Genomic DNA, 55,873 nt, shown 5'->3' with positions numbered 1-55,873 from the left:
CCATCGGGCCGCCAAAAACTTCACGATAATACTCACCGAGCGATTCCGCCTCCGTGAGACGGCGCACGATTTCATCCAAAAGGAAGCCAAAGGTGCGCGCATGATAGCCCTGCCGTGTGCCGGGTTCCCACAAAGGCCGCTGGCGCTCGAGCGCCTCCACCACGGCATCGTAGTCGTCAATCGGCGCACGTTCATCCAGCGCGCACAAGCCCGCCGTATGCGACAGCAGATGAATGAGGGAGATGCTGGACTTTCCACCTCCGGCAAACTCGGGCCACACTTCCGCCACAGGGCATTCCAGCGGGATGCCCGCCTCTTCCAGCGCCAGCAGGCAACACACGGCAGCCGGGCCTTTGGTGGCGGACCACACGGGGACGAGCGTGTCGCGCTCCCACTCCCGGGTGTGTGCCCGGTCACGGTAACCATGCGCGAGGCTCAGCACCTCCTGCCCATGCTGCCAGATGGAGACTGAAGCCCCCATCTCCCCGCGGGTGCGGAAGCTCTCTTCGAACCATGCACCTACGGCCTGAAGATTTGCAGGACTGCCGGGGAAACTCATGCGTGGTGGGACTCCAGTTGCGCCCGCAAACAGTCGAGATCGCGGTCCCTTCGGGCATGCTGGCGCAGTTCACCATCCATCTCGAACGCCCGCTGCAGGTAGGTCAGTGATTTCTCAATGTGACCGAGGCAGGCGTGGTAGCAGCCCATGTTGTAATAGTAGACCGGCTTGGCTCTCAGGGTCGCGGGACCGCGCGAAAGCACATCCACCGCCTCGGCGGTCCGCCCGAGTTCATGCAGGCAGAAAGCCGCATGGATGAAGCCGCCAGGCTCCATCGGTTCCTGCGCACAGAGCTTGGTGGCCAGCGTCAGCGCCTCGTCCCACCGGTGTCCGCCCATGAGGCACAGCAGCGTGATCTCGATCACATCCACCCGGCTGTGCATTTCCGCCGGCAGAGGGGACAATTCCACCCGAGCCTCGTCAAAGAGACCCAGCTCCACGTAGCCCTGGGCGGCGATGATCCTGCGTTCAGCTTCGGTCATTTTTTGAGTGTGAATGGCCTGATCAGAACGCAAAGCATGCGCGGGAACAAGGTTTTTCGTGCCGGATGAAACGCAAAAAAAGCTTCATTCGCCCATGCAAGCATCAAACAGCGGCCGCTTTCACGTCCCGCAATTTCTTGGCCACCTCCATCCGCGAACCAATTTCCCAGCAGCTCCATGTGGTGATGTAGCTGACGAGTGCGGCCACCGCCCCGAGGATGATGCCCCCCATCAGCATGACCGGCGCATGCTCCTTGAGCACGATCCAGGCATCCACCATGGACTCCGGCAGATGCTTGGGAAACGGTGAGGTCGGCACCGTGGTGTACAGCGCCAGCACCCATTTCCCGATGGCATATTCCAGCCACGCCATGAACGGCACTGTGACCGGATTGCTCACCCAGCACATGGCGATCGCGATGGGGATGTTCACCCGGAAGATGGCGGACAGAATGACGGCCGTCGGCATCTGGATCGGCAGGAGTTGCAGGGTGATGAACATCCCCACGGCCATGCCGCCGGAAAGCGTATGCTGCGTGGGCTTCCACACCCGCTTGTCGAGGAAATGCCGTGCAAACCACCGCCGGGCCGGGCTTTGCCGCAGTTTGCGCGGATGTTTGAGAAAGCGGATGGTTTTGAACACCGAACGGCGAAACCAGCCCCGGGCCATTGCAAGCATGATCAGTGCCCTCCCCCATTATAGACCCAGATCAGCAGCCCCCCGCCAAGCGCGATGCGATACCAGGCAAAACCGTTGAACGTATGCCCCTGGACAAAACGAATGAGCCACTTCACCACGAGGAAGGCAGAGACGGCTGAAACCACCGTGCCGAGGACCACCATGCCCCAGTCTTCATCACCTGCCTTGCCGTCCTTGATCGCGGAGAGGATTTTAAACGCCCCGGCCGCCATCAGCGTGGGAATGCCCAGCAGGAAGGAAAACTCCGTGGCGGCAGGCCGTGACACGCCAAAAGCCAGCGCCATCAGGATGCTCGCCCCCGAACGCGAGGTCCCTGGAAACACCGCCGCCAGCAGCTGCGCCAGCGCCACGGCCACCACGACCGTCCAGGTGATGTCCGTCGTACCCGCTTTGTCTTTGTGCAAAAACTCCAGAACCAGGATGATGAACCCGCCGATCAACGTGGCCCATGCCACCGGCGGAATCGTTTCCGGCAGCTTGATGTCTAATTTCTTGATGATCAAACCACCCACGGCGGTGATGAAAAAAGACACCAACAGCTTCGCCAGATAAGTCCGTGTGGTGGCATCCCCCAGGGTGGTGGCCAGATGTTGCAGCCGCTGGGTAAAAACCGCCAGCACCGCCAGCACCGCCCCGCTTTGGATCACCACGTTGAACAAGTCGCTTTTCTGAGGCAGCCAGTGCAGATTTTGCGGAATGAGCAGGTGCCCGGTGGAGGAGATGGGAAGGAATTCGGTGACACCTTCAATGATGCCGAGGAGGATAATCGCAAGCCATTCGGGCATGACAGGAATAGGGAGAGGGTGGGTAAAGGACTGGGAACAATCAGGCGGCTGGCGCAGTTTGCAACTTCACTGAATGCATTGAACCTGATAATTCGCAGCAACCTGCCATTCTCTTCCACGGCAATGGTTTTCAGGCTGGCCTTTGCAACGTTTTCGACTACCATCTCACTCCCTTCGGCATGCCAGCCAGTGCCTCCCATTCCCCCATCTCTTTGTCCGCCCCCCGTTTCTCATGGTGGCGTGCGCTAGTGTGTGCCTGCGCAGCGCTCATCCTGACGGTTCCGGCCGCCGCCCAGTCCGGCTCGACGATTCGCGTGCGCCTGGCGGATGGCTTTGATTTTCCTGTCGGCAAGCCGGACGCCGACGGCTTCTACAAAGCTCGCGGCTACTGGCCCAACGGCCATCTGGGTGAAGACTGGAACGGCCGCGGTGGTGGTGACACCGATCTCGGGGAGCCGATTTATTCCATAGGCCGTGGCGTGGTGATTTTATCACAAAACATCGGCGTCGGCTGGGGTAACTGCATCTTGGTACGCCACATTTTCCGCGAGGCTGATGGCAAAATCGCCATGGTCGACTCCCTCTACGGCCACCTTCACGAACGCAAGGTCAAGCTTCATGACCTCGTCGAGAAAGGCCAGCTCGTCGGCACCATGGGTGGCAACAACGGCATGTACCCGGTTCATTTGCACCTGGAAGTACGCAAAAATCTGCAGATCGGCATGAACCGCTCCTCCTTTGCACGTGATTCCTCCAACTACTACAGCCCGACGGCTTTCATCAACGCACGCCGCGTCCTGCCTTCGAGCACACAAAAATACGCCGTGCCGGTGAACAATTTCGCCCCCTATGGACGGGCGCTGGCTGACACCAGCAGTGATGGCTCAAGCACCGCCAGTGTCGATGTTCCCTCCTTCAAAGGCGGCCCAGGGACGGGCAAAGATGAAGCGAAGCAGGACGATGACTTCTGGTCACGCCTGAAAGCCAAAATGCGTAATGGTCAGACCACGGAGGCTACCGACGAAAAACGCTGAGCCAGCCACGGCCATAATAGCCCTTGATTCATCGCCATCCGTGATGGCATCTTTGCTGCTATAATAGGACCTCTTACTCCCGGCCATGCAAATACCGCCCCGCTCCACCCCTCCACGATCCGTTTACGGCGGCAGTCTTGTGCCAGTTCTCATTGTCGTGGGCGCTCTCGGGCTCAGCACCGCCATTTTCTTCCTGTTTACCAAAAAGAAAATACAGGCTCAAAAAAACACCGTTGCCCAAGCGGCAGGCTCCGCCAGCTCAGTCGCCGAGACCGCCAGGTCTGCTGCCCCGGCACTCCCTGCCAGCCCACCCATGGTGAAACCGCCGGCTCCGCCGAAGCCTTCACCTCCGGCCTTTGCCTTCGCCCGCCCGCTGGACCTGGGCAGGCAGCTGGTGCGCAGCCTCACCACAGGAGACTTTGCCACCGCTGGCAAGCTCGCAGCCGCCTCGGATGCAGAGCAGTCCAGCAGCGCCGCCAAGCTCTTCGAAAAGCTCGCCTCCATGGGCTACAAACCTGCGGCGGAGCATCAGGTGGAGCTTCTCGGCCTTGTCGAGAATCGCACCCGCATCACCCTTCCCTTTGTCATGGCTGGTTCGCAGGAAACCGTGCGCATTCAGCTCGACCTGGTACGTGACGAAAAAATGGGCTGGAAAGTCGCCAAAGCCACCCTGCCCAAGGCCATGAGCAGTGCCATCGCCGCCATGCCGGCCACCGCAGCCCCGACTCCTGCGTCGGCCCCCGCCAAACCCGGCACAACGCCCCCGCCTGTCGCCACTTCCCCCATGAAGCAGCTTTTCACCGTTGAAGACGGCACTGACGCGCTGGCCTTCGCCAGTGATTTTGTCCGCCACCTCCTGAAGCACGACTTCAATGCCGCTCGCGCTTTTGTTGATGACAAGAAGGTGCCCGTCGAGCGTCTCCTCGGCCTCTGCATCGTCTTTGAAGAAGGCCAGTATTCCTTGAATCCGGCCAAACCGCTCATCGTGACCATCGCCAATCCCGAAGTCTCCTGGGTCATTGCCCAAGTGCAGTCGGAATCCCTCCAGCAGAACACCGAATTTGGTGTGGAGCTCAAGCGGGCAGACACCGCCCAGCCATGGAAAATCGCAGGACTTAATCTCTCCGACATCCTCGGTTCCTTCGCCAAAAGCGCCTCCAAGCTCGGCGTACCCTACACGCCCATCGTCAAGAATCCCAAGGGCGGCGAATCACTCGCCCTCTACTTTGAATACGACCGCGCCGAACTTCACCCCCGTGCCCTGAAGCAGCTCGAAGTCATCGCCGCCCTCATGAAGGCCGACCCTTCCAAAAAACTCCGCATCGCCGGCCATACCGATGAAAAAGGCGAGGAGGACTACAACATCCGCCTCTCACGCGGTCGCGCCGAGGCCGTGAAGAAGCAGCTCGCCGCCCTCGGCGTGCCGGCCGCACAGGTCGAAACCACCGGCCTTGGCAAAGCCCAGCCCCTAAGCCCCAACAAAAAATCCGACGGCACCGACGATCCCGAAGGCCGCAGCCACAACCGCCGCGCTGAGATCTACCTCGATTTCTGATTCCGTTCCCTCGTCTTGCACCGTTGTCGCGTCCGCCTAGTCTGGCGCACGCATGAAGAAAAAATCCCCACCCGCCCCGCCACCACCCGAATCATCGTGGAAGGCCGGGTTGTTCTTCGGTGGCATTGCCGCAGGCGTGGTCGGCTTGCTCGCATGGGCCTTGTGGCCGCAAAAAAAGTTCACCCCTCTGCAGGCTCCCGTGGCGGTCTCCCTCGCAAAGACCGAACCCTACGTCATGCCGGACGAAAAAACGGCCTTCTCCCAATACGCCGGCTCTGAAAGCTGCCGCGCATGCCACGCCGATCAGTTCGCCAAGTGGCAGGGTTCTCACCACGGCCTCGCGGAACGCAACCCCGATCCCAAGCTGGACGATGCCGCCTTCGTCCCCACCCGCAGCTTCCAGCACGGCACCCAGACCACCGAGGTCCGCAAAAACGGCAGCAACTACGAACTGACCTCCCTCGGCTTTGGCAACAAGGTCACCCCCTACCGCGTCGAGCGCGTCATCGGCCACGATCCACTACGCCAGTTCCTCGTCGATGGCGGCAATGGCCGGCTGCAGGCCATGGAAGCCTGCCTCGATCCAAAGAAAAACGAGTGGTTCAATGTCTATGGCAATGAAGACCGCAAGCCCGGCGAATGGGGCCACTGGACCGGTCGCGGCATGGTGTGGAACCAGATGTGCGCCTCCTGCCACAACACCCGCCTGCGCAAAAACTACGACGCCAGGACCGATGGCTACCGCACCACCATGGCCGAGATGTCCGTGAGCTGTGAAGCCTGCCACGGCCCCATGAAGCCGCACAACACCTGGCAGCACGCCCACCCCGGTGCCAAAGGAGATCCCACCCTCACCAAATTCACCCGCGACCAGCACATCGAAAACTGCGCCGGTTGCCACGCGCTGCGCGGTGAAGTCACCGGCGACTTCGTCCCCGGCGAATCCTTCTGGGACCACTATCGCCTCTCCATCACCGATCAGACCGACACCTTCTACCCCGACGGCCAGATTCGCGGCGAAGACTACGAGTTCAGCAGCTTCCTCAGCAGCCGCATGCACAACGCCGGCGTCCGCTGCATGGACTGCCATGACATGCACAGCATGAAGACCGTTCTTCCCGGCAACCAGCTCTGCATGCGCTGCCACACCCCCGGCGGCTTCCCCAATGCACCGCCCATCATGCCCGAGGCGCACAGCTTCCACCAGACCGCCAGCACCGGCAATCAATGCGTGAACTGCCACATGCCCCAGACGGTTTACATGCAGCGCCACCCGCGCCACGACCACGGCTTCACCATTCCCGATCCGCTGCTCACCAAGCAGTTCAACGTGCCCAACGCCTGCAACAAATGCCACACCGACAAAACCACCGACTGGGCGCTCGAAGCCACGCAGAAATGGTGGGGCCCAAAAATGGACCGCAAAACACGCACCCGCGCCACCCTCATCGCCAAAGCACGCCTGGGCGATGACGAAGCCCGCAGCGGCCTCGTTGATCTCCTCGGCAGCGATGAAATCCCCCATTGGAAAGCCAGCGCCATACTGCTCCTCGACCGCTGGATTGACCAGCCCTCCGTGCAAACCGCCGTCACCACCCAGTTGCAGCACGCCCATCCCCTCGTGCGTGAAAGCGCCATCCGCACCCTCGAACCCATGCTGCAAAGCGGCTCCATCCGTTCCGCCATCGAACCCCTGCTTAATGACCCCGTACGCAGCGTCCGCGTCTCCGCCGCCTGGGCCCTGCGCGAAGGCCTGCATCTCGACTCCCCCGCCGGCCAAGATCTCCAGCACATGCTCCACTGGAACGCCGACCAGCCCAGCGGCCAGATGCAGCTCGCCCAGTTCGAATTTGCCCGGCGCAGCCTCTCCGCCGCCACCCAGCACATGGAAACCGCCATCCGCTGGGATCCCAACTCCCCTCCCTTCCATCACGACCTGGCCATGATGTACAGCACCACCGGCCAAACCCAGCTCGCCATCGCCAAGCTGCGCGACACCATCAAACTCGCCCCCAATCACGCCGAATATCATTACGAACTCGGCCTCGCCCTCAGCGAAACCGGCGACATGCCCGCCGTCATCCAGTCCCTGCAGGAAGCCACCCGCCTCGATCCCAGCTTGTCACGTGCCTGGTACAATCTCGGCCTCGCCAAAAACGGCCAGGGCGACATCCCCGGAGCCCTCGGCGCCCTGCAGCGCGGCGAACTCGCCAATCCCCGCGATCCCGGCATCCCCTATGCCCGCGCCACCATCCTCGCACGGCAAAACCGCATCCCGGAAGCCATCGCCGCGCTCGATCGCGCCTTGCTCATCTCACCCGGCTACCGTGAGGCCCAGGAACTCCGCGCCGCTTTGACGCGGCGCTGATCACCCGTCCGCCTTCTTCCACTCCTCACCTTCCTCGTCGTCGTCATCGCCGCCGAAGCCGTCATCATATTCATCCTCGCCCTTGCCCGGCTCCAGCCCGGCGATGGTGTTGATGTCTTCATCGCTTAACTCCTCGATGTCGTCCTCATCATCTTCGTCATCCTCCCCGGCCGCTTCAGCCGCCTGCTGCGCCTCCAGCCCTTTCTTTTCGATCTGGGCCAGAGTCCCGCTCACATCCTCCACCGTGTCCCACACGTTCTTGGCCACAAAGATCGGCGCACTTTGCTGCACCGCCATGGCAATGCTGTCGCTCGGGCGCGCATCCAGTTCGATCACCTTGCGCGTCGTCTGCAGTTCGTTCTCCGCAGAGATGATGAGACGCGCATGGAACACACTGCCATTGATGTCGTTGATCACCACGCGCTCCACCTTCGCACCAAAGGCCAGCAGCAGATGCCCCACCAGATCATGCGTCAGCGGCCGCTCCTTGGAGACCCCCCGCATGAACATGGAAATCGCCGTGCCCACCGACTCGTCGATGTAGATCACGAAGACCTTCGTTTCATTGCCCAGGAAAACGGCAAAGCTGCCCTCCAGCGGCAGCACCGCTCTCACCTGCACCTCGATGACATCAGTGTTCATGACGGCCAATTAAAAGCCGCACGCAGCCCGATGGCAACACTCACCGTGGGTTTTTGTGCTCCTAAACTGCAGCACCCCCGATCTCCACCACCCCTCCTCCGAGCCCCATGGCCAGGAAACGCCGCGAAACCTCCACATACTTCAGCGCCAGCTTCGCATTCGCCTCCTGCTCCTCCGCTGTCAGCGCACGCACCACCCGCGCCGGCGAGCCCACCACCAGCGAGCCCTCCGGAATGATCGTGTTTTTCGTCACCAGCGCCCCGGCCGCGATGATGCTCCGCGCGCCGATCTGCGCTCCGTCCAAAATAATCGCCCCCATGCCCACCAGCACCTCATCCCCCACCGTGCAGGCATGCACCACGGCGCGGTGCCCCACCGTCACACGATCCCCCAGCACACACGCGCAGTCATCGCTCACATGCAGCACGCTGCCATCCTGCACATTGCTTTGCGCTCCCACCACGATCCGGTTGATGTCTCCACGCAGCACCGCGCCATACCACACGCTGGACTGATGCCCCAGTTCCACCGCTCCGAGCACGACGGCTCCTTGGGCAATAAACACATCCTCAGCCACAGAAGGCCGTGATTCAGGAAGCAAGAATTTCTTTAATGGATCCATGGCAGGAAGAAAGATTTTATGATTGTGAAACGAATCGGAAAGCGCCATAAAAAGCGCCGCGCCACACGCATTCTGGAACGGACTGACCTTCTATCCAACAACGAATCTCACACACGCCCATGAACAAAGCTCAACTCATCGACGCCGTGCAGGAAATCCTTGGTAGCGACACCTCCAAGCGCGCCGCCTCCGAAGCTCTGGACGCCGTTCTCCAGGCCATCACCAAGGCGGTGAAAACGGAACAGGTGCAGCTCATCGGCTTCGGTACCTTCAAGCCCGTGAGCCGCAATGCACGCATGGGCCGCAATCCCAAGACCAAGGAACCCGTGGAGATCAAAGCCTCCAAAACCGTCCGCTTCGTCGCCTCCGCTGCCCTCAAGACCTCGCTCTAAGAAGCGTCACCCACCTTCCCCCGCGCTTCGTTCACGGAGCGCGGGTTTTTTTTGCCTCAGTCTTTCAGTTCCTGCTCCATGCGCTCGCTCAGCCACTGCTTGATCATGCTCTGGTAGTTCAGGTAGCGGCGTCGGGCCACGCGCTTGATGCGGCTCAGCATGCGCGGGTCAAACCTCAGCGTGATCGTCGTGGACTCACGCACATCCGCGCGATGAATGGACGCCTGCATCAGCCGTGCGTCCAGCTGGTGCGCGGCCCAGAATTGCCATTCGGCCTCGTCGCCATCAAATGCCGGCACATCTTTCCATGCTCGGACAGGCTTCAATTCGGCAGGTGCGGTTTCCATGGTGGTGCTGTGATGAGTTCAGAGTTCCTCCGCCTTCTTGCGCTCGAAAAAGTCATGCTCCCCGGGAGTCATCAGCCGGGCGAAAATCACACGGTAATGTTTGCCGTCGGTCCAAAACACACTGAACACCGACTTCCCCTGAAGTGATTTGCCCAGGTTGTAATAACGGGCCTCCGCGCTCCCCTCCTGGCCGTCCGGCAGCAGTTTGATCGAGAACGGATCCTCAAACGACTCCTCAATATCCTTCGGAGGAAGGATTGAGAGGTCAAACGCGGCGCCGATCCAGTCAAAGTCCATGGAGTTGTATTTACGAGATTATTTGCGGTATTCGATCAGTTCTATCTCATACCCCTCGGGTGCGTCAATGAAAGCAAACACGCCGCTCGAGCTGGGTGTCGGGCCGTCCGAGAGCGGATAACCCAGCGCGGCAGAATGTTTCGCAAACTCCTCAATGCTCTCCACCTCAAACGCCAGATGCGTCAGATCACTGCAAAACGTCACCGGCCCGCTGGCTGGAAAGCTGCAAATTTCGATCAGCTCGTCACTGTTCGGCGTCTGCAAAAACACCAGCTCCGAGCCGCGCGGCGACTTGTGCCTGCGCACCTCCTTCAGGCCGAGCACCTGCGTATAAAAGTGGATCGTCTTTTCGAGATCATTCACCCGGTAGCGGGTGTGGAGAAGTTTTTTGACCATGATGTACCGTTTATGCCACAGGCTGCCGGACGTGGCAAATGATCCTCCTTGTAGAGGAAAGCTTGCCTTCACATGGAGGAAAGCTTGATGTCACAGGCGACGTCTTTTAAACCTCCCCCATGATTTCCATCGACCTCACAGGCAAAGTCGCCCTCATCACCGGCGCCTCGCAAGGCATCGGCACCCAAGTAGCCCGCACCTTTCACCTTGCCGGCGCCACCGTCGTCATCAACCACCTCGGCACCCCCGGCACGACGGAAGGCGCTCAAGCCCTCGCCGATGAACTCAACCTTCTCCGCACAGACAGCGCCAGCGTCATCGCTGCAGACGTCGCCAAACCCGAGCAGGTGCAGAGCATGATGGGAGACATCCAGGCCCGCCATGGCGGCCTCGATTTCCTCATCAACAATGCCGCCATCATCAAGGACCGCACCATCGCCAAAATGGGTCTCGATGAATGGGACGCCGTCATTGATGTGAACCTCTCCGGCGTGTTCTACTGCTGCAAATACGCCCTCGAAATCATGCGCGATCACGGTGCCATCGTCAGTTTCGGCAGCATCGCCGCCATCCAGGGCTTCTTCGGCCAGGCCAACTACGCCGCCGCCAAATCCGGCGTTCAGGCCATGATGCGCGTCCTCAGCCGTGAAGCCGCCCGCAAACAGATCCGCGCCAACGCCATCGCCCCCGGCGTCATCGACACCGCCATGGCCGCCACCATCCCCGAAAACGTCCGCGCCGAGATGATCAAAAACGTACCCCTCGCCCGCTTCGGCACCACCGAGGAAGTCGCCAACGTCGTCCTCTTCCTCTGCTCCCCCCTCGCCTCCTACGTCACCGGCCAGACCCTCGAAATCAATGGCGGCTGGAGAGGCTGAATGTGCTGCCACTCTTCCTCCTCCTCTGACTCCTACTCCTCCTCTCGGAGGCGCCCCATACCGCTCCATCTCTGCGTTCTCCCAATCTCCGCGGTGCAAATCATACCACGAGCTATTGAAAACCGGTCGATTCTCTTGTCGCCTAAAACGCCCCCGCCCGGCACCAGCCCCAACGGGGCGTCGGATTCAGCCCTGGGCGCAGCGAGGAACGAGCAAGCCCTGGGGCACCCACGCAAAATCCGGAGAAGCAAACCCAGCACTCCGCCACACCACGCCGGGTTCCAGCAGCGTCTGCACCGCGTCCCGCCATGCTTCTGCGCTGCAATCATCCATCGCCCTCACTAAACGATTCGCTGCCTCCAAAAAACCGTCCCTTCTCAACAGGCCGCAAGACACTCGGACTCATTTTCAACTTCATCTTGCTATCAGCCCCTCACTAGCCTTCGCAGTCACTGAAACATGCGCGCCCCAGCCATCCTCGCCACAGCAGACGAAGCCATCGCCGCCATCCCCAGCGGCTCCACCATCGCCGTGAGCGGCTTCGTCGGTGCCGGTCATGCCGAATTGCTCACCTCCGCATTGGAGCGCCGCTTCCTCCAAACCGGCACCCCCACCGATCTCACCCTCTACTACTGCGCCGGCCAGGGAGACCGGGCCGAGCGCGGTCTGAACCACCTCGCTCATCGCGGCCTGCTCAAACGCATCGTCGGCGGCCACTGGAACCTCGCCCCCAAGCTCGGCGCACTCGCGCTCGCCAACGAAGTCGAAGCCTACAACCTGCCCCAGGGAGTCCTCTCCGTACTCACACGTGAGATCGCCGCCAAACGCCCCGGCTTGTTCACCCAGGTCGGACTGAACACCTTCATCGACCCCGTGAACGGCGGCGGCATGATGAACGCCCGCACCACCGAACCCCTCGTCGAACGCATCGAGCTCGATGGCAAAACATGGCTCCGCTACAAGTCCATGCCCATCCATGTGGCCCTCATTCGCGCCACCTATGCCGATCGCCGCGGCAATCTGAGCATGGATCGCGAAGGCCTCATCAGCGAAGTCCTCCCCATGGCGCAAGCCGCGAAAAACCACGGCGGCATCGTCATCGCCCAAGTCGAAAGCATCGTCGACCAGCTCCCCGATCCCAAGTCCGTGCGCGTCCCCGGCCTCCTCGTTGACTACATCGTCCCCTCCCACGGCCAGCAGCACGATCAGACCTTTGGCGAAGCATTCAAAGAAGACTTCGTCATCACCAGCGACGGTACCTTCACCCTCCCCCCGATGCCCGAATCCGACCGCAAACGCATCGGCGCACGCGCCCTGCAGGAGGTGCGCAAAGGCGACATCGTCAATCTCGGCATCGGCCTCCCCGAAGCCGTCGCCATGGTCGCCGCCGAAACCGGCCGCCTCCACGAATTCACCCTCACTGTCGAAAGCGGTCCCACCGGCGGCGTCCCCGCCTCTGGCCTCAGCTTCGGCTGCAGCCACTTCCCCGAAGCCATCATCGACCAGCCCGCCCAGTTCGACTTCTATGACGGCGGCGGCCTCGACATCGGCGTCCTCGGCGCCGTCGAAATCGATGCCGAAGGCAGCGTCAACGTCACCAGCTTCGCCGGTCGCTTCGCCGGCGTCGGCGGTTTTGTAAACATCGCCCAGAGCGCCCGCCGCCTCATCTTCTGCTGCACTTTTGAAGCCAAGGGGCAGCCCAAGTTTGTGCAGAAGATCCAGCACGTCTGCTTCCACGGCCCCACCGCCCTCCGCAACGGCCAGCAAGTCCTCTACATCACCGAGCGCGCCGTCTTCGAACTCGCCCCCGGCGGCCTCCGCCTCATCGAAATCACAGACGGCACCGACCTCCACCGCGACATCCTCTCCTGCATGCAGTTCACGCCCATCATCGGTCTATAAAAGCGCACGCAAAAAAATGCTCACCACCAGCCCGCTCCACAGCGCCCCTGTGTCCTTTCGGTCCCTTCCGTCCTTTTTGTCCTTCAGATCGTCTGCATCGCCCTCGCGCACACCCGCTCCACCTTCCCCGCGCTCAGCATTCCCCGTTTCCACCCGCACAAAAACGCGCCACACTCCCCCCACCATCCCATGTCCCCCGTTTACCTCATCGACGCCAGGCGCACTCCCATTGGCCGTTTCGGCGGCGGCCTCAAAGACCTCACCGCCACCCAGCTCGGCCACGCCCTCGGTGACGCCATGCTGCCTCAGACCCTACGCGCCCACATCCAGCAGGTCATCCTCGGCCAGGTCCTCCAAGCCGGTGCCGGCATGAACGTCGCCCGCCAGATCGGCCTCAAGCTCGGCCTCCCCCAGGAAGTCCCCGCCTTCACCGTCAACATGGCCTGTGGATCCTCCCTCAAAGCCGTCGCCCTCGCCTCCGACGCCATCCGCTCCGGTGAAAACGACCTCGTCCTCGCCGGCGGTGTCGAAGTCATGAGCCGCGCCCCTCACTACGCCACCGACCTCCGCTTCGGCAAAAAGCTCGGCGACTCCTCCCTCCAGGACGCCATGTTCGTCGACGGCCTCACCGATCCCCTCCTCAAAATCGGCATGGGCGAAACCGCCGAACGCATCGCCGACAAGCACGCCATCACCCGTGCCGAGCAGGACGCCTTCGCCGCCCTCAGCCAGAGCCGCGTCGCCGCCAGCCGCGCCGCCCTCAGCCGCGAGATCATCCCCATCGGCGAAGTCACCGAAGACGAGCACCCGCGCGCCGACACCACCGCCGAGTCCCTCGCCAAACTCAAGCCCGCCTTCCGCAAAGACGGCACCGTCACCGCCGGCAACGCCTCCGGCATCAATGACGGCGCCGCCCTCGTCCTCCTCGCCAGCGCAGACGCCGTCTCCCGTCACGGCCTCACACCCCGCGCCCGCATCATCGCCAGCGCCGCCGTCGGCTGCGATCCCGCCCTCATGGGCCTCGGCCCCGTCGGTGCCATCAAAAAACTCTGCACCCTCACCGGCTGGAACCTCAACGAAGTCGACGCCATCGAAATCAACGAAGCCTTCGCTGTCCAGGCCCTCGGCTGCATCAAAGAGCTCAATCTCGATCCCACCAAGCTCAACCCACGCGGCGGAGCCATCGCCCTCGGCCACCCCCTCGGCGCCAGCGGTGCCCGCGTCCTCATCACCCTCCTCCACCACATGGAAGACCACCACCTCCGCCGCGGCATCGCCTCCCTCTGCATCGGCGGCGGCATGGGCATCGCCCTGGCCATTGAGCGGGAGGGCTAATGCGTAGTTGCCCCCGCTCCCCTCTCTCAGCTAAAAAACCTTCGCATGATCGGAATCGACCTCGGAACCACCAACAGTCTCGTCGCCGTCTGTGATGAAAACGGGCCCCGCGTGCTGGCCAATGAACTCGGCGAAGACCTCACACCATCCGTCATCGCCGTCGCCGAAGACGGCACCGCGCTCGTCGGTCGCGCCGCACGCGACCGTCTCATCACTGCTCCAGAATCCGGCTGCGCCTTCTTCAAGCGCGACATGGGCACCACAGATGGCTACCATTTTGGCGGTCGCCGCTGGACGCCTGTCGAATGCTCCGCCCTCATCCTCCGCGAGATGAAGCGCATCGCCGAGCTTCAGCTTGGCCGCGAGATCACCTCCGCCGTCATCACCGTCCCCGCCTACTTCCACGACCAGCAGCGCCAGGCCACCGTCGATGCCGCCAAGATCGCCGGCCTCAAGGTCGAACGCCTTCTCAATGAACCCACCGCAGCCGCCCTCGCTTACGGTTTTAATCGTCAAGAAGACCTCAGCACCCTGCTCGTCTTTGATCTCGGTGGCGGCACCTTCGATGTGACTGTGCTCGAATGTTTCGAAGGAGTCGTGGAGGTCAAAGCCTCTTCTGGAGACGGACGCCTCGGCGGAGAAGACTACACCGATGCTTTCACTGCCTGGGTCACCAAAGAACTCGGCTACACCGCCCCCCAGGAGCAGCAGATGAAATGGCGCAACACGCTCGATCATCTCAAGCGCAAGCTCACCACCGAGGAAAAAGTCGAGCTGCAAATTGGCGACAAAACCGCACCGGTTTCACGCACCGATTTCATTGAAGCGACCAAGCATATCACCGCTCGCCTCTGGCCTGCGGTCCGCCGTGCGCTCAATGATGCCCAGCTCACCCCAAAACAGATCGAAGCCGTCCTCCTCGTCGGCGGTGCCAGCCGCATGCCTGCCGTGCAGGAAATGGTCCTGCGAGATCTTGGTCAGGAAGCCCAGCGCAGTCTCGATCCCGACCGCGTTGTCGCCCTCGGAGCCGCAGTGCAGCAGGCCCTCTGCGCCGGTGGCTCAGCCGTGAAGGATCTCGTCCTCACCGATGTCTGCCCGCACTCATTGGGTGTCGAAGTCGCCAAAGCCCTGCTGCCGGGACACACCCAGCCCGGTTACTTCGATCCTATTCTTGATCGCAACATCACCGTCCCCGTCAGTCGCAGCCGAACCTACTGCACCATGCACCCGCAGCAGGACGAGGCCATCCTCAAAGTCTATCAGGGCGAAAGCCGCCTGACGAAGGACAATCATCTCATCGGCCAGGTCCGCATCCCCGGGCTGCGCTCCCTGCCTGGAGGCGAGAAAGGCGGTGTCTTTGAGGTCCGCTTCACCTATGACATGAACGGCATTCTCGAGGTCGAGGTCACCATCCTCTCCAGCCAGAAAAAGCTCACCGAAGTCTTCGAGCAGCGTCCCGGCACCATGAGCCGGGATCAGATCGCCGAGGCGCTGCGCAAGGTCACACCTCTCAAGGTCCACCCACGCGAAGCCCCCGCCAACCGCGCGCGCCTAGAGCGCGCTCAGCGCCTCTTCTCCGAGCTCGTCGGCGTCTTGCGCGACAGCCTCAGCCACGAGCTCGATGTCTTTGAGTCAGCCCTCGAAACTCAAGACTCCAAGATCATCGCCACCGCTGCCGCACGCCTGGACGACTTCATGCGCCCCTACTTTGCCAATGAAGACTGATTTCTCCGCGGACGATCCCTGGAAGGTGCTTGGGCTCGAGGCCGCCACCGCCTCCCTCCCGGACGTCAAGCGCGCCTATGCCCGACTCCTCAAGACCAGCCGCCCCGATCAAGACCCCGCAGGCTTCATGCGCCTTCGTGCCGCCTACGAGGCGGCGCAGGTCCTGCTCAAAGGCGGCCCCATCGCTCCGCCCCTCGTTCCGCTGGGCCCATCCAGTCCATCAGAGCCAGACGCAGCTCCCCCACCCGCAGACTCATTCACGGCACCCGCTCCATCTCCCACGCCTCCGCCATCGACACCGCAACCCGCCCCCGAGCTTCCCGCAGAAGTAAAGGACCCTCTCCAGTCCCTGCGCATCGCGGTCGTATCCAAAGTGCGTCAAAAAATCCGTATCGCCTGGGCCGCCTACGAAGAGGCGGCGGAAAAACATGACATCGATAAAGAAAGCCGCTGGCTCCTCTTCATTGAAGTCTTCACCGGCTGTATCCCCCTGCTGGCAGATGCCTGCACCGACGAGCGCCTGCTGGAGCATTTAAAGTGGGGTGAAATGCGCCTGCTGCGCCTCGTCACCGATACATGGAGCCGCCAGGGAGATGCCAAACGGCTCGACGAATTCTGCGTCTCCCTTTACCGCCAGCGTCAGCTCGCTGACTCTGAAATCGGTGCCATGGCCATGATCACCACCGCCATCGCTCTCGGTGCTTGGAATCCCGAGCAGGCCGCCCGCCTCGCCCAGCGCGCCTTCCCCCGCCTCCCCACCTCTCAGCGCAGCGAACTCACTGCCCGCGTCGACTTCGAGAGCATGCTCGGCCGCCTCGTCGGCCCTTTGCCCCAGCAGTTTAAAATTCCCTGGGTCGAAGTCCTGCGCCACGGCGAAGCCGAGAAGCCATGGAAAGAAATCATCACCCGCGACATGGTCATCGCACTCCTCCGCCACTGCGGTGCACAATGGCCCGGCTTCCCCATCCTCAGCCAGAAGCTCAGCCCCAAGTCCTGGCAGGAACTCAAAGCCCTCGCTGAATTCATTCTGCGTTAGCATCCACCGCATCGGTCCCATAGGTCCTATCAGACCTATTACGGTCCGCCCCCCCCCATCGTCCTCACTCCTCCCACCATCCCTGGGTTCGCCTCGGGTAACATCCAGCATCTCGAATCCTTCCGCTAGGCACTGCGCTTACCCTCACCTTGAGACCCGTTCGCAGCAGCCTTTCCACAGGAAAATTGCACGCACGGCTTGCACAGCCGCGTCGTATCTCCATGATGAATTCCTCCCCACATGAGCGCTGTTTTTGACTCCCTTTCGCGATTTTACGCCTCCTCCATTGGCAAGAAGATTCTTGTGGCCCTGACCGGCCTCATCCTCTTCGGCTTTGTCATCGGCCACATGATTGGCAACCTGCTGATCTTTGTCGGCAAGGACGCCATCAATGAATACGGCCACATGCTCCAGACCGCGCTCCATGGCGGCGGCGTCTGGATCGCCCGCCTCGGACTGCTGGCAGCCGTGCTGATTCACATCGTGGCCACCATCTCTCTGACCCGCGCCAATCGTGCAGCCCGTCTGGACAAGTATGGCCAGCACAAGGCGCAGGTGAGCAGCAAATCCTCCCGCATCATGATCTGGAGCGGCCTGACCATTCTGGCCTTCATCGTTTACCATCTGCTGCACTTCACCGTCCATGCCGGCAACGACTACGGCACTTACAAGACCACCCTTGAGGGCCACACCGTGCACGACGTCTATCGCATGGTCATCGCAGGCTTCTCCTGGGCCCCGGCGGTGTTCTTCTACATCCTCGCCATGCTGCTGCTCACCAGCCACCTCAGCCACGGTTTCAGTAGCCTGTTCCAGACACTCGGCGTCGCCACGGACAAGTCCGAGCCGCTGTTCAAGAAACTCGGTTACGCCTTCGCGGGTCTGATCCTCGTGGGCAACTGCTCCATCCCCATCGCCATCTTCTTCTTCGGCTACGGACGTTAATTTTTTCTGCGACTCGCCATGTCTCTTAATTCCAACATTCCCTCCGGCCCGATGGCCACGAAGTGGTCCAAGCACAAGCAGGACTCCAAGCTCATCAATCCGAAGAACAAACGCAAGTTCACCGTCCTCGTCGTGGGCAGCGGTCTTGCCGGCTCCTCCGCAGCGGCGACGCTGTCGGAACTCGGCTACAAAGTGAAATGCTTCTGCTTCCAGGACAGCGCCCGTCGTGCTCACTCCATCGCAGCGCAGGGCGGCATCAATGCGGCCAAGAACTATCAGAACGACGGCGACAGCGTGCACCGTCTCTTCTACGACACCGTCAAAGGCGGCGACTTCCGCGCCCGTGAGGCCAATGTGCATCGTCTCGCTGAAGTCAGCGTGAACATCATCGACCAATGCGTCGCCCAGGGCGTGCCCTTCGCCCGGGAATACGGTGGCATGCTGGCCAATCGCTCCTTCGGCGGCGCTCAGGTGAGCCGTACTTTCTACGCCCGCGGCCAGACCGGCCAGCAGCTCCTGCTCGGTGCCTACTCGGCCCTGAACAAGGAAATCGCCTCCGGCGGCGTAAAGATGTATCCCCGCACGGAAATGCTCGATCTCGTGACCGTGGACGGTCACGCCAAAGGCATCGTCACCCGCGATCTCGTCACCGGCAAAATTGAATCTCACGCAGGGGATGCCGTGCTCCTTTGCACTGGCGGTTACGGCAACGTTTTCTACCTCTCCACCAACGCGATGGGCTGCAACGTCACCGCGACGTGGCGCGCCCACCGCAAAGGCGCGTTCTTTGCCAATCCCTGCTACACGCAGATCCACCCCACCTGCATCCCTGTCAGCGGCGACTACCAGAGCAAGCTCACGCTCATGTCCGAGTCCCTCCGCAACGACGGCCGCGTCTGGGTGCCCAAGAAAAAGGAAGACTGCGGCAAGGCTCCGGATCAAATTCCAGAAGCGGACCGCGACTACTACTTGGAGCGCAAGTATCCCAGCTTCGGCAACCTCGCCCCACGTGACATCTCCTCCCGTGCCGCCAAGGAAGCCTGTGATGACGGTCGCGGTGTCGGCCCCGGCGGTCGCGGCGTGTACCTCGACTTCGCAGAAGCCATCGGCCAGTTCGGAGCCAAGACCATCGCCGAGCGTTACGGCAACCTCTTCGACATGTACGAGCGCATCACCGGTGAAAGCGCCTACAAGCGCCCCATGCGCATCTACCCCGCCGTTCACTACACGATGGGCGGCCTCTGGGTGGACTACAACCTCATGAGCAACCTCCCCGGCCTGCACGTGCTCGGCGAGGCGAACTTCTCCGACCACGGCGCAAACCGCCTCGGCGCCAGCGCCCTCATGCAGGGCCTCGCAGACGGCTACTTCGTCATCCCGACGACCATCGCCAACTACCTCGTGAACCAGAAGCCCGGCAGCATCACCACCGAGCATCCTGAGTTCAAGAAAGCCGTCGAAAACTGCACCGCGCAGACCAAAAAATTCCTCAACATCAAAGGCAAGCGCAGCGTGGACAGCTTCCACCGCGAACTCGGTCTCCTCGTATGGGACAAATGCGGCATGGCCCGCACCAAGGAAGGCCTCACCGAGGCCATCAACCGCATCCCCGCCCTGCGCGAAGAATTCTGGGAGAACGTCAACGTCCCCGGCAGCGGTGACTTCACCAACCCCGAGCTCGAAAAAGCCGGACGTGTCGCCGACTTCATGGAATTCGCCGAACTCCTCTGCCTCGACGCCCGCCACCGCGAGGAAAGCTGCGGCGGCCACTTCCGCTCCGAGTATCAAACCGAGGACGGCGAAGCCAAGCGTGACGACGAAAACTTCAGCTACGCCGCCGCTTGGGAATACACCGGCAACCTCAGCCAGCCCATCCTCAACAAGGAGCCGCTGGCCTTCGAAGAAGTCCACCTCGCCGTCCGCAGTTACAAATAACGTTTCTTTCCTGTCCCCATGTCTCAACTCAATCTGCACCTCAAAGTCTGGCGTCAGAACGGCTCACAGCCCGGCCATTTCCAGGACATCGACGCTCCGGACATTCCCGATCATGCCTCCTTTCTGGAGATGATGGACATCGTCAACGAACGCCTGATTTCCAAGGGCGAAGATCCCGTGGCCTTCGACCACGACTGCCGTGAAGGCATCTGCGGCATGTGCTCCATGCAGATCAACGGCGTCCCACATGGTCCTGAAAAGGCCACCACGACCTGCCAGCTTCACATGCGCAAGTTCCGCACCGGCGACACCATCTGGGTCGAGCCTTTCCGCGCGCGTGCCTTCCCGGTCCTGAAGGATCTCATGATCGACCGCGGAGCCTTTGACCGCATCCAGCAGGCCGGCGGCTTCGTCAGCGTGCGCACCGGTGCACCACAGGACGCCAATGCCCTGCCCATTGGCAAGGAAGTTGCCGATTCCGCCATGGACGCCGCCGAGTGCATCGGCTGTGGTGCCTGTGTGGCCGCCTGTAAAAACGCCAGCGCCATGCTCTTCGTCTCCGCGAAAGCCGGCCAGCTCAATTCCCTGCCCCAGGGTCAGCCCGAAAAAGACCGCCGCACCCTCGGCATGGTCCGTCAGATGGACAAGGAAGGCTTCGGTAACTGCACCAACCAGTACGAGTGCGAAGCCGCCTGCCCGAAGGAGATCAGCGTCCGCTGGATCACCAAGCTCAACCGCGACTACGCGGTGGCTGCAGTCAAAGACGCCTTTGGTAACAGCCGCAAGGAAGCGGGCGGCGGAGATTGATCCGTTTTACGGCTTCGGTTCCCCGGGAGGAGGAGCAGGCTTGTCCTGCTCCGGTGGCGGACGGCGGAACCCGTCCTTGGGCTCTCCTCCCCGCTCACGAAATTTCATGAATTCCTGACCTGCCGCCTCGCGGTAGATTTCGCGAAACCTTTTGAAGGCCTCCATGCGCTCTGCCGGTGGAAAAGCATCCAGTCTCGCCAGTGCTTCTTTGACACGCGGCAGTTGAAGAAGACGCTCATGGAAACCCCGCGTTTCATCACGCCGCTCCGGCCTTGAGATGGCCTGCAGCTCCGCTCCCAGCCGGATGGCCGCCATGAGGGCAAAATTGGGTGAATCCGGTTTCGGCATTTCCGGCAGACCGCGCTGATCCATCGGGAACTGCGGTTTGATCTTCTCCAGGATGCCCACGACTTCAGGATCAATTTCCTTCAGCGCGTTGTGCAGCGTGTTGCGCATCTCCTCATTCGCCCGCAGCGCCTTGTCGCGCGATTCGATCACCTCGGGACGCTGCCACGCCTTTTCGAAAGCGGCCCTCACCTTCTGCTTCTCGGCTTCAGAAAGTTTTTCAAACCCGTCAAACCCACGCGGCCTGCCCATGCCCGACATCATGCTCGGTCCACGATGCTCGCCATCACGATGCGGCGGCGGTCCTGTCGGCGGTGCAGGCTTGTCACCTTCGGACTGGGCCACGGCAGCCGTGACAAGGGCAAAAAGGAGAACCAGAGGGCGCATGACGGTCATTTTCCGCCGCTGCGTTCCATTGGCAACCTGATAGCTGGTCTCAGTATTCATTGAGGCTAATAACCCGTCTGCCCGCCAAAAGTTGCACTCACTTGATGCGCTCCAGTTTCAGCAAGGGGGCCGCCGGAGAGGCAAACTGCGCCACGTAAAGGTTTCCCTCAGCATCCACGGCCACTCCATGAGGATGAATGAAGGTCTTACGATCGCTCTGCATCGGCTGCAGCACACCATCCACATACACAGCCGCCGGAGCCCCGATATTGGACACGATCCGATACTCCCGGTCCACGATGGAAATGAATCCAGGGGAGTTCTTGTCCTTCGGCCACTGGTCACCCAAATGGGGCACAATCGCGTATTCCCCCCAAAACACGATGTCTCGTGGATTCCCGCCGGGCATGGTGATTTTGTCGATGAAGCGCCCATCCGCCGTGAATCTTTTGATCTCCTGCTGATCGCTCATGGCGATAATGATGCGAGTTTTTGCTGAATCCGACACATCCAAAGCCCCGCCATGCGGTCCCCAATGCTTCAGCTGGTTCTCCCCCTCCCCCAGATTTCCACCCCACCAGCGCAGCAGCGAACCATCCGGTTTGTAGTGAAAAAGGTAGTCCTTCCCATACCCGTCGAACACACAGAACTCCCCGTTCGCGAAATGAATCGTCTTCGAGGGCCGGTATTCATTCGCACTCGCATGCAGCTTCGCCTGCTCCGGCCACGCAAAATGCGCCAGTTCTTCACCATCCAGCGTCAATTTGCGCACCTCATGGAGCTGAGTGTCCGTGATGAATAGCACCTCGCGCTCCCCTTCCCGCACCAGGCTCATCCCATGCGCCCCCGGCATGCGCGCCGTCCAGTGCTTGATCAAGGTCCCCGTTTTCGAATCGAGCACGACCACATTGTTCCTGGCATCATCCGTCAGAAACAACAAGCGTCCATGTGCATCAATCGACACTGCGTGACCATTTTTGACGTTCACCTGCGCCAGCGCCTCGCGCCCCCAGCCGGGCGCGACCCGATAACGAAACTCCCCCTGGCCAAGAATGTCTTCAGCATGGCAAAAACCCGCTGCAAGCAGGCAGAAGATAACAAAACGAATCATGCAGCCATGCAATCACGCCTGCCGCCCCGGCGCAAGATCAACGCATGGATGGTTTGCCAGCCCCCGTATTGCTGCGAGGGTAGTTCCCGTTTCTTCTCATGGTCTTCATTCTCATCATCGCTGCTCTTTTCCTTGGCCTGGCCGTCGCCCGCTGGGCGCAGGCACGCCATGAGACGATGATGCTCAAGGGTTTTCGTGCCAATGCCCCCACGGCACATACCGGGAGTGAAATCGCCCTCATGTTTCTGAAATCCGAAGGGGTGGATGACGTGCAGATCGTCGAGCACAATGCCGTCGTGACCGATTACTTTGACCCGACCCGTCGCCGGCTGTTTCTGCGTCGGGATGTCGCTGAGGGCACGACGTTGTCCGCCTGGGCCATCGCCCTGCATGAGGCAGCCCATGCGCTGCAGACCGGCGAGTCCTTAAGCGAACTCAAATGGCGGCAGAGCTGCATCCGCATGAGCCGCTACATTCCCATGGCCGCTGTATTCGCCATCGTGGGATTGATGATCGCCCGCATTCTCATAGCGAAGAACGCCATTTTCGTCACCGCCGGAGTCATCGTCCTGCTGCTGCTGCTGAACCTCGGCAGCGTACCGCTGGAGTTCAATGCCAACAAGCGCCTGCGCCGCTTCCTGGATGAATATCTCAAAAACCATCCCCAGGCTGGTGGCCGGCTTGATGAACTGCTTTTCTGCATGGCGATCCGCGAGGTCGGTGATCTGCTGCGCTCCCCACGTTATTTCTTCCTGAGCGCCCTGCCCGGCACAGGAAAGATGCGGCCACAGTGATCTGAGTGGCAAGGCGTCCATCTTGGGTGACGTTGTGTTCCCATGCTCAAACTTGCCGCCATCTTCATTCTTGCCGCCTCGTCCGTTCTTCACGCAGACACCCAAGCGCCGTCCTCATTCAGCGGTGATTTTGTCATCAAGGTCAACTACCGCTACCTCCTGAGCAAGCCGGAGGGATATGAAGACAGCCCCGACAAAAAGTGGCCGCTGGTGGTGTTCCTGCACGGCTCCGGAGAACGCGGCACCGATCTTGAACTGATCAAAAAGCACGGACCGCCGAAGCTGGTGGCTGCCGGACAGAAATTTCCCGCCATCGTCGCCAGCCTGCAATGCGAACCCAACAACCTGTGGAATCCACACGCTGTCCAGGCGGTCACCGAACACTTGGTCAAAACGCTGCGCGTCGATCCTAAGCGCATCTATCTCACTGGAATCAGCATGGGTGGCTTCGGCACATGGGAGACCGCCTTTGAATATCCTGAGACCTATGCCGCCATTGCTCCCATCTGCGGTGGTGCCGGGGTGCGCTGGGTGACAGCGCAGCGTCTGAAGAGCATGCCCTGCTGGATCTTCCATGGCGACAAAGACGGAGCGGTTCCGATCGAGAACAGCCAGAAGATTTACGATGCCCTGAAAAAGATCGACGCGCCCGTCCAATTCACTATCTACCCCGGTGTCGGTCATGATTCCTGGACTCAGACTTATGCCAATCCGGAGTTCTGGAGCTGGCTGTTTGAGCAGAAGAAGCCATGACAGGGAGAAGGCTCGGCGGGCGTTTGATCTCCCATGATCCGACCTCTCCTCCCGCTTCTCATCGCCTCCTCACTGCAGGCTCAGGTGCTGCCCGGCACCCAGCCACTGGAGCCCAATCCTGACTTCTCCGCCACCATGGTGGCAGGCATCGACAAGATGGCGCTGAGGCTCATTGAGCAGTCGAAAGCGGGCCGCAAACCGACGCGCGAGAAATTGAAGTCCGTCCTCGGTGTGGTGGACCAGCGCCTGCCCATCACGGCGCTCGAACTCGTTGGCGACACTTCGTCTCCGGCGCTCCTGGCGGAAACCGACACCGCGCGCATCCTGCGGGTACGCTGGCCGGTGTTTGAGGGTGTGCATGGGGAGGGCATTCTGATTCAGCCGAAAGAAAAGCCCGTGGCGCGGGTGATCTACATCCCGGACGCTGACACCGATCCCGAGAAGCTGGCGAATGACGCCATGCTGGCCTACAGCGGCTGCGAGATCGTCATTCCTGCGCTCATCAGCCGCAGCAGCGAGTTCAGCACCAATGACAAGTTTGGTGTGAAAACGAACGTGCCGCACCGCGAGTGGATCTACCGCCAGTCTTATGAGTTGGGGCGCCACGTCATCGGCTACGAAGTGCAGAAGATGTTGTCAGTCGTCGATTACTTCAGCACGCAGCCTAAGCTGCCATTGCTCGTGGCCGGTCTCGGTGAGGGCGGCCTCATCGCCATGTACTCCGGGGCAATCGACGAACGCATCAGCTCCGTTTATGTCTGGGGCTGTTTCGAACCACGAGAGGGCGTCTGGGCGGAACCGATCTACCGCAATGTGTTCAATTTGCTGCGCGATTTTGGCGATGCCGAAGTGGCATCCCTCATCGGCCCACGTCCCCTGGTGGTGCAAAACCTCGGCTTCCCGAATGTGCAGGGCCCGCCAAAGGCCAAGCAGGGCGAACGTGAAATCGCAGCCCCTGGCAAGATCAGCAAACCGACTCTCGAAGCCGTCAAAGCCGAGGTCGCCCGTGCGAAAGCGCTCGTGCCGGGTGACTGGCTGATGCTGGCCACGGAGGAGCATGGCCTCAAAGAGGTGGTCACTCATCTGCTGCCAGCAGATGTCGCCGGGCAGCTCGTGAAGCGGATTGAGCCGATCATGCCGCAGAAAAACGAGGAGCGCGCCCGAGTGGATGACACGCGTCAGAAGCGCCTGGTGCGAGAACTGGAGACGTTCACACAGCGTCTGCTGGTGAGCACTGAAATGGAGCGCAAAGCGCAGTTTTGGGACAAGCTGCCACTCAAATCGGTGGCTGAATTTGAAAAACACACCGCCGGCGAACGCGACCGGTTCTGGAATGAAGTCATCGGCCGACTGCCTGACCCGAACCTGCCGGTGAATGCCAAAAGCCGCTTGGTGCGCGAGACGGACAAGGTCAAAATCTATGAGGTGACGATGGATGTGTGGGAGGACGTCTTTGCCTGGGGCTGGCTGTGCCTGCCGAAAGATCTCAAGCCCGGCGAGAAGCGGCCCGTCGTCGTCTGCCAGCATGGATTGGAAGGCCTCCCGGAAGACACCATCACCACCGATGAGACCAACCGCGTCTATGGGGCGTACAAGGCTTTCACGCTGCGGCTGGCCGAACAAGGATTCATCACCTTCGCCCCGCACAATCCGTATCGGGGCAAGGATGCGTTCCGCACGCTGCAGCGGAAGCTCAATCCTCTGGGACTGACGCTCTACAGCGTCATCAACGGCCAGCACCAGCGCATTCTGGAGTGGCTGAAGGCGCAGCCGTTCACGCAGCCTGACAAGATCGCCTTCTACGGCCTCAGCTACGGTGGGAAATCCGCCATGCGCACACCTGCCGTCCTGACAGATTACTGCCTGAGCATCTGCAGCGGTGACTTCAATGAATGGGTGCGCAAGTGCGTGAGCACCGACATGCCGATGAGCTACATTCACACCCACGAGTATGAAATCTGGGAGTGGAACATGGGCCGCACTTTCAACTACGCGGAAATGGCCGCCCTCATCGCCCCGCGCCCCTTCATGGTCGAGCGCGGCCACAACGACGGTGTGGGCGTGGATGAATGGGTGAACTACGAATTCGCCAAGGTGCGCCGCCTCTACAACAAGCTGCTCATCGGTGACCGTGCGACCATCGAGCACTTTGATGGCCCGCATACCATTCATGGGGTGGGGACGTTTGAATTCCTGAAGCAGAAGCTTGATTGGAAGTGATGCTCAGGCTTACCCGCGCCAAGACCGTTACGGATTTTCCAGCCGAAGGCCTCCACGACAGCCCATTTGCATTCGCTGCATCGTCCGCTAGGCTGGGGGCGTAACCCAACGCGCTATGCAAACACCCAAAATCACCGCCTACCTGAAAACCTACTGCGGCTGGAGCGAAGGCGTCCGCGCCATCTTCCGCAAGTATGAGCTCGCTTTCGAAGAGAAGGACATCATCAAGAACCCTGCCTTCCGCTGGGAGATGGAACAGAAGAGCGGCCAGCCGCTGTCTCCATGCGTGGAAATCAACGGCATCATGCTGGCCGACATCAGCGGTGCTGAAGTGGAAACCTGGATGACGGACAATGGTCTGCTCGAAAAAAGCGAAGCTCCAGCCGATGCACCGACCAATTCCGCCTGCACCGACGCGCAGCACGCCGCCATGGCCGCAGGTCAGGTGGGCACCTTGAAATTCGTGGGCTGATTCTGCATGCGTTCCCGGCTTTTCCTCCTTGGGCTGGCGGTTTCACTCGCTGCCTGCAACACCGTCTATTACGCCGCCTGGGAAAAGCTGGGCTACGAGAAGCGTGACCTGCTCAAGAGCGCGGTCAAGAAAGCTCGTGGCGAGCAGAAGGATGCGGGTGAACAGTTTCAGGACGCCCTGACCCAGCTCAAAAAGCTGACCAACTACAACGGCGGCAATCTCGAGTCTGCCTACAACCGCTTCAAAGGTGAGTATGAAGACTGCGAAGCCCAAGCAAGCCGGGTGCGCAGCCAAATCCGCGAGGTGGACACCGTGGCGCGAGATCTCTTCCGCGAATGGGAGGTCGAGATCCGCCAGTATGAAAACGCCTCTCTGGCTGCCGACAGCCGCCGCAAGCTGGCAGATACTCGCAGCCGGTTTGAGCCGCTTTCACGTTCCCTGCACTCGGCCGAAGCCACGATGGAGCCCGTGCTGCGCCAGTTTCACGATCAGGTTCTCTATTTGAAGCATAATCTGAACGCCGCCGCCATCGGCTCTCTGCGCGGCACGGCGGACAACATCCAAGGCGACATCCAGCGTCTGCTCGATCAGATGAACCGATCCATCGCTGAGGCGGACCGGTTTATTCAGACGCTGTGAAGTGAGGCCCCTCCTGATTGCGGGCCTTGGACAACTGATGTGGAAGGAGGGGGCGGATGCACTCCGGCTGAGACTCAGACAGGAACTCAGGCGGTGGGCAGAGGGGTGGCCGGCGCTTTGAGGGCGCGGAGGAGGAGGTAGGCGCAGGTGCCGGTGGGGCCGACCAAGAGGGTGAGCAACAGGCAGGGGGCGACGAGCCAGCGGCTGTAGCCGCGCTCCAGGCTGTCGAAGTGGATCCAGCGGCCGACAAAGAGATCGACCGCGAGGAAGTGGATCCAGGCGAGCGCGACGCAGTGGGGATCGGTGAAGAGCTTGGCGATCTCGGCAAAATTTCCGCGCGCGAAGATGGGCAGGTTGGTGAGGTAGTAAGGGATGTTTAGCAGCGCATACGGCAGGCACATGAGGAAGATGGGCCAGAGCGGACGCATGAGCTTGTCGGTGCCTTTCCAGCGCGGGAGGAAGATCATGCTGAGCCAGAAGGGCGCGACGAGGATGTTGCAGACTTTGAAGGTGAGGGTGTAGAGGTCCATGAGGTGCGGGTGTGGGGAGAGTGTGGCTCGGTGCTGCTTGGTTTTTCGTCCTCGTCCTCCTACTCGAACTCGTGCTCGATCATGGCGTGCACGCTGGGTGGTTCGTGTTGAGGTGGCCGCAAAGAGGCGCAAAAAGGATCAAAAAAAGAGGATGAGGTGTAGCAGGAGACTGGGGGTGTTGGGGGCGCTGGGCACCGCACACGGAGTGTGCGGACCACTTCACGGTGGGCGGGCGAGGGCGGTGGAGTTTGAGGGAGGTGTCCCTGTTGCACAGCAACAGGGCTACTTGGCGGATGCGGGGCGCTGTGGTTATGGGTTTTTAACAGCGGCGCTGGTGGCGGGCGCGTTGGGTTTGAGGAGGCGCGGGGCTTTGGCAGCGGCTGGCTTGTGACAGCCAGCCCTACCTGGCGCTGGGTGGGCGCGGGCGCTCGTAGAACGAATGTGGACCTTCGTTCTACGAGAGGGCGTGAGGCGCGTTAGTTGCGGTCGTATTCGAGGATGTACTGCTCTGGGAATGGGCCGCCTTTTTGATTGATCTCGCCTTGTTTGCCGGGGGCGGGGCGGAGGTTTTTCTTGAGGAGCAGCGCTTTGATGATCTGCGGCACCTGGATGAGGCTGATGTGGTCCCCCAGGCAGCGGTGCCAGCCGTAACCGAGGATCATGTACATGCTCTGCGGGCGGTCGAGGCGGAACTGCTCGGGGTTTTTAACGAAGGTCTCGTCAAACATGGCGGACTGCGTACCTGCGAGCACGAGGGAGCCTTTGGCGATCTTGGTTTCGCGCGGGGTGCCCTTGGCCAGGATGTAGTCCTGCTCGGCGTAGCGGGGGAGGACGGAGTTGCCGGGGCGGAAACGCAGGGCCTCCCAGACGTAGCGGCCGAGGAGGTCGTCGTTGTTTTCACGTGCGGCTTTGATGGCACCCTGCAGTTCCGCAGGGCGGGTGAAGAGCTCGGTGAGGCATTTGCAAACGGCGGCCTGGGTGGTCTCTCCGGCACCGATGAGCAGGCCGGCGGTGAGGATGATCATGCGGTCGTCGGTGATGCCCTGGACCTTGTTGGTGCCCTGCTTGAGCATGCGGGCGAGGATGGTGTCTTCGGCTTCGGGGTTCTGGGTGAGGAGGGCGCGCTTTTCGGTGATAAGGCTGTCGATGTAGGCGGTCATCTCGTGGCCGGCGCGAATGGCATCGGCGTGGATGGGCGGCTCGGCCTTGATGTTTTTAAAGAAGTCGGCCTGCGTGGCGCGGGACCAGCGGAACATGGAGGCCTCGTCCGGGCCGGGGAAGCCGCCATAGGTGCCGGTGAGGAGGATGGGCACGCGGCGGGCGACTTTGTTGACGATCTCGATGCGGCCGATGGCTTTGCCGTTTTTGTCGGTGGTGGTCTGGGTGCCTTCGGCGATGGCCTTGTGCGCGAGGGAGACGACCTGTCTTTTGATGCGTGGGAAGTCGGACGGCGGCATGAGGTGGCGCATGTAGGGCTTCTCCACGAGGTTGTAGCGGGTGTGGTCGCGCCCGAGCATGTAGGCGCCCATGCACTCGTCCATCTTGGAGCCGTAGAGGCGCACGGTGAAGGTGTCCCATTTGTCGAGCACTTCGACGACGTCCTGGCGGTTGGCGACGAGGACGGTGGAGGTGAACTTGAGCCCGGCCTTGGTAGGCACGGGGGCGGTGGTGATGATGGGCCGGTGGGCGCGCATCTCCTTGAAGGTCTCGATGGAGTTGTCCTGCAGCCAGCTAAAGAGGGTCTTGAGCTTGAGCACCTCCAGCCACTGGCGGTCGTAGTCTTTGAGGAAGGCCTGCGGGTCGGTGGGGTGCAGGCGGTTGATGGGCGCAAAGAGGGAGCAGGAGACGACGCAGGCGGTAGCTGCGAGGCTGAGTGCGGTGGCGGCGGGTCGGAGTTTCATGTGGGCGCGTTGGGGAGAGTGGGGGGATTGAGTTTCGTCCTCGTCCTCCTACTCGAACTCGTCCTCGATCATGGCGCGCAAGCTGGGTGACTCGTGATGAGCTGGCCGCAAAGAGGCGCAAGAAGGATCAAAAAAGAGGATGAGGCGGGCTCGGGGGCTATGGGAGGTCTTGAAGGCGCTGGGTGCCGCACACGGAGTGTGCGGACCACTTCGCGATGGGTGGCTTGGGCAGACTCAGAGGCTCTTGAGGTATTCGAGGAGTTCTTTGCGCTGCTCGTCGTTGAGCTCGGTGGTGCCGTATTCGTGGCCGGCGTTGGAGTTGCCGGGGAGGGTGGTGTCAAAGGTGAAGGAGGGCTTGCCGTCAAATTCGGGCATGTCTTTGTAGCCGCCCACGGCGGGGTCGTACTCGCGGGTGCCGAGGTGGAAGGTCTTGGAGCGCTGCGCGGCGGGGAGCAGCATTTCCTTGAGGCTGGGCACGGAGCCGTTGTGCAGGAAGGGCGGCGTGGCCCAGATGCCGGTGAGGGGGCGTGCCTTGTACTTCTTAGGAGCCATGGGCAGGCTGGTGTTGATGACGGGATTGGTGCGCAGGTTTTCCCGGCGCTGGTTGAAGTCGGCAAAGATGCGCTCGAGCACGGTGGTGTTGTCCTCTCCGGGACCACCGGGGACGTAGTTCTTGGCGGCGTCGTTGAGGGTCTCGGCGGTGATCTCTCCTTTGGCGATGGTGATGTTGGCCTTGATGGACTCCAGCGGGTGCTCGAGCAGGCCGCCGACGACGGAGTTGATGAGGGGATCGAGGCCGTTGGTCTCCGCGCCGATCTCTTTGCCGATGACGCCGGCCTGCTTGCGCCCGGCGAATTTGCCGGCCTTGCGCAGCTTGATCATGTTGTCGTACTCGCGGGAGTCGGTGCCGACTTTTTCGATGTCCACGAGGACGGACTTGTAGTTCATGCCTTCGTTTTCGCGGGAGACGACGGCGTGGCAGGAGGCGCAGTGCTTGTCGTAGTGGACGCGGCCTTTTTCAGCGAGGGCTTTGTCGAGGGGCGGGAGGATTTTCTCCGGCCACTGCGGAGAGCGCAGGGTGGCGACCCACTGCTCCAGGAGGCCGATGTTTTCGACGATGATGGAGGACTTGTATTTGTGGGCTTTTTTGTCGTCGGGGATGTCCATCTCTCCATACACACCGAGGACTTCGCCGCCGTTGCGGATGAGGGAGCCGATGTTCAGGGGGCCATTGGGGGCAAAGCCGGTCCACTGCACGACGTCTGACTGGTGGGTGCCCCAGAGGAAGGGGTAGCTGACGGGGGCGTCTGAGGGCAGGGCGTTGTCCGGCATGTTGTTCATGTGGACGAGGACTTTGTTGAAGATCTGGCCGACGGCGTCTGTGCGACCGTAGCCGTAGTGAGGCATATTGGGGCTCTGGTAGTGGTTGGCCACATTGCGGTCATGGAGTGCGGCGGTGCGTTTTTTCAGGGCGTCGCGCAGCGTGGTCCTGCCCTCGGTGGTGGCGCTCTGGCCGAGCACGGCGGTGGCAAAGCGGGTGAATTTCTCCTCGTCTTCGGCGGTCTTTTTCATGGCGGCCACGAGGCTGAGGTCAAAGGCGTCCACATCGGCGATGGTCTGGCCGCCATCGATGCGGATGGTGGTGCCGTTGTAGGCGATCTGGCCGGTGTGGCAGGCGGCGCAGGTCATTCCGAGCCAGGCCTGCTTCTTTTCATCCAGCCCTTTGACAAAGCCGACGGGGAGGCCGTCGGGGTTCCATTTGGAGTCGGGGCCGGTGGGCAGGTAGCGGAGGGCGCGCATGTTGTCATCGCCCCGGAAGAGCGCCTGGCTGTAGGGCATTTCGAGCGCGAGGAACCACTCATACGGCAGGATGCGGGAGCCCTGATTGGTGAAGTAATAGGCCTGCTGCGTGCGGACGGACCAGCCCTGCTCCAGATTGATGGCGTTGTCCCGGGAGTTTACCACCGGCGTGCCGGTGGCGATGATGTGGCCGGCGGAGGCGCGGAAGTACAGGAGCACGCCCGCCATGAGGGCGAGCACGAGGATGGGCAGTGGCTTTTTCATGGCAGGGTGTGGTAGAGACGTGGCTTGAGATTCGTGCTCGCCCTCCTACTCGAACTCGTCCTCGATCAATGCGCTGACGCTGGGTGATGCATGAGGAGGTGGCCGCAAAGAGGCGCAAAAAGAGAAGGTGTGGCGGTGGATTGTCGGTTTGAGAATCTTCCTCATCCTCGATGAATGAGTGAGTGATGGGCGAGATCGGGAGCGTGTGGGACTGCAAACTGAGAACTGAAAATGGGGCGGCGCGCGAGGGAGAGGCTCGCTGATTGAATGAGGTGTCGAGGGCGCTAGGAACCGCACACGGAGTGTGCGGACCACGCCGCGATGGTTGGGCACTAGGGCTTGGGCCAGGCGCTGCCTTTGAGCAGGCCGCGAGCGTCGAGGGCGCTGCGGTCGGTGCCTTTGAGGAGCTCCTTCATGAGGGTGACGGTGCCGGGGTGCACAAAGTACGCGCCGTGGATGGGGATGCCGTCGATGAGGGGGATGCTGTCGTACTGCGCAGGGAAGAAGGTGGAGCAGTCCACGTCCCACACATTGTCCACACGGCCGCTGACGCTGTCGGTAGGCGGGCGCACGGCCAGGCCGCTGCGGCCGAGGCGGCGGGTGCCAAAGTGCTTGAGCCCGGAGGAGGCGCCCAGCACGGTGTCGCGCCCGGTGTAGAGGGCTGTGATGCGGTAGGTAAGATTGGCGAGCGCGGCGCCGTCTGCGCTGTCCTGGCAGCCGGGCTCAAAGAGGTCGTTGTCCACATCGGCGGCCACCATGAGGATCTGGTTCACGAGGGAGACGGCGAGGGGCTGATTCTGCCGCTTCCAGCAGGCGCCCATGGCGCGGTGGAGGAGGAAATTGCCCATGCTGTGGGCGATGATGGAGATCTTGGCGCGGCAGGCGTCGGTGGGGTCGCTCTGGGCGTCCTTCTGCTTGACGAGCAGCCAGTCGTGCAGGCGGCTGAGGATGTCGGTAAAGTCGGCGGCGCAGGCCTGGGCGTGGTCGCGGTCCGGCAGGTAGCCGAGGATGCTGCCGAAGGAGGGCCAGTCAAAGGAGATGCAGAGGCCGAGACCATCTGGCCCGGCGTAGAGGTCGCGCGTGAGCTGCTGGTAGCGCTGGGCGGCGTCGGTAAAGCCGTTGTTGTAGCCGTGGATGAAGAAGCCGACGTGCTTCTGCTCTTGGTGCGCAGCCATCTGGCTGAGCAGAGGCATGGTCTCGGCCGGCTGGCCGCTCTGGGCGGTGAAGGCGTCTGCGGTGGCCTGGGAGACGAGGGGAAAGGCCAGCGCGGCCTGCTTGAGCTGCGCCTCAAAGGCGGCAGGGGTGACCTGGGTCCACTTGTCGATGGTGTCAGCCGCGTCGTCGTCGGTAGTCCAGTAGCTGACCTTGCCGATCTCGTGGGTGGGCTGTCCCTGCCGGAAGAGCCGGTTGCTTATCATCCAATATTTAGGCATAGGTTAAATACTTATTTAATCAGGCTTCTTATTTTAAGTATTATTTCTGCACGAATCGAAAGTAAACGCAAAAGATTCTGCGGCCGTCTTTTTGCATCTTCATTTATCTTATCCTGAAGTGCGCCGGGGATTTGGGCATGGCCGACATGACAGCCCTCGCGCCATGCCATCGGCGCATGTCCAGAAAAAAGCCCTCCCGCTTTGCAGCAGAAGGGCTTTCCAACCTAACTATCCAAAACGGATCAGGCTTTGATCATGCCGTGCGGGTCGATAACGTACTTGCGCGCCGCGCCCTTGTCGAAGTCCACGTAGCCCTTCGGTGCGCCCTTGAGGGAGATCACCTGCACGTTGGTCGCCTTGGCGATTTTGATCTTGTCGTGAAGGATGGCCATCATGAGGCGGCGGTGGTATTTCATGACCGGGCACTGGCCGGTAACGAAGGTGTGGCTCTTGGCCCAGCCGAGGCCGATGCGGATGGAAAGGCTGCCGACCTTCGCCGCTTCATCGACCGCGCCCGGATCACCCGTGACGTAGAGTCCGGGAATGCCGATGGCACCGCCTGCCTTGGTGAGTTCCATGACGCTGTTGAGCACCTGAGCAGGCACTTCCTTGCTGTGATTGTGTCCACAGCCACGGGCTTCAAAGCCGACGCAGTCCACCGAGCAGTCCACTTCCGGCACGCCGAGGATGTTTTCGATCTGATCCTGAACGGAGGCAGAGAGAGAAACGTCCACGGTTTCGCAGCCGAAGCGGCGCGCCTGGGCAAGGCGCTCCTTGTTCAAATCACCGACGATGACGACCGCAGCACCAAGGAGATGGCAGGAAGCAGCACAGGCGAGACCGACGGGGCCGGCGCCGGCGATGTAAACCGTCGCACCCGGGCCAACTCCGGCAGAGACGGCACCGTGATAGCCGGTGGGGAAGATGTCCGAAAGGAGGGTGAGGTCCTTGATCTTGGCCAGCGCCTGATCACGATCCGGGAACTTCAGGAGATTGAAGTCAGCGTAGGGCACCATGACGTACTCCGCCTGACCACCGACCCAGCCGCCCATGTCCACGTAGCCATAGGCTGCGCCGGGGCGGGCAGGATTCACATTCAAGCAGATGCCGGTCTTGCCTTCCTTGCAGTTGGCGCAGCGCCCGCAGGCGATGTTGAAGGGCACACTGACGATGTCGCCTTTCTTGATGAACTCCACGTCGCGGCCCGTCTCGATGACTTCGCCGGTGATTTCATGGCCGAGGATCAGCCCCTTCTGTGCGGTGGTACGACCGCGCACCATGTGCTGGTCTGAACCGCAGATGTTCGTACTGACGACTTTGAGGATGACCCCGTGATGGCATTTACGCTTTTGCTCGCGCAGCTCCAGTTTCGGGAAATCAATGCTTTGAACCTCTACCTTTCCGGTACCCATGTAGGCGACACCATGATTGCTTGGCATAATATTGTATGGTTGTGGTTGGTTGAATTAGGGGATTCCCGGTCATGCTATTCAAAACTGGCAGACCGCGTCAATCCTGGTGAGGGAAAAACATTTAATAGCAGCCAGGAATGAGCGGTGCAGGGGCCGGGAAAGGCTGACGCCGCCGGGTTGACTAAACGGATGGCGCTTCATGCTCTTTCGGTTGCCTGCCCGCAAGCAGTCCGCCACAATGCGCATGCATGAAAATTACATCACTCGCATTGTCCCTCCTGCTGCTTGCCACCACCGCCCTCCGGGCTCAGACACCGACGCCTGCCGTCAAACCAGCGGCTCCGGCGGTGGTCATGCCCCCGCAGCCACCAGATGTGCCTGCGGAAAAGTACGGCAAAGATGGCAAGATCAACCCCGGCTTCATCGCTTCGCATCAGAGGTTCGTGAGCATCGCCAAGCAAGGCAAGGCACAGCTCGTCTTCCTCGGTGACTCGATCACCGCCGGCTGGGCGGGCAATGGCAAGGAAGTCTGGGCAAAGGCCTTCACCCAATACACCCCCGCGAATTTCGGCATTGGTGGTGACCGCACGCAGCATGTGCTGTGGCGCATCCAGAACGGCGAACTTGAGATCATCAAGCCCAAGGCCGTGGTGCTCATGATCGGCACGAACAACTCCGGCTCGGATTCTGCCGAAGGCATCGCCAAGGGGGTCACCGTCATTGTCGAAACCATCCGCGCCAAGCAGCCGCAGGCAAAGATCCTCCTGCTCGCGGTTTTCCCACGTGGTGAAAAAGCCAGTCCGAATCCAGGCCGCGACAAACTGAAGCAGGTGAACGCCATCATCGCCAAACTCGACGACGGCAAGAATGTCTTCTTCCTCGACATCGGCGGTAAATTCATGCAGCCCGACGGCAGCCTCACCAAGGAGATCATGCCAGACTTCCTGCATCTTTCCCCTGCGGGCTATCAGATCTGGGCCGACGCCATCGGTCCAAAGCTCGCTGAGCTGATGAAATAATCTGGCGCACGCAAGTCCTGCGTGCATAGGAGGCCCATGCCCCAGCCCGTCATCCTTTCCGATATCGGCAAAGTCCTCATCGATTTCGACTTCAGCATCGCCGCCCGGCGGCTGGCGCAGCAGTGCGACCATCCGGCGGAGACGGTGCTGACGTTGTTCGATGACATCAAAGGACCGTATGAGGTGGGTGACATGGATGATGCAGAGTTTGTACGGCAGGGCATGGCGCTGACGGGGTTTCGTGGCACACCGGAGGAGTTTGCCGCCATCTGGTGCGAAATCTTTGCCCAGAACGAACCCATGCACGCGACGCTCTCCGCGCTGGCGGGAAAGCTGCCGATGCACCTGCTCTCCAACACCAACGAGCTGCACAAAACCTACTTCCTGCGCGAGTTTGCGATTTTCCAGCATTTCCAAGATGGGGTGTATTCACACACCGCCCGCTGCGCCAAGCCAGGAGAAGAGATCTTTCTCAAGACCGCCGCGCAGCTGAATCTTGACCCCGCACACACGTTTTACATCGACGATCTGGAGGCCAACATCGCCACAGCGAAGCGCCTGGGTTTTCGGACATTTCATTACAGCTTTGTGAAGCATCCGCAGTTTCAGGCGGAGCTGGACGAATGGCTGGCGGCTCAGGGCATTGGTTGACGGGCGCGAATACCTGTCATACCCAGTACGCGCTGCCGTTCGTATCACCTGTGTGGCATGAATGCATGCACGAATAATTCCATGAAATGCGACGTTTGCGAAAATGAGGCCACCGTGTTCCTCACCCAGATCATCAACGGTCAGATGACCACAGTGAATCTGTGTGAGACCTGTTCGAAGGCCAAAGGCGTGACCGAGGAGACCGGCTTTGGTCTTGCGGAAGCCTTTTTGAGCCCCTCCCACCGAACGGAGTCGGACACGATGGAAATCGTGTGCGACGCGTGCGGCTTCACGGCATCCCAGCTGAAGAAGATCGGTCGCATGGGCTGCCCAGAATGCTACACAGCCTTCCGTGATGGGTTGGACGGGCTGCTGCGCAACATGCACAAAGGCACCCGGCATGTGGGCAAGCGTCCGAGCCACCTCAGCGCCGTCGCCCCCCAGATACTCCCAAGGCAGCGAGCGACCGCTTTGAAAGACGCGCCTTCACCCGCACCGGCAGCGCCCCCCCCCTTGCCACCACCACCGGACATTGCCAAGCTCCGCGCCGAGCTGGATCTGGCCGTCAAGGAGGAGCGCTACGAAGATGCAGCCAAGTTGAAATCAGAGATCGAAAATCTTCAGCCCAAGGCCTCCAAATGAAGGATGTCTCAGGTGAAATGATCCTTCCGTATCTTTCAACGCGTATCTCTTTTGCACCGTCCAACTTCGTAATCTCATGATGCGTTTTGCCACCTTGATCAAAAACCCCGCCGACTGGATGAAAGGCGCGGGGCCTCACTCTGATGTGGTCATGACCTCACGCGTGCGTCTTGCACGCAATCTTCGTGGTTACCCCTTCCCCGGCTTCAGTCAGGAGCGCCAGCGCATCGAGCTGCTGGAGCGCGCACGCCCGGTGGTTGAAGAACTGCCCGAAATGCGGGACGGCTACAGCGAGGACTACACCGAGCTCAGCAAGATCCGCAAACAGGTGCTGGTGGAGCGCCACCTCGTCAGCCGTGAGCATGCGGCGCGTTCCTCCGGTTGCGCCGTGGTGGTGGACCGCAAGCAGAGCATCTCTATCATGATCAATGAGGAGGATCACTTCCGCATCCAGGGCATCCGGCCCGGGCTGAACCTGACCAGCGCCTATGAAGTGGTGGACCGTGTGGACACGGAGCTGGAAAGCCTGCTGCCTTATGCGTTTGACCCCAAGCTGGGCTATCTGACCGCCTGCCCAACCAATCTGGGCACCGGCATGCGCGCCTCCGTGATGCTGCATCTGCCGGCGCTGGTGCTGACCGAGCAGATCAACCCGGTGATCAAGGCCATTGGCAAGATCGGCCTGGCTGTGCGTGGCCTCTACGGCGAAGGCACCGAAGCTCTGGGCAACCTGTTCCAGATCTCCAACCAGCACACGCTGGGTGAGGCAGAGCCTGAAATCATCGCCCAGATCGAAAAGGTCATCGAAGGTGTCGTCCGCTCTGAAGTGACGGCCCGCGCCAAGCTCAAGGAGGACCACCAGACGATGCTGCAAGACCAGATCGGGCGTGCGTTCGCCATTCTGAGGTATGCGCACATCCTGACCTCCAAGGAGGCACTGAACCTGCTTTCCATGCTGCGTCTCGGAGCAGACCTTGATCTTGTCAGGAACTGCGACCGCAGCCTGATCGACATGCTTCTGCTTGAAATTCAACCTGCGCATTTGCAGCTCAATGCTGCGCGTGAATTGTCCCCTGAGGAGCGTGACAGCATGCGTGCTGATTTAACCCGCACGCGGTTGCAATCCATCGACGGCCCGGGTAGTTTTCCACCATCACAATCTAACAACGGAGGCACCACCTCCCCTAATCATGATGAATAATTTCACTCCACGCGCCCAACAGGTTCTGGCCCTTGCCCGCAAGGAAGCCGACCGTTTCAACCACAATTACGTCGGCACGGAGCATCTCCTGCTTGGCCTGATCAAACTCGGCCAGGGGGTCGCAGTCAACGTCTTGACCAAGCTCGGACTCGACCTCGAGACCGTGCGCATGCAGGTCGAGCAGCAGGTCGGCTCCGGCCCTGAGACCAAGATGGTGGGCAACATCCCCTACACCCCAAGGGTGAAGAAGGTGCTCGCCCTGGCCTCGAAGGAAGCGAAGGCGCTCAACCACAGCTACGTCGGCACGGAGCACATCCTCCTCGGCCTTCTCCGCGAAGGCGAAGGCGTGGCCGCCCAGGTACTGCGCAACCTCGATGTGAACCTCGACAAGGCGCGCAGCGAGATCCTCAAGGAGCTCGACCCCAATTTTTCCTCCCAGAATGAAGAGGAAGAGGAGGAAAGTGAACCCGTCAATCCCACCGGCAACACGCCTTCCGGCGACAAGAAGAAGAACGAGAAGACCCCGGCGCTCAAAGCCTTCGGTCGCGATCTCACGGAGCTCGCCATCAAGGGTGAAATGGACCCTGTCATCGGCCGCTCGGAAGAAATCGCCCGCGTCATCCAGATTCTCTGCCGCCGCACCAAGAACAATCCGGTGCTCATCGGTGAAGCCGGTGTCGGCAAGACTGCCATCGTTGAAGGGCTGGCCCAGGAAATTGCCGCCGGAAACGTTCCTGAAATCCTGCGCGACAAGAAGGTCATCACCCTCGACCTCGCATTGATGGTCGCCGGCACGAAGTATCGCGGCCAGTTTGAAGAGCGCATCAAGGCGGTGATGGATGAAATCCGCCGCAACAAGAACGTCATTCTCTTCATCGACGAACTGCACACCATCGTGGGTGCCGGCGGCGCTGAAGGTGCGATGGATGCCAGCAACATCATCAAGCCCGCGCTCAGCCGTGGTGAGCTGCAATGCGTCGGCGCCACCACGCTGAATGAATATCGCAAATACATCGAGAAGGACTCCGCGCTGGAACGCCGCTTCCAGAGCGTGAAGATCGAAGAGCCCTCCGTCGAGGACGCCATCCGCATTCTCTTCGGCCTGCGTGGCAAATACGAGCTGCATCACAAGGCGAAGTACAGCGAAGACGCACTGAAGGCCGCCGTGAATCTCAGCTCACGCTACCTGCCCTCCCGTTTCCTGCCTGACAAGGCCATCGACATCATGGACGAAGCCGGCTCCAAGGCCCGCATCGCCGCCATGACCCGTCCACCTGAACTCAAGGTAATCGAAGGTGAGATCGAAGAGATCCGCGTCGAGAAGGAAGGTTCCATCAAGGAGCAGGATTTCGAAAAGGCCGCCAGCCTCCGTGACCGTGAGAAGAACGCGAAGAAGCGTTTTGATGACGTGCTGGAAGCCTGGCGCACCAACAATCAGGAGCGCATCGTGGACGTCACCGAAGAGGACATCATGTCCGTCGTGTCCAAGTGGACCGGCGTTCCGCTGCAACGCATGGAACAGGCTGAAGCCGAGAAACTGCTCAAGATGGAAACCGAGCTCAAAGGCAAGGTCATCGGGCAGGACGAAGCCGTCATCGCCATCAGCAAGGCCCTGCGCCGCTCCCGCGCTGACCTCAAGGATCCACGCCGCCCGATCGGCTCCTTCCTCTTCCTCGGCCCGACCGGTGTCGGCAAGACCTTCCTCGCGAAGAACCTCGCCGAATTCATGTTTGGCACCGCCGAGGCGCTGATCCAGATCGACATGTCCGAGTACATGGAGAAACACACCGCCAGCCGTCTGATCGGTGCACCTCCGGGATACGTCGGTTATGAAGAAGGCGGCCAGCTTTCCGAAGCCGTCCGCCGCCGCCCTTACTCCGTGATCTTGTTCGACGAAGTCGAAAAAGCACATCCGGATGTCATGCATCTGCTGCTGCAGATTCTCGAAGAAGGCCAGGTCACCGACAACTTCGGCCGCAAGATCGACTTTAGGAACACCATCGTCATCCTCACCTCCAACATTGGTGCTGAAACCATCAAGCGTCAGACCAGCCTTGGCTTCATCGCCATGCAGCAGGACATCGCTGACAACGCCAGCATCAAGGGCAAGATCACCGATTCTGCGAAGAAGTTCTTCAAGCCTGAGTTCCTCAACCGCCTCGACGACATCGTCATCTTCCGCATGCTCGAGAAGGAGCAGCTCAACAAGATCGTCGATCTCGAAGTCAGCAAGGTGGTCACCCGCCTCAAGAAGAAGAACATCCACATCACGTTGGACGACAGCGCCCGCGAGTTCCTCATGAAGGAAGGTTTTGATCCGCAGTATGGTGCGCGTCCGATGCGCCGTGCCGTGGAGAAAAACATCGAAGATCCGCTGGCCGAGCATCTTCTGCGCGGTGACATCCGCGAAGGCGACATCGTCAAGGTCTCCCACGACGAAGAAACCAAGCGCCTCAAGTTTGCCGCCGACAAGCGCGAACCCACCATCACCGATATTCCAGCCGAGACGCCAGCCCCTTAACCGGGAGTGATCCGCCGGGCTCCGCCTGCCATGATCCGTGCCCTGACTCTCGTTGTCCTCCTTGCCAGCCTCGGCTGGTGGCTGGATCGCGAGCATCAGGCGGGGCGGTTTCAGCGCGTGGATGAGTTGTTTCTCGACTTTCTCGTGGCCAATGCGCGGGGTCGTTTTGTCATGACCAGCGAGCAGAAGCTCGCTGATTCGCCGGTGGTCTTTGTGAAAATGCGGGTGGCCGACAAGGCGGAGTACGCCGGCTGGCCCCCGCGTCCGCTCGACTGGCAGATGGTCCTGAAAAGCCTGCAGGCCTATGATCCAGCGGTGGTGGTGGTTCCAGAGACGCTTTTCTGGGGCAAACCCCCGCCGGAATTTGCCAGTGAAGCCGCCCGGGCGCTGCTGCCCATTCCGAGCACCGTCCTCGGAGTTGAGGCACAGCTTGCCACCAGCCCTGACAGACCGGCGTTTCTTGGCGGCCTCGAAGACTCCCTGCCTGTCTTCCAAAAAGTGGAGGGCGCCATCCAGTCCGTGCCTGCGCTAGGTGCATTGATCGCCGCCCCTGATGAACTGATGCGCGCGCAGGCGGAGCTCGGCATCGCCATCAGCCGCATGGAAAAGGAGACGGTGCTGCTGCCCTATGCATTGCAGGAAGGCGGCAGGCTCCGTCCCACCGTGCTGGCGCAGGCGCTGGCGCGTTTCACCAAGACTCCCTATGCCAGACACAGGCTGGCGCTGGCGACAGGATCGGGCGCTTATCTGGCCAATGGTGTTTTTGTCAACCTCACCCGCAATGGCGAATGGGTGTGCATGAACAAGCCCGTCGCCGAAGTGAATGCGCTCAATCTGATGACCTCAGAACTCGCCGAGGCGCTGTCTCCGCAGGACAAGCAGCACCTCTCCGGCGGCAAACTCGTGGTGATCGGCACGGATGACGATCAGACCGGGGGTCTGGCCCGCCTGCATGCCGTGGCTCTGGCCGAAATCCTGGCCATGCCGCGACTGCAGCTTCTGCCAGACTGGGCGCAATGGCTCGTCTGGGGCGTCGCCGGTCTGGCGGGAACCTTCCTGGTGCTGTTTGTGCCACGCAAGAAGACCCTTCTGCTGGGGGGCCTGTGCATCTTCGTTGCTCTGGTGATCTGCTTCCAGGCCTTCCAATCCAGCCTCATCTGGTGCCCGCCCACGATTCCCGCCGCTTTGCTCGCTGTTTCTGCGGTGTTTGCCCGTGTCGCAGGGCGCAGGAAGGCCTGAAGGATGAAGTTACTCCTTGTGGAACACTGGCAAGCCCCTAGTGTCGGCCTCCCCCTCCCTCAAAAAAATATCGCATGCGTTTTCGCAACCTGACCCGCCGGCGTGAGATCGGCGCCAATTCCTACCTCCTCGAAGCCGGGGACCACCGCGTCGTGCTGGACGCCGGCATGCACCCGAAACGTGCGGGCCATGAAGCCCTGCCGGATTTCAGCGTGGTGCCGCACAAATCCGCCAACGCGGTGATCATCACGCATGCGCATCATGACCACATCGGCTCCATGCCGGTGCTGCAGCGCAAGCAGCCGAACACCCCGGTGCTGATGACCGAAATCACCGGCGAACTGGCGTCTGCGATGCTGCACAACTCCGTCAACGTGATGACGAAGCAGCGCGAGGAGGAAAACATCCCGGAATACCCGCTCTTCACCCACCGTGAACTGGATGACATCCGCGCCCAGTGGATCTACCGCGACATTGACCGCCCGTTTGAGATTCCAGACACCAATCTGGAGGCCACGATGTTCGATGCCGGCCACATTCTCGGCTCCACGGGTGTCCTGGTGCGTGAAGGCAGCAACACTCTCTTCTACACAGGCGACGTGAATTTCGAGGCGCAGACGATCTGCCGCGCCGCCGACTTCCCCACCAGCGGCATTGATGTGATGATCGCCGAGACAACCCGCGGCGATTATGCACGCCCGGAAGGCTTTTCTCGCAAAGGCGAAAAAGAACGCCTCGCCAGCGTGATCCGCGAAACTCACGAAGCCGGTGGTGCCGTCATGATCCCCGTCTTTGCCCTCGGCAAAACGCAGGAGGTCATGCTCATGCTGCATGAACTGCACCAGGAAGGCCTCATCCCTGAGATGCCGCTCTACATCGGCGGCCTGAGCACCAAGATCACCGTGCTCTACGATCACTACGCCTCCCGCAGCCGCCGCAGCTATCCCGGCTTCCGCCTGCTGGACGACATGAAGATGCTGGTGCCGCGCAAGAGCAAGAAGCGCCAGGAGATCGTCTCCAGCCCGCGTTCGCTGTACGCGCTCTCCAGCGGCATGATGACGGAGCACACCGTTTCCAACACCTTTGCGCAGAAGTTCCTCGACAACCCGCGCAACACCGTCTGCTTCGTCGGCTACACCGATCCCGAATCCCCCGGCTACAAGATCCGCAATGCCAAGCCCGGCACGATGATCAAACTCTCCAAGGACATGCCTGCCGTGGCGTTGAACGCCCGCATCGAGAGCTTTGACCTCAGCGCCCATGCTTCACGTGAGCAGATCGCCGAATACATCGAGAAGGTGAAGCCCAAGAAGCTTCTGCTCGTCCACGGTGAGGAGCCCGCACAGATGTGGTTCACCCGCCGCTTCACTGAGACCATCCCCGGGACGGAAATCATCCGCCCCGAACCGCATCAGCCGATCGATCTCTGGTAACTTCCGGCCATGCCGCGCCTCATCGCCATCGTCGCCATGTCGAGCAACCGCGTCATCGGACGCGAGGGCAGGCTGCCGTGGCATTTCCCGGAGGATTTGAAGTTTTTCAAACGAACGACGCTCGGCCACCCCATCCTCATGGGACGGGCGACGTTTGATTCCATCGGCAGGCCGCTGCCGGGACGCCAGAACATCGTGCTGAGCCACACCATGGCCCCGCGAGAGGGGGTGACCGTCATTCGCAGCGCCGCCGAACTGCCGCAGGTGTGTGGTGAAGCCGAGACCGTCTTTGTCATCGGTGGTGCACGCGTGTTCGAAGAGCTTTTACCCCAGTGTGACGGGCTTTATCTCACCTGGATCGCCGCTCCCTACGAGGGCGATGTCCTCCTGCCACCCTTCGAGCATCTCTTCCAACTCAAGGAAGTCGTGGGTCAGTCAGAGGGCTTGGAATTTCGCTACTACGAAAGACTGGCGGACGTGAAGTAAATCAGCCGCCACCAAAGCGGTTCTGACATCCTCCTTACAACTCATTTACGAGCGCCTGACGCATCGTTTTCGATATGTGGGAGTCTACCATCAGACAACGAGCCGAAAGCGGTTCAGTCAAAACTTTCAAATAGTGGTTCCTTCTGGCTGTTGGACTCTATCAAGCGACGGGGCAGATCTGGTGATCCGCCCCGTTTGCTTTTTCCGCAGGGGCGCGGCCACCTGCTTTCAGCCATCACGGTAGGTTTCTGATACTGAAACGCTTGATTTCCCTGCTCATGTCCCGAAGGTGCAGTAATCGCCGCCAACCTTAGACGATGAAATTTGCCATTTTCGGAGACATCCACGCCAACCTTGAAGCCCTGCAGACCGTTCTGTGGGACGCTCAGGAGCAGGGTTGTTCCAATCACGTCTGCCTCGGCGACATCGTCGGCTATGCGGCCAACCCGGTGGAATGCCTGCAGGCGGTGCGGGATCTGGGCTGCCCGGTGGTGCGTGGCAATCACGATGAAGGGGCCGCCTGTGAAAGCTCCCTCGAAGAATTGAACCCGCTGGCCCAGAACGCCCTGCTGTGGACACGTGAACAGCTCAGCGAAGAGCAGCGTCAGTGGCTGCGGGATCTGAAGCTGGTGCGCCAGGTGCGCGATTTCACCATCGTCCATGCCACGCTCGATTCTCCCGGCAACTGGGGTTACGTGACCAATCGCTTTGATGCGATGGCCAGCTTCAGCTACCAGTTCACCCAGGTGTGCTTTTACGGCCACACCCATGTGCCGCGCATCTTTGAAAAAGACGACGCCGTGCGTGCCGCCCGTGGCACCGATGTGCAGTTGCAACGCGGCGTGAAATATTTCGTCAATGTCGGCAGCGTCGGCCAGCCGCGCGATGGCGACTGGCGCGCTGCGTATGCCATCTATGACGTGCAGGCGCAGACGATCTCGATCCGCCGGCTGGAATACGACATCGAAACTGCGCAGGGTAAAATCCGCGCCGCCGGCCTGCCCTCTCTGCTGGCCGACCGTCTTGCCTTGGGCAAATGAGCGCCGCTACGCGCCAGCTTCCCAGCCTGCGCGATTTCCGCTCCGCGCTCATCGTCAAACCCAGTTCATTGGGTGACATCGTCCACACGCTGCCTGCCGTGAAGGCGCTGCGGGATGCGCATCCGCATCTGAAAATCCGCTGGCTCGCCAACACCGAATGGATGCCGATCCTGCAGGGCAGCCCGCTGATCGATGAAGTGATTCCTTTCCCGCGCAAAACTTTTCGCGGTCTGGCCGGTCTGGCGCGCTTCTGGAACTGGCGGCGCACCTGGATGACGCTGCCGCGTGAGGAGCCCGAAATCGTGCTCGATTTTCAGGGACTGCTGCGCAGTGGAGTGGTCAGCAGCTGGCGTGGAGCACAAACCGTCATCGGACTTTCGGACGCCCGTGAAGGCTCCCTCTTCTTTTACAATCACACCGTTCCAGTGAATGCTGGAGCGCATGCGGTGGATCGCTATCTCGAACTGCCGCGTGCCCTGGGCATCCGCATCGAGCCGGAAGCCATTGCCTTTGAACTCACTCCCGGCACGGCTCCCGCTGGTTGGCAGAACTCGCTGCAGGGTTTCATCGCCGTGCATCCTTGGTCACGGGGCGAGGGCAAATCTCTCTCCCATTCCTCTTTGCAGGCGCTGTGCGATGCCCTGGCTCCGCATCCGGTCGTCCTCGTCGGCATGACTTCGGACCCGACCCGGCCCAGAGGCACCCACATTCATGACTGGAGCCAGCGCACCTCCCTGCCGGAGCTGATCTGGGTCATGCGGCAGGCGAAGTTTTGCATCAGCGTGGACAGCGGACCGATGCATATCGCTGCAGCGGTCAATCCGCAGACGCTCGGCATCCACACCTGGAGCGATCCGCGCAAAGTCGGCCCGTATCCGCCCGCCGCACACGTCTGGAAAGGCGGACGCATCGCGACGCGCAGCGAATTCAGCGCCGAGGAATGCCTGCGCGATGCCAGCGTGAGCGATGAAGCAGCACGCGGCATCGGCGAATGGGTGTGCCAGAGACTGGCCTGAGATGCTGCCGCTTACTTCTTGGCAGCGGCGTCCTTGACCATCTTCACATACTTGGCGGGATCCGCCTTGAAGTCCTTGAGGCAGGACTTGCAGCAAAGATACACGTCCGTGCCATCGTGGCTGACTTTGACCGGCTTGCCCATTTCACCGCCAAAAGCCTCACCGGAGACGGCGCAGGTTTTGAGCGGGTAGGAGGCAGGGATGCCTTCTGGAGCGGCATGCAGGAGACTGACGCTGCTAAGAGCGGTGACGAGGAGGAGGCCGAAGATGACTTTCATGGTGATGTGGTACGGATGGATTAACGGGAAAGTTTGGCCATATATTTAGCCTGATTGGCTTCAAACTTTTTCACGCAGGGTTTGCAGCAGAATTTGATCTCCTGGCCGTTGTAAACCTTCGTAACAGGATCGCCCATGGAGCCGAGTGTATTGCCGCTGACGAGGCAGGTCTTGAGCGGGTAGGGCTTGGTTCCAAAAGGTGCAGGCACTGCATCTGGCCTACCAGGACATGAGCTACGCAGAGATCGCCGCCGCTGTGGGCTGCAGCTCGAAAGCGGTGGAAACACGCATCTATCGCGCGCGCCAGATTTTACGAGCCGCACTCGGCGGCTCGCAGGGGGGACTGACTCTGCCTTGTCATGAAGGGGGAACTGCCCACTCACACGTGCAACACCTGCGGAGTCCTCTGCATCATTGCTCGACCCACTAAGATGGAACGTGGCATCCACACGAGCGGCGTCTGTGATCCAGACGCCGCTTTGGCTTTATCGAGCGTGCGGCACTTTGAACCCAAACCAGACCACGGCGCACAAGGCGAGTGCACCACCGGCACCAAAGGCAACGAGAGGACCGTACACCGTCCACAGCCAGCCCATGAGAAGGCTGGCCGGCAAGGCACCAATGCCTGTGATGAAATTAAAGCTGCCGAATGCGCGGCCACGCTGGGCGTCCGGATAAAAATCAGCCACGAGCGCTCGCTCCGTTGATTCCGTCATGCCATAGAACAGGCCATAGGCGACAAACAAAGCCCAGATGTGCCAGGGTTGATTCGCGAGGCCGAAGCCCACATACACCAGCGCATACACACACCAGCCACCGATGATGAGACCACGGCGGCCGATTCGGTCACTCAACACGCCTGCAGGATAGCTGCTCAAAGACTTTACCAAACTGAGCGCCAACCACAGCAGAGGCAGACTGCTGATCGGAATGCCCACCGCCTGCGCACGCAGCATCAGGAAAGCATCGCTCGAATTTCCCAGCGTGAACAGCAGCACCGCACCGAGGTAGTTTTTAAAGGCAGGCGTGAGGGTGAAGGGAACGCGGGCTTTGTCTTCAACAGGTGTGACAGGCTGCACCTGGTCCCGTGCGCCAAAGATCAGGCAACCCATGGCGCCCAGCATGGGGAGCACGGCGATCCAGAACAGCACCCGGTAATCACTTGTGAACCATTGCAGCATGATCCACGCAATGAGGGGGCCGAACACCGCGCCAGCATTGTCCATGGCACGCTGCACGCCAAAAGCTGCGCCACGCTGCTCCGCCGGCACCGAAGCCACCAGCAAGGCATCGCGCGGTGAGGTGCGGATGCCTTTGCCGATGCGATCAATGAAACGTGCGCCCAGCACTTGTCCTCCTGTTGCAGCAATGGCAATCAAAGGCCGCGTAAGAGCGCTGAGGCCATACCCCGCGATCATGAGCGGCTTGCGCTTTCGAACCCGGTCCGACCACCAGCCGCTGGCGATCTTCAGCAGGCTCGCCGTGGACTCTGCGACACCTTCGACCAATCCAACAAACGCCATGCTGGCACCCAGCACCGTCGTGAGAAAAACCGGCAGCAGCGGGTAAACCATCTCGGTGGAGACATCGGTGAAAAAGCTCACCCATCCCAGTGCCCAAACGGTGGCAGGCAACCTGTACCGGGGTGGCGGGTTCATTGGCATGCGCGATGATGCCACCGCTGCAGCAGACCTCAAGAATTCGTGGCGACGAAACTCCAACCATCGAGATCTAATCATCCTTTACGAAGCTCATCACGTCTTCGTGATTCGGGAATCCATTGAAGACCAGGTGCGCCCTGCAGGCGCAGCAGACGTGCTAGAGGTCATGCAAGCGTCCCGCGCCTTCATGAGAGTTTTTTCATCTTGCAGGCAAAATCATAGATCGGCATTTCATTGGACCCTCGCCAGCCTGACATACCGCCTGCTTCCGCGCTCTTTTTCACTTCTCCAACCATGACTCCCAGCCCACAACCCACAGTCATGCCCAGACGACTGACGCCACGGTCGATCATCGCCCGGGGTGCCCTGCTGATCACCGCTATTTTTCTGCTGATTGCGCTGCTCATCCGTGCAGCGCTGTTGATTCAAGGGCGGCATGACATTGCGTGGAATCTTTCTCTGCTCGGCTCGTTCGGCTTTGGCTTTTGGTATGATCTGCTGGCCGCCGGCTATGCGGTGGTGCCATGGTTTTTGCTCACCCTGCTGCTGCCACCCGCGCTGTGGCGCAGCAGGGCAGCCCCCTGGGTGGTGTCTTTCCTCCTGCTGCCGTACGCCGTGGTGTTCGTTTTCATCGGCGTGGCGGAGTGGTTCTTCTGGGATGAGTTTCAGGTGCGGTTCAATTTCATCGCGGTGGATTACCTCGTCTTCACCCAGGAGGTGATCGACAACATCCAGCAGTCCTACCCGATGCCGCTGATCTACGCCGGACTCGCACTGGCGGGCTCTGCCGTGGTCTGGATGACGTGGCGGGTGGGCGCGGTGCGCTGGGTATGCGCGGGAGACAGCGCGTGGAAGCTGCGCATCCTGCCCGTGCTCGGCATCGCCCTCGTGGTGGTGGGCGCCTCCTGTTTATTCTCGCAGTCGCAGCTCCCGCGTTTCAGCAATGAGTTCAATCGTGAACTGGCCAAGGACGGCCCCTATGCTTTCTGTGCCGCGTTCTGGGAGAGCGAGATCGACTACGAGCGCTTCTACCTCAAGCAGGATACGGACAAGGCGCTCGTCCGAGCGAAGGAACTGCTCACTCTCTCCGACACTCCTCCTGCAAGCCCTGATCCACGCGACTTGCGCCGTGTCATCAAGCACGAAGGACCTGAGAAACGGCACAACATTGTCTTTGTCTCCGTAGAAAGCCTGAGCGCCGCCTTCATGAGCCACTTCAAGGTGAACTTCAAGATGCGGTCATACCTCACACCGAATCTCGACCGGCTCGCAGATGAAGGGATCCTCTTCACCAATCTTTATGCCACCGGCACACGCACCGTGCGAGGCCTGGAGGCACTGACGCTCAGCGTACCGCCCACGCCGGGCCAGTCGATCGTCTGGCGGCCGATGAACACGAACCTCTTCACCTCCGGCTCCGTCTGCCGCAGCCGTGGTTACGACGTCAGCTACCTCTACGGTGGAGACGCGATGTTTGACAACATGCGCACCTACTTTTCCCGCAACAACTACCGGGTGATTGATCGCGGCACGAAACCCAAAAGTGAGATCACCTTCCAAAACGCCTGGGGTGTGGCGGACGAGGATCTGTTCCGCTGGGCCCTGCAGGAGGCGGACACGAACCATGCGGCGAACAAACCATTCTTCATGCACGTCATGACGGTGTCCAACCACCGCCCCTTTACCTTTCCCGAAAACCGCATCGACATGCCGCAGGGCTCCCGTGATGCCGCCGTCAAATACACCGACTGGTGCATCGGCGACTTCCTGGAAAAGGCGAAATCAAAGCCATGGTTCGCCAACACGATCTTTGTCATTGTGGCGGATCACTGCCACGGCAGCGCAGGCAAGGTGGAGCTGGACGTGACCAAGTACCACATCCCCTGCATCATCTGGAATCCGCAGCTCATTCAGCCCCGCTCTTACGACCGCCTGTGCAGCCAGATCGACATGGTTCCAACTCTCTTTGGAATGATGAACTGGAGCTACACCACCCGAAACTTTGGCCAAGACGTTTTTTCTCCCGGCTACACACCCGACAAGGAGCGCATCTATGTTTCTAACTACCAAAAGATCGCCTACATCACCCAGGGAGACTTTGCCATGCTCAAGCCGAAGCAGGAGTCCACGCTTGGCAGGGTCGATCTCAAAGCAGGCACGATCACGCCTGACAAATCAGGGACATTGCAGTCGCGGCTGGATGACACCATCTCGCTCTACCAGTCCGCCTCATGGCTCTTCCGCAATGGGCACCTGGGCGCTGAGACGGACAAGCCGTGATTTACTTTCCCATTCTCAATGGCCCACCGCTGCGCACCTTCGTGAGTATGCCGCCGTGGATCGTAACACCACCGTTCACAATCACATGATCAAATCCTTCCGCGTAGTGATGCGGATCGCTGAAGGTGGAAGGATCGGTGATTTTATCAGGATCAAAGATCACGATGTCTGCATGGGCACCTGCTTTGATCATGCCACGATCTTTGAGATGAAAAGTCTGCGCTGGGAGTGATGTCATGCGGCGCACCGCTTCGGGCAGCGTGAGCAGTTTCAGCTCGCGCACATAGCGGCCCAGCACACGCGCGTTGTTGCCATAGCTGCGAGGGTGCGGCACGTCTTCGCCGAGGCGGCGCGGACCGCCATCACTCGCGATCATGGTGAGCGGGTGCTGCATGAAGGTCTGCAAGTCGTCCTCATTCATGCCGTGAAAGATGGCGCTGGCACCGCCCTGAGTTTCAATCTCGAGGATCACTTCGATTTGATCTCCCAGCGAGTCTGATCCTCGCTGTATCTTCGCGGCTTCAGGAATGGTTTTGCCATTGAGCGTCGGGTCGGCCTTGCAGCGGGCGATCACTGCATAGCCGTAATCTTTGCGCCCCTGGCGGGCACGCATCTCGGCCATGCCGGCAATGATGGAGGCTTTCTTCTGCGGATCAGAAATTCGTGCGACGAAGTCTGCAGGCTCGCCTTCCAGGGCGCTGTCTGGCAGAGTCTGGCGCAGGCCGGTGCTGGAGGCCGTGTAGGCATACTGATCGTGCGTGATCTGCAATCCGTCCGCACGTGCCTTGTCGAGCACTGCGAGCACTTCATGGGCTTTGCCCCATGCTGTTGGACCTGAGAGTTTGATGTGTGAGACTTCAGCGCGAATTTTGGCTTCCTTGGCAATGCGGATGATCTCATCCAGCGCCTCAAAAATGCGCACGGTTTCATACCGCATGTGGCTGACATAGATGCCGTCATAGGCGGACGCGACTTTTGCCAGCGCGATGAGTTCCGCTGTCTTCGCAAACGAGCCGGGCACATAAATGAGCCCCGTGCTCAATCCGACCGCGCCGTCCTTCATCGCCTGATCGACGAGTTCTTTCATCGTGGCGAGCTGGTCCTCATTCGGCGCACGGATGAAGCTGCCCCCCATGCCCTGCTCACGTACCGAGCCGTGACCAATCAGCGTGGCCACATTGAGGGCGACTTTGGATTCCTCGATCTCGTGAAAAAACTTCGCCACATCGGTGCGTGAATGGCCGCAGTTGCCGGTGATGATGGTCGTGACTCCCATGCGCAGAAAATTTTCTGCCGCAGGGATGAGGCAGATGTCTTCGGAGTGAGTGTGGACATCAATGAAGCCCGGCGCGGCCACTTTACCGCCGGCATCGATGACTGCGTCGGCTGAGCCTTTGACCTGACCGACCGCCACGATGCGCCCGGCCTTCACCGCAATGCAGCCATGCGCCAGCGGTCCGCCGCTGCCATCCGCAATCTGGGCGTTTGTGATGAGGAGATCAAAATCCGCCGCCAGGGCGGAACCCGTGAGCAGGAAGGCTAAAATGAGGCCGGAATTCATGGTGACGAGGGAAAGACGTGGCTGCTGGCACGGACATTGCCAGGATTCCTTTTGCCAATCCGGCCTCCGCATTCCATATCTGCCACACCATGCTCGACCTCACGAACAAGAAAATCGCCCTCCTCATGGGCGGCCCCGGCTCCGAACGCAAAGTTTCGCTGAAAACCGCTGAAAGCGTGGCCGAGGCGCTGCGCAGCAAGGGTGCCATTGTCGTCGAAGTGGATGTCACCGGCCCGGATTTCGAAGTGCCCGGGGATGTCTTCATCGCCATGAACCTGATCCACGGCACCTTTGGCGAGGACGGCCAGATTCAGCTCATCCTGGAGCAACGCGGCCTCCGCTACACAGGCGCGGGCATAGCGAGCAGTTGCATCGCCTTCGACAAGCTGCTGAGCAAACAATGCTTCATAGACGCTGGTGTGCCGACACCACGCTCGCAGACCTATCCTCTGGATGGCAGCCAGCCGCTGGCGATCTCCCTGCCCCTAGTCGTCAAGCCACCGCGTGAAGGCTCCAGCGTGGGCGTGCACATCTGCCATACGCAGGCAGAATTTGACGCTGCGATTGAAGACGCCAAGAAGTTTGGCAGTGCCACGCTGATCGAAGACTACGTGGCCGGCAAGGAGCTGACCGTCGGCATTCTCGGCGATCAGGTGCTGCCGATCATTCACATCGAACCCGTCGAGGGCTTCTACGACATCAACAACAAGTACCCGTGGATGGGCGGCACTGGCAAAACAAACTACAACTGCCCTGCCGATCTCAGCCCCGAGGTGACAAAGGCCGTGCAGGACGCCGCGCTGAAAGCCTTCCGCGCCTGCGGCACCGAAGTCTATGGCCGCGTGGATGTCATGCTGCGTGACAGCGACCAGGCCCCCTTCGTGCTCGAAGTGAACACCATCCCCGGCATGACGAGCAGCAGCCTGCTGCCCAAAGCCGCGAAGGCCGTGGGCATTGAGTTCCCAGATCTGTGCGCGAAGATCATCGAACTGTCGATTGCGGCCAGACCCTGAGTTGTTCAGGCCCGGGAGGGCTTGCGCAGCCACAGATCACTGCAAAACAGCAGCACACCGAGCCAGATCAGGCCAAACGAGACCAGTGATCCCGTGCTGACCGGCTCGTGATACACAAAGGCCCCCACCATGAACTGGCCGGTGGGCGCGAGGAACTGCAGCACGCCGAGCAAGGCGAATGGCAGCTGCCGAGCACCATGCGCGAACCCCAGCAGCGGAATCGTGGTGATGATGCCGAGACCGACAATGAGCAGCAGATCATGCGCTGAAGCCGTGCCCCAGATGGGCATGCCGCTCTGCTGCGTCCAGATCAAATAGAGCACCGCCACAGGGATGCCGACCACGGTTTCCACCGCCAGCCCCGGCAGTGAACCCAGCGGCGAGCGGCGCCGTGCAAGGCCGTAGAGCGCAAAGCTCCCAGCCAGCAGCAGGCCAATCCACGGAAATCTCCCCAGCAGGACAAGTTGCGTCAAAACTCCAACTGCAGCGGAGGCGATGCTGAATTTTTGCAGTCGCGACAACCGCTCGCCCAGCAACCGGCTGCCGATGAGCACATTCAGCAGCGGGTTGATGAAGTAGCCGAGGCTGCAGTCGATGATGCGGCCATGCTGCGCCGCCCAGACAAAGACACCCCAGTTGATGGCCAGCAAAAAGGCGGACCACGCATGAGCTTTGAGCAAGCGCGTGTCCCGCATGGAGCGCAGAAAACCGGCCCACTCGCCACGCAGCATCAGCAGGGGCAGCACGGTGGCCAGCGTCCAGACCACACGCTGCGCCAGTGCCACTCCACTGCCGAGGTGACCAATCTGTTTCCAATACACCGGCAGCACGCCCCACAGGCCAAAGGCGATCACCGCACTCAGCACGGCATTGGCGGATGATTTTTCAGGATTCATGCAGCTGAGTTTTGCGAGTGTAGAGAATAAGGAGCGCCGCCACAATGCCGAGCACGGCATTCATCACCCACAGCACGGTGGGGTGATGATCATAGAGCGGCATGCCCAAGGCGGAACTGGCAGTATTGCCCGCGCACCACGCCAGACTGAGAAAGCCGACGTAACGCCCACGCATGTCCTCCGGTGACAGACTGGCTGAATAAGCCTGCTGCCGCGAAAACGCCGACATCTCCCCCATCGTAAACACCACCATCATCAGCACAAAAGCAGTGAGCGAGCCGCTGATCAGGAAGGTGAGGAAACTCGCGCCCATCAAGATGTATCCGAGCGCAAGCACCTGCTTCACCGGCCACAGGCGCAGCCCAGCCGCCAGCGGCACCTCAAAGAGGCAGATCATCACGCCATTCAATGCCAGCACGAGACCGCACCAATGCAGCGGCAGACCATTGCGCTCAAAGTGCAGCGGAAAGGTGGTGTTCGTCTGCCGGAAGATCCACGCCGTGCAAATACAGGCGCCGAACAAGGCCAGGAAGGCGTGATTGGCACGGATCGACTGCCATGCATGGCTCCACCCCGCATGCTCACGGGCCGTGCGTCTGCCGCGCGGTAAAAACAGCCACGCGACGATGCCAAAGAACGCCGAGGACGCGGCGTCCACCACGAACAGCCAGAAGAACGAATACTCCGCCAGGAAGCCTGCCGTCGCGGGTCCCAGCGACCATGCCAGGTTCACGGCAAACCGTTGTACCGCATAGGCGATGACGCGGTGCTCTGGTGGCACAATGTCCTGCACCAGCGCCGCACTGGCCGGACTCCCCGCCTCATTGATGGCCCCCGTGATGAACGCCAGAGCAGCGAGCGCCCGCCAGTCCACCGCCTGCGACATGGCGATCATGCAGACTGCGCCCGCAAGCGCTGAGACAGCCATGGTGACATTCCGCCCAAGACGGTCCGCCATCCAGCCGCCGATCCAGGCGGCAATGAAGCCCCCCAACGAATACGCAGCCACGGCGTAACCGGCCTGCGTGGCCGTGTTGCCATTCCGCGTGATGAAGAGCGCCAGGAACGGCACGACGAAAACGCCGAACCGGTTCACGAACGTCGCGCCTACGAGAACCCAGAAGGGTCTGGGCAAGAGGTGCAGTTGAGATAAAAGAGACATGGTTGGAAAGAGAAAAGGAGATTCATGGAAAGTTGGGAGATGAGCGAGTACGCAAAACGGGCCGGCTCAGGTGAGCCGGCCCGTCGAAGGCTTTGAAGGTTACTGTGTTCGTTTGGATTACAGGCCTTTGCTCACAATGTATTTCACGAGGTCCACGACTCGGTTGGAGTAACCCCATTCGTTGTCGTACCAGCTCACCAGCTTGAAGAACTTGCTGTTCAGCTCAAGGCCGGAACCGGCGTCAAAGATGGAGCTGTGCTGGTCATGCATGAAGTCGGTGCTCACCACTTCGTCGGAGGTCCAGTTCAGGATGCCCTTGAGGTAGGTTTCGCTGGCCTTCTTCATGGCGGCGGAGATTTCCTTGTAGCTGGTTTCCTTCTCCGTCTTCACGGTCAGGTCCACCGCGGAAACCGTCGGCGTTGGCACGCGGAAGGACATGCCGGTGAGTTTGCCCTTCACTTCTGGAATGGCGAGGCCCACAGCCTTGGCGGCGCCGGTGCCGGAAGGAATGATATTGATGGCGGCGCTGCGGCCACCTTTCCAATCCTTGGCGCTTGGGCCGTCCACCGTCTTCTGCGTGGCGGTGTAGCTGTGGATGGTGGTCATGAGGCCTTCAGCGACGCCGAATCCTTCTTTCAGAAGGACGTGAACGACGGGAGCCAGGCAGTTCGTCGTGCAGCTTGCGTTGGAAACGACGTGGTGCTTGGCGGCATCATACTTCTCATGGTTCACACCCATGACGATGGTGATGTCTTCATCCTTGCCAGGGGCAGAAATGATGACTTTCTTGGCACCGGCGTCGATGTGGCCCTGGGCCTTGCTGCGCTCGGTGAAGAGACCGGTGGACTCGATGACGATGTCCACGCCAAGCTCTTTCCATGGGAGTGCCGAAGGACCTGCGCGCACGGCGAGGCATTTGATCTCATGACCATCGACCACCAGAATGTCGTCTGCAGCCACGTCTGGGCTGG

Annotated in this window: 54 protein-coding genes (2 of these 54 running past the window's edge); 31 read left to right on the top strand and 23 right to left on the bottom strand. The window is 60.8% G+C overall.

Annotation, left to right across the window (positions count from 1 at the left end):
* From ACILSL_RS01175 to ACILSL_RS01160, 4 genes are all read right to left on the bottom strand, one after another.
* Positions 1 to 559, bottom strand: partial view of a serine hydrolase domain-containing protein gene (locus ACILSL_RS01175; RefSeq protein WP_395730159.1) — the beginning only. It extends 617 nt beyond the left edge of the window; 559 of the gene's 1,176 nt are visible here — the first part of the coding sequence; its start codon is at positions 557 to 559; the stop codon falls past the left edge of the window.
* Complete coding sequence (locus ACILSL_RS01170; RefSeq protein ID WP_395730158.1) at positions 556 to 1,041, bottom strand: TPR end-of-group domain-containing protein; 486 nt, start codon at positions 1,039 to 1,041, stop codon at positions 556 to 558. Before ACILSL_RS01170 ends, ACILSL_RS01175 begins: the two co-directional genes overlap by 4 nt.
* Positions 1,042 to 1,144: 103 nt before the next feature.
* Positions 1,145 to 1,720 carry a DUF2062 domain-containing protein gene (locus ACILSL_RS01165; protein WP_395730157.1) on the bottom strand — a complete coding sequence of 192 codons (576 nt, stop codon included), beginning with the start codon at positions 1,718 to 1,720 and terminating at the stop codon, positions 1,145 to 1,147.
* A 2-nt stretch (positions 1,721 to 1,722) separates the two neighbouring features.
* Positions 1,723 to 2,526, bottom strand: coding sequence for an undecaprenyl-diphosphate phosphatase (locus ACILSL_RS01160; protein WP_395730156.1), 804 nt, complete (start codon positions 2,524 to 2,526; stop codon positions 1,723 to 1,725).
* A gap of 212 nt (positions 2,527 to 2,738) precedes the next feature.
* On the opposite strand from ACILSL_RS01160, the gene ACILSL_RS01155 reads away from it, so the two are divergent.
* The 3 genes from ACILSL_RS01155 to ACILSL_RS01145 all read left to right on the top strand — a co-directional run bounded on the left by ACILSL_RS01155 (position 2,739) and on the right by ACILSL_RS01145 (position 7,483).
* Positions 2,739 to 3,560: a M23 family metallopeptidase gene (locus ACILSL_RS01155; RefSeq protein ID WP_395730155.1), complete on the top strand. Its 822-nt coding sequence runs from the start codon at positions 2,739 to 2,741 to the stop codon at positions 3,558 to 3,560.
* 85 nt (positions 3,561 to 3,645) lie between these two features.
* Positions 3,646 to 5,115: an OmpA family protein gene (locus ACILSL_RS01150; protein ID WP_395730154.1), complete on the top strand. Its 1,470-nt coding sequence runs from the start codon at positions 3,646 to 3,648 to the stop codon at positions 5,113 to 5,115.
* Between the two features lie 52 nt (positions 5,116 to 5,167).
* Complete coding sequence (locus ACILSL_RS01145) at positions 5,168 to 7,483, top strand: tetratricopeptide repeat protein (protein WP_395730153.1); 2,316 nt, start codon at positions 5,168 to 5,170, stop codon at positions 7,481 to 7,483.
* Here the strand turns inward: ACILSL_RS01145 and ACILSL_RS01140 are convergent, their stop codons facing one another.
* Together ACILSL_RS01140 and ACILSL_RS01135 are read right to left on the bottom strand one after the other, a co-directional pair.
* Positions 7,484 to 8,125, bottom strand: coding sequence for a bifunctional nuclease family protein (locus tag ACILSL_RS01140; protein WP_395730152.1), 642 nt, complete (start codon positions 8,123 to 8,125; stop codon positions 7,484 to 7,486).
* Positions 8,126 to 8,186: 61 nt separating this feature from the next.
* Positions 8,187 to 8,690 (bottom strand): gamma carbonic anhydrase family protein, encoded by a 504-nt coding sequence (locus ACILSL_RS01135; RefSeq protein ID WP_395730151.1) that lies wholly within the window; start codon positions 8,688 to 8,690, stop codon positions 8,187 to 8,189.
* 176 nt (positions 8,691 to 8,866) lie between these two features.
* Here ACILSL_RS01135 and ACILSL_RS01130 point away from each other — a divergent pair, with 176 nt between their 5' ends.
* Positions 8,867 to 9,139 carry an HU family DNA-binding protein gene (locus ACILSL_RS01130; RefSeq protein WP_395730150.1) on the top strand — a complete coding sequence of 91 codons (273 nt, stop codon included), beginning with the start codon at positions 8,867 to 8,869 and terminating at the stop codon, positions 9,137 to 9,139.
* Between the two features lie 56 nt (positions 9,140 to 9,195).
* Here ACILSL_RS01130 and ACILSL_RS01125 read toward each other — a convergent pair whose 3' ends face one another.
* Genes ACILSL_RS01125 through ACILSL_RS01115 form a run of 3 tightly spaced genes read right to left on the bottom strand, consistent with a single transcriptional unit; the run spans position 9,196 to position 10,179 of the window.
* Positions 9,196 to 9,486, bottom strand: coding sequence for a CopG family antitoxin (locus ACILSL_RS01125; protein WP_395730149.1), 291 nt, complete (start codon positions 9,484 to 9,486; stop codon positions 9,196 to 9,198).
* An 18-nt stretch (positions 9,487 to 9,504) separates the two neighbouring features.
* Positions 9,505 to 9,783 carry a BrnT family toxin gene (locus tag ACILSL_RS01120; protein ID WP_395730148.1) on the bottom strand — a complete coding sequence of 93 codons (279 nt, stop codon included), beginning with the start codon at positions 9,781 to 9,783 and terminating at the stop codon, positions 9,505 to 9,507.
* A gap of 18 nt (positions 9,784 to 9,801) precedes the next feature.
* A complete protein-coding gene (locus ACILSL_RS01115) occupies positions 9,802 to 10,179 on the bottom strand; it encodes a VOC family protein (protein WP_395730147.1) in 378 nt (125 codons plus the stop codon).
* 119 nt (positions 10,180 to 10,298) lie between these two features.
* On the opposite strand from ACILSL_RS01115, the gene ACILSL_RS01110 reads away from it, so the two are divergent.
* The 8 genes from ACILSL_RS01110 (at position 10,299) to ACILSL_RS01075 (ending at position 20,742) form a co-directional block, all read left to right on the top strand.
* Positions 10,299 to 11,057 (top strand): SDR family oxidoreductase, encoded by a 759-nt coding sequence (locus ACILSL_RS01110; RefSeq protein ID WP_395730146.1) that lies wholly within the window; start codon positions 10,299 to 10,301, stop codon positions 11,055 to 11,057.
* Positions 11,058 to 11,516: 459 nt separating this feature from the next.
* Positions 11,517 to 12,959: an acyl CoA:acetate/3-ketoacid CoA transferase gene (locus ACILSL_RS01105; protein ID WP_395730145.1), complete on the top strand. Its 1,443-nt coding sequence runs from the start codon at positions 11,517 to 11,519 to the stop codon at positions 12,957 to 12,959.
* 189 nt (positions 12,960 to 13,148) lie between these two features.
* The gene (locus tag ACILSL_RS01100) at positions 13,149 to 14,294 is read left to right on the top strand and encodes a thiolase family protein (protein WP_395730144.1); all 1,146 of its coding nucleotides are present in this window, start codon (positions 13,149 to 13,151) and stop codon (positions 14,292 to 14,294) included.
* A gap of 45 nt (positions 14,295 to 14,339) precedes the next feature.
* Positions 14,340 to 16,019, top strand: a complete 1,680-nt coding sequence (locus tag ACILSL_RS01095) for an Hsp70 family protein (protein WP_395730143.1) — start codon at positions 14,340 to 14,342, stop codon at positions 16,017 to 16,019.
* Complete coding sequence (locus ACILSL_RS01090; RefSeq protein WP_395730142.1) at positions 16,009 to 17,055, top strand: hypothetical protein; 1,047 nt, start codon at positions 16,009 to 16,011, stop codon at positions 17,053 to 17,055. The genes ACILSL_RS01095 and ACILSL_RS01090 overlap by 11 nt, the downstream gene beginning before the upstream one ends.
* Before the next feature lie 240 nt (positions 17,056 to 17,295).
* Positions 17,296 to 18,000, top strand: coding sequence for a succinate dehydrogenase cytochrome b subunit (locus ACILSL_RS01085; protein ID WP_395730141.1), 705 nt, complete (start codon positions 17,296 to 17,298; stop codon positions 17,998 to 18,000).
* Positions 18,001 to 18,018: 18 nt separating this feature from the next.
* Positions 18,019 to 19,935: a fumarate reductase/succinate dehydrogenase flavoprotein subunit gene (locus ACILSL_RS01080; protein WP_395730140.1), complete on the top strand. Its 1,917-nt coding sequence runs from the start codon at positions 18,019 to 18,021 to the stop codon at positions 19,933 to 19,935.
* 18 nt (positions 19,936 to 19,953) lie between these two features.
* Positions 19,954 to 20,742 carry a succinate dehydrogenase/fumarate reductase iron-sulfur subunit gene (locus ACILSL_RS01075; RefSeq protein ID WP_395730139.1) on the top strand — a complete coding sequence of 263 codons (789 nt, stop codon included), beginning with the start codon at positions 19,954 to 19,956 and terminating at the stop codon, positions 20,740 to 20,742.
* A 6-nt stretch (positions 20,743 to 20,748) separates the two neighbouring features.
* Here the strand turns inward: ACILSL_RS01075 and ACILSL_RS01070 are convergent, their stop codons facing one another.
* The gene (locus tag ACILSL_RS01070) at positions 20,749 to 21,474 is read right to left on the bottom strand and encodes a hypothetical protein (RefSeq protein ID WP_395730138.1); all 726 of its coding nucleotides are present in this window, start codon (positions 21,472 to 21,474) and stop codon (positions 20,749 to 20,751) included.
* 97 nt (positions 21,475 to 21,571) lie between these two features.
* A complete protein-coding gene (locus tag ACILSL_RS01065) occupies positions 21,572 to 22,585 on the bottom strand; it encodes a hypothetical protein (RefSeq protein ID WP_395730137.1) in 1,014 nt (337 codons plus the stop codon).
* Positions 22,586 to 22,683: 98 nt separating this feature from the next.
* Between ACILSL_RS01065 and ACILSL_RS01060 the strand changes: the two genes are divergently transcribed.
* From ACILSL_RS01060 to ACILSL_RS01040, 5 genes are all read left to right on the top strand, one after another.
* Complete coding sequence (locus tag ACILSL_RS01060) at positions 22,684 to 23,379, top strand: zinc metallopeptidase (RefSeq protein WP_395730136.1); 696 nt, start codon at positions 22,684 to 22,686, stop codon at positions 23,377 to 23,379.
* 42 nt (positions 23,380 to 23,421) lie between these two features.
* The gene (locus tag ACILSL_RS01055) at positions 23,422 to 24,132 is read left to right on the top strand and encodes a prolyl oligopeptidase family serine peptidase (RefSeq protein WP_395730135.1); all 711 of its coding nucleotides are present in this window, start codon (positions 23,422 to 23,424) and stop codon (positions 24,130 to 24,132) included.
* Between the two features lie 33 nt (positions 24,133 to 24,165).
* Positions 24,166 to 26,352: an alpha/beta hydrolase family protein gene (locus ACILSL_RS01050; RefSeq protein WP_395730134.1), complete on the top strand. Its 2,187-nt coding sequence runs from the start codon at positions 24,166 to 24,168 to the stop codon at positions 26,350 to 26,352.
* 115 nt (positions 26,353 to 26,467) lie between these two features.
* A complete protein-coding gene (locus ACILSL_RS01045) occupies positions 26,468 to 26,824 on the top strand; it encodes a glutaredoxin family protein (protein ID WP_395730133.1) in 357 nt (118 codons plus the stop codon).
* Positions 26,825 to 26,830: 6 nt separating this feature from the next.
* Positions 26,831 to 27,463: a DUF2959 domain-containing protein gene (locus ACILSL_RS01040; RefSeq protein ID WP_395730132.1), complete on the top strand. Its 633-nt coding sequence runs from the start codon at positions 26,831 to 26,833 to the stop codon at positions 27,461 to 27,463.
* Between the two features lie 86 nt (positions 27,464 to 27,549).
* Here ACILSL_RS01040 and ACILSL_RS01035 read toward each other — a convergent pair whose 3' ends face one another.
* The 5 genes from ACILSL_RS01035 to fdhA form a co-directional block, all read right to left on the bottom strand.
* The gene (locus ACILSL_RS01035; RefSeq protein WP_395730131.1) at positions 27,550 to 27,993 is read right to left on the bottom strand and encodes an ABA4-like family protein; all 444 of its coding nucleotides are present in this window, start codon (positions 27,991 to 27,993) and stop codon (positions 27,550 to 27,552) included.
* Between the two features lie 476 nt (positions 27,994 to 28,469).
* A complete protein-coding gene (locus ACILSL_RS01030) occupies positions 28,470 to 29,894 on the bottom strand; it encodes a cytochrome P450 (RefSeq protein ID WP_395730130.1) in 1,425 nt (474 codons plus the stop codon).
* A 234-nt stretch (positions 29,895 to 30,128) separates the two neighbouring features.
* Positions 30,129 to 31,958 (bottom strand): di-heme-cytochrome C peroxidase, encoded by a 1,830-nt coding sequence (locus ACILSL_RS01025; protein ID WP_395730129.1) that lies wholly within the window; start codon positions 31,956 to 31,958, stop codon positions 30,129 to 30,131.
* 332 nt (positions 31,959 to 32,290) lie between these two features.
* Entirely contained in the window at positions 32,291 to 33,376 is a 1,086-nt protein-coding gene (locus ACILSL_RS01020; protein WP_395730128.1) for an alpha/beta hydrolase, read from the bottom strand.
* Between the two features lie 257 nt (positions 33,377 to 33,633).
* The gene (fdhA, locus tag ACILSL_RS01015; RefSeq protein WP_395730127.1) at positions 33,634 to 34,830 is read right to left on the bottom strand and encodes a formaldehyde dehydrogenase, glutathione-independent; all 1,197 of its coding nucleotides are present in this window, start codon (positions 34,828 to 34,830) and stop codon (positions 33,634 to 33,636) included.
* Positions 34,831 to 35,051: 221 nt separating this feature from the next.
* Between fdhA and ACILSL_RS01010 the strand changes: the two genes are divergently transcribed.
* The 10 genes from ACILSL_RS01010 to ACILSL_RS00965 all read left to right on the top strand — a co-directional run bounded on the left by ACILSL_RS01010 (position 35,052) and on the right by ACILSL_RS00965 (position 46,051).
* On the top strand, positions 35,052 to 35,822 hold the full coding sequence (locus ACILSL_RS01010) for a platelet-activating factor acetylhydrolase IB subunit (RefSeq protein ID WP_395730126.1): 771 nt from the start codon (positions 35,052 to 35,054) through the stop codon (positions 35,820 to 35,822).
* A 36-nt stretch (positions 35,823 to 35,858) separates the two neighbouring features.
* Positions 35,859 to 36,473 carry an HAD-IA family hydrolase gene (locus tag ACILSL_RS01005; protein ID WP_395730125.1) on the top strand — a complete coding sequence of 205 codons (615 nt, stop codon included), beginning with the start codon at positions 35,859 to 35,861 and terminating at the stop codon, positions 36,471 to 36,473.
* Positions 36,474 to 36,554: 81 nt separating this feature from the next.
* Positions 36,555 to 37,115 carry a UvrB/UvrC motif-containing protein gene (locus ACILSL_RS01000; protein ID WP_395730124.1) on the top strand — a complete coding sequence of 187 codons (561 nt, stop codon included), beginning with the start codon at positions 36,555 to 36,557 and terminating at the stop codon, positions 37,113 to 37,115.
* Positions 37,116 to 37,191: 76 nt separating this feature from the next.
* Positions 37,192 to 38,316, top strand: coding sequence for a protein arginine kinase (locus tag ACILSL_RS00995; protein WP_395730123.1), 1,125 nt, complete (start codon positions 37,192 to 37,194; stop codon positions 38,314 to 38,316).
* On the top strand, positions 38,306 to 40,837 hold the full coding sequence (locus tag ACILSL_RS00990; protein ID WP_395730122.1) for an ATP-dependent Clp protease ATP-binding subunit: 2,532 nt from the start codon (positions 38,306 to 38,308) through the stop codon (positions 40,835 to 40,837). The genes ACILSL_RS00995 and ACILSL_RS00990 overlap by 11 nt, the downstream gene beginning before the upstream one ends.
* A gap of 30 nt (positions 40,838 to 40,867) precedes the next feature.
* On the top strand, positions 40,868 to 42,076 hold the full coding sequence (locus ACILSL_RS00985) for a hypothetical protein (RefSeq protein WP_395730121.1): 1,209 nt from the start codon (positions 40,868 to 40,870) through the stop codon (positions 42,074 to 42,076).
* A 74-nt stretch (positions 42,077 to 42,150) separates the two neighbouring features.
* Positions 42,151 to 43,509, top strand: coding sequence for an MBL fold metallo-hydrolase (locus ACILSL_RS00980; protein WP_395730120.1), 1,359 nt, complete (start codon positions 42,151 to 42,153; stop codon positions 43,507 to 43,509).
* Positions 43,510 to 43,518: 9 nt separating this feature from the next.
* Positions 43,519 to 43,995: a dihydrofolate reductase gene (locus ACILSL_RS00975; protein ID WP_395730119.1), complete on the top strand. Its 477-nt coding sequence runs from the start codon at positions 43,519 to 43,521 to the stop codon at positions 43,993 to 43,995.
* A gap of 317 nt (positions 43,996 to 44,312) precedes the next feature.
* Entirely contained in the window at positions 44,313 to 45,035 is a 723-nt protein-coding gene (locus tag ACILSL_RS00970; RefSeq protein ID WP_395730118.1) for a metallophosphoesterase family protein, read from the top strand.
* Positions 45,032 to 46,051, top strand: a complete 1,020-nt coding sequence (locus ACILSL_RS00965) for a glycosyltransferase family 9 protein (protein ID WP_395730117.1) — start codon at positions 45,032 to 45,034, stop codon at positions 46,049 to 46,051. The genes ACILSL_RS00970 and ACILSL_RS00965 overlap by 4 nt, the downstream gene beginning before the upstream one ends.
* 11 nt (positions 46,052 to 46,062) lie before the next feature.
* Here the strand turns inward: ACILSL_RS00965 and ACILSL_RS00960 are convergent, their stop codons facing one another.
* On the bottom strand, positions 46,063 to 46,329 hold the full coding sequence (locus ACILSL_RS00960; protein WP_395730116.1) for a hypothetical protein: 267 nt from the start codon (positions 46,327 to 46,329) through the stop codon (positions 46,063 to 46,065).
* A gap of 20 nt (positions 46,330 to 46,349) precedes the next feature.
* Positions 46,350 to 46,538 (bottom strand): hypothetical protein, encoded by a 189-nt coding sequence (locus tag ACILSL_RS00955; RefSeq protein WP_395730115.1) that lies wholly within the window; start codon positions 46,536 to 46,538, stop codon positions 46,350 to 46,352.
* Positions 46,539 to 46,558: 20 nt separating this feature from the next.
* Between ACILSL_RS00955 and ACILSL_RS00950 the strand changes: the two genes are divergently transcribed.
* Positions 46,559 to 46,759 (top strand): RNA polymerase sigma factor, encoded by a 201-nt coding sequence (locus ACILSL_RS00950; protein WP_395730114.1) that lies wholly within the window; start codon positions 46,559 to 46,561, stop codon positions 46,757 to 46,759.
* 55 nt (positions 46,760 to 46,814) lie between these two features.
* Here ACILSL_RS00950 and ACILSL_RS00945 read toward each other — a convergent pair whose 3' ends face one another.
* Positions 46,815 to 47,933: an MFS transporter gene (locus ACILSL_RS00945; RefSeq protein ID WP_395730113.1), complete on the bottom strand. Its 1,119-nt coding sequence runs from the start codon at positions 47,931 to 47,933 to the stop codon at positions 46,815 to 46,817.
* On the opposite strand from ACILSL_RS00945, the gene ACILSL_RS00940 reads away from it, so the two are divergent.
* Positions 47,920 to 48,288 carry a hypothetical protein gene (locus ACILSL_RS00940; protein ID WP_395730112.1) on the top strand — a complete coding sequence of 123 codons (369 nt, stop codon included), beginning with the start codon at positions 47,920 to 47,922 and terminating at the stop codon, positions 48,286 to 48,288. The genes ACILSL_RS00945 and ACILSL_RS00940 overlap by 14 nt on opposite strands.
* Entirely contained in the window at positions 48,285 to 50,270 is a 1,986-nt protein-coding gene (locus tag ACILSL_RS00935; RefSeq protein ID WP_395730111.1) for an LTA synthase family protein, read from the top strand. Before ACILSL_RS00940 ends, ACILSL_RS00935 begins: the two co-directional genes overlap by 4 nt.
* A gap of 1 nt (position 50,271) precedes the next feature.
* On the opposite strand, the gene ACILSL_RS00930 is transcribed toward ACILSL_RS00935, so the two are convergent.
* Positions 50,272 to 51,831 carry an amidohydrolase family protein gene (locus ACILSL_RS00930; RefSeq protein WP_395730110.1) on the bottom strand — a complete coding sequence of 520 codons (1,560 nt, stop codon included), beginning with the start codon at positions 51,829 to 51,831 and terminating at the stop codon, positions 50,272 to 50,274.
* Positions 51,832 to 51,920: 89 nt separating this feature from the next.
* Between ACILSL_RS00930 and ACILSL_RS00925 the strand changes: the two genes are divergently transcribed.
* The gene (locus tag ACILSL_RS00925; protein ID WP_395730109.1) at positions 51,921 to 52,844 is read left to right on the top strand and encodes a D-alanine--D-alanine ligase; all 924 of its coding nucleotides are present in this window, start codon (positions 51,921 to 51,923) and stop codon (positions 52,842 to 52,844) included.
* 5 nt (positions 52,845 to 52,849) lie between these two features.
* Here the strand turns inward: ACILSL_RS00925 and rarD are convergent, their stop codons facing one another.
* The 3 genes from rarD to gap form a co-directional block, all read right to left on the bottom strand.
* On the bottom strand, positions 52,850 to 53,740 hold the full coding sequence (gene rarD / locus ACILSL_RS00920; protein ID WP_395730108.1) for an EamA family transporter RarD: 891 nt from the start codon (positions 53,738 to 53,740) through the stop codon (positions 52,850 to 52,852).
* Positions 53,730 to 54,902: an MDR family MFS transporter gene (locus ACILSL_RS00915; RefSeq protein ID WP_395730107.1), complete on the bottom strand. Its 1,173-nt coding sequence runs from the start codon at positions 54,900 to 54,902 to the stop codon at positions 53,730 to 53,732. The genes rarD and ACILSL_RS00915 overlap by 11 nt, the downstream gene beginning before the upstream one ends.
* Positions 54,903 to 55,019: 117 nt before the next feature.
* A protein-coding gene (gap, locus tag ACILSL_RS00910; protein ID WP_395730106.1) for a type I glyceraldehyde-3-phosphate dehydrogenase crosses the window boundary here: on the bottom strand, positions 55,020 to 55,873 show its 3' portion. It continues 196 nt past the right edge of the window; only the last 854 of its 1,050 coding nucleotides appear in the window; its start codon lies off the right edge, out of view; its stop codon occupies positions 55,020 to 55,022.

Origin of the sequence: Prosthecobacter sp., from assembly GCF_044222345.1 — a bacterium.
In the GTDB taxonomy this organism is placed as follows: Bacteria; Verrucomicrobiota; Verrucomicrobiia; order Verrucomicrobiales; family Verrucomicrobiaceae; genus Prosthecobacter.
The sequence above is the reverse complement of the archived record's forward strand: the minus strand, read 5'-3'. Positions and strand labels throughout refer to the sequence as shown.

What these genes read in the sequence shown, in the direction of transcription:
- ACILSL_RS01170 (WP_395730158.1), bottom strand. Translation starts at nt 1,041, where the DNA reads ATGACCGAAGCTGAACGCAGGATCATCGCCGCCCAGGGCTACGTGGAG.
- ACILSL_RS01165 (WP_395730157.1), bottom strand. Translation starts at nt 1,720, where the DNA reads ATGCTTGCAATGGCCCGGGGCTGGTTTCGCCGTTCGGTGTTCAAAACC.
- ACILSL_RS01160 (WP_395730156.1), bottom strand. Translation starts at nt 2,526, where the DNA reads ATGCCCGAATGGCTTGCGATTATCCTCCTCGGCATCATTGAAGGTGTC.
- ACILSL_RS01150 (WP_395730154.1), top strand. Translation starts at nt 3,646, where the DNA reads ATGCAAATACCGCCCCGCTCCACCCCTCCACGATCCGTTTACGGCGGC.
- ACILSL_RS01145 (WP_395730153.1), top strand. Translation starts at nt 5,168, where the DNA reads ATGAAGAAAAAATCCCCACCCGCCCCGCCACCACCCGAATCATCGTGG.
- ACILSL_RS01140 (WP_395730152.1), bottom strand. Translation starts at nt 8,125, where the DNA reads ATGAACACTGATGTCATCGAGGTGCAGGTGAGAGCGGTGCTGCCGCTG.
- ACILSL_RS01130 (WP_395730150.1), top strand. Translation starts at nt 8,867, where the DNA reads ATGAACAAAGCTCAACTCATCGACGCCGTGCAGGAAATCCTTGGTAGC.
- ACILSL_RS01125 (WP_395730149.1), bottom strand. Translation starts at nt 9,486, where the DNA reads ATGGAAACCGCACCTGCCGAATTGAAGCCTGTCCGAGCATGGAAAGAT.
- ACILSL_RS01120 (WP_395730148.1), bottom strand. Translation starts at nt 9,783, where the DNA reads ATGGACTTTGACTGGATCGGCGCCGCGTTTGACCTCTCAATCCTTCCT.
- ACILSL_RS01115 (WP_395730147.1), bottom strand. Translation starts at nt 10,179, where the DNA reads ATGGTCAAAAAACTTCTCCACACCCGCTACCGGGTGAATGATCTCGAA.
- ACILSL_RS01110 (WP_395730146.1), top strand. Translation starts at nt 10,299, where the DNA reads ATGATTTCCATCGACCTCACAGGCAAAGTCGCCCTCATCACCGGCGCC.
- ACILSL_RS01105 (WP_395730145.1), top strand. Translation starts at nt 11,517, where the DNA reads ATGCGCGCCCCAGCCATCCTCGCCACAGCAGACGAAGCCATCGCCGCC.
- ACILSL_RS01100 (WP_395730144.1), top strand. Translation starts at nt 13,149, where the DNA reads ATGTCCCCCGTTTACCTCATCGACGCCAGGCGCACTCCCATTGGCCGT.
- ACILSL_RS01095 (WP_395730143.1), top strand. Translation starts at nt 14,340, where the DNA reads ATGATCGGAATCGACCTCGGAACCACCAACAGTCTCGTCGCCGTCTGT.
- ACILSL_RS01090 (WP_395730142.1), top strand. Translation starts at nt 16,009, where the DNA reads ATGAAGACTGATTTCTCCGCGGACGATCCCTGGAAGGTGCTTGGGCTC.
- ACILSL_RS01085 (WP_395730141.1), top strand. Translation starts at nt 17,296, where the DNA reads ATGAGCGCTGTTTTTGACTCCCTTTCGCGATTTTACGCCTCCTCCATT.
- ACILSL_RS01080 (WP_395730140.1), top strand. Translation starts at nt 18,019, where the DNA reads ATGTCTCTTAATTCCAACATTCCCTCCGGCCCGATGGCCACGAAGTGG.
- ACILSL_RS01075 (WP_395730139.1), top strand. Translation starts at nt 19,954, where the DNA reads ATGTCTCAACTCAATCTGCACCTCAAAGTCTGGCGTCAGAACGGCTCA.
- ACILSL_RS01070 (WP_395730138.1), bottom strand. Translation starts at nt 21,474, where the DNA reads ATGCGCCCTCTGGTTCTCCTTTTTGCCCTTGTCACGGCTGCCGTGGCC.
- ACILSL_RS01065 (WP_395730137.1), bottom strand. Translation starts at nt 22,585, where the DNA reads ATGATTCGTTTTGTTATCTTCTGCCTGCTTGCAGCGGGTTTTTGCCAT.
- ACILSL_RS01060 (WP_395730136.1), top strand. Translation starts at nt 22,684, where the DNA reads ATGGTCTTCATTCTCATCATCGCTGCTCTTTTCCTTGGCCTGGCCGTC.
- ACILSL_RS01055 (WP_395730135.1), top strand. Translation starts at nt 23,422, where the DNA reads ATGCTCAAACTTGCCGCCATCTTCATTCTTGCCGCCTCGTCCGTTCTT.
- ACILSL_RS01050 (WP_395730134.1), top strand. Translation starts at nt 24,166, where the DNA reads ATGATCCGACCTCTCCTCCCGCTTCTCATCGCCTCCTCACTGCAGGCT.
- ACILSL_RS01045 (WP_395730133.1), top strand. Translation starts at nt 26,468, where the DNA reads ATGCAAACACCCAAAATCACCGCCTACCTGAAAACCTACTGCGGCTGG.
- ACILSL_RS01040 (WP_395730132.1), top strand. Translation starts at nt 26,831, where the DNA reads ATGCGTTCCCGGCTTTTCCTCCTTGGGCTGGCGGTTTCACTCGCTGCC.
- ACILSL_RS01035 (WP_395730131.1), bottom strand. Translation starts at nt 27,993, where the DNA reads ATGGACCTCTACACCCTCACCTTCAAAGTCTGCAACATCCTCGTCGCG.
- ACILSL_RS01030 (WP_395730130.1), bottom strand. Translation starts at nt 29,894, where the DNA reads ATGAAACTCCGACCCGCCGCCACCGCACTCAGCCTCGCAGCTACCGCC.
- ACILSL_RS01025 (WP_395730129.1), bottom strand. Translation starts at nt 31,958, where the DNA reads ATGAAAAAGCCACTGCCCATCCTCGTGCTCGCCCTCATGGCGGGCGTG.
- ACILSL_RS01020 (WP_395730128.1), bottom strand. Translation starts at nt 33,376, where the DNA reads ATGATAAGCAACCGGCTCTTCCGGCAGGGACAGCCCACCCACGAGATC.
- fdhA (WP_395730127.1), bottom strand. Translation starts at nt 34,830, where the DNA reads ATGCCAAGCAATCATGGTGTCGCCTACATGGGTACCGGAAAGGTAGAG.
- ACILSL_RS01010 (WP_395730126.1), top strand. Translation starts at nt 35,052, where the DNA reads ATGAAAATTACATCACTCGCATTGTCCCTCCTGCTGCTTGCCACCACC.
- ACILSL_RS01005 (WP_395730125.1), top strand. Translation starts at nt 35,859, where the DNA reads ATGCCCCAGCCCGTCATCCTTTCCGATATCGGCAAAGTCCTCATCGAT.
- ACILSL_RS01000 (WP_395730124.1), top strand. Translation starts at nt 36,555, where the DNA reads ATGAAATGCGACGTTTGCGAAAATGAGGCCACCGTGTTCCTCACCCAG.
- ACILSL_RS00995 (WP_395730123.1), top strand. Translation starts at nt 37,192, where the DNA reads ATGATGCGTTTTGCCACCTTGATCAAAAACCCCGCCGACTGGATGAAA.
- ACILSL_RS00990 (WP_395730122.1), top strand. Translation starts at nt 38,306, where the DNA reads ATGATGAATAATTTCACTCCACGCGCCCAACAGGTTCTGGCCCTTGCC.
- ACILSL_RS00985 (WP_395730121.1), top strand. Translation starts at nt 40,868, where the DNA reads ATGATCCGTGCCCTGACTCTCGTTGTCCTCCTTGCCAGCCTCGGCTGG.
- ACILSL_RS00980 (WP_395730120.1), top strand. Translation starts at nt 42,151, where the DNA reads ATGCGTTTTCGCAACCTGACCCGCCGGCGTGAGATCGGCGCCAATTCC.
- ACILSL_RS00975 (WP_395730119.1), top strand. Translation starts at nt 43,519, where the DNA reads ATGCCGCGCCTCATCGCCATCGTCGCCATGTCGAGCAACCGCGTCATC.
- ACILSL_RS00970 (WP_395730118.1), top strand. Translation starts at nt 44,313, where the DNA reads ATGAAATTTGCCATTTTCGGAGACATCCACGCCAACCTTGAAGCCCTG.
- ACILSL_RS00965 (WP_395730117.1), top strand. Translation starts at nt 45,032, where the DNA reads ATGAGCGCCGCTACGCGCCAGCTTCCCAGCCTGCGCGATTTCCGCTCC.
- ACILSL_RS00960 (WP_395730116.1), bottom strand. Translation starts at nt 46,329, where the DNA reads ATGAAAGTCATCTTCGGCCTCCTCCTCGTCACCGCTCTTAGCAGCGTC.
- ACILSL_RS00950 (WP_395730114.1), top strand. Translation starts at nt 46,559, where the DNA reads ATGAGCTACGCAGAGATCGCCGCCGCTGTGGGCTGCAGCTCGAAAGCG.
- ACILSL_RS00935 (WP_395730111.1), top strand. Translation starts at nt 48,285, where the DNA reads ATGACTCCCAGCCCACAACCCACAGTCATGCCCAGACGACTGACGCCA.
- ACILSL_RS00930 (WP_395730110.1), bottom strand. Translation starts at nt 51,831, where the DNA reads ATGAATTCCGGCCTCATTTTAGCCTTCCTGCTCACGGGTTCCGCCCTG.
- ACILSL_RS00925 (WP_395730109.1), top strand. Translation starts at nt 51,921, where the DNA reads ATGCTCGACCTCACGAACAAGAAAATCGCCCTCCTCATGGGCGGCCCC.
- rarD (WP_395730108.1), bottom strand. Translation starts at nt 53,740, where the DNA reads ATGAATCCTGAAAAATCATCCGCCAATGCCGTGCTGAGTGCGGTGATC.
- ACILSL_RS00915 (WP_395730107.1), bottom strand. Translation starts at nt 54,902, where the DNA reads ATGTCTCTTTTATCTCAACTGCACCTCTTGCCCAGACCCTTCTGGGTT.